The sequence below is a fragment of the Bacillus sp. MBGLi79 genome (genome assembly GCF_002953915.1).
On sequence record NZ_CP026521.1, the window covers coordinates 3,215,330 to 3,273,000 of the forward strand.

The window sequence follows — 57,671 nt, forward strand, 5'->3', positions numbered from 1 at the left end:
CTTCAGAAATTCTCCATTTGTGCTGCTGCGCTTTGCGTTTGTCAACGCCCATCACCCAAAAACCGCACAGATTCATCAACACCAAATAGACTGCAATAACCATGTTGCCTCATCCTTTATATAAAAAAGCCGCTCTGCTGGAGAGCGGCTCTATATGATTACTTGTTTAATTGAGCTTTAGCAGCATCAGCAAGCTGATTGAATGCAGTAAGATCGTTTACAGCAAGATCAGCAAGCATTTTACGGTTTACTTCGATACCAGAAAGCTTAAGACCGTGCATTAAACGGCTGTAAGAAAGGCCGTTCATGCGAGCAGCTGCGTTGATACGAGTGATCCAAAGTTTACGGAAATCACGTTTTTTCTGACGACGGTCACGGAAAGCATAGTTTCCAGATTTCATGACCTGCTGGTTAGCTACTTTGTATAATGTATGTTTTGAACCGAAATAACCTTTTGCTAATTTAAGAACCTTTTTACGACGCTTACGCGCAACAGTTCCGCCTTTTACTCTTGGCATTAAATTTCCCTCCTAATTGTTCCTTATCCGATTACTTGATGTTAGCAAGCATTTGTTTGATACGTTTGAAGTCTCCTGCACTTACAACAGCACTCTTGCGAAGCTTACGCTTTTGCTTTTGAGATTTGTTAGCGAATAAGTGACTTGTATACGCGTGAGAACGTTTTAACTTCCCAGAACCTGTCTTTTTAAAACGTTTAGCAGATCCGCGGTGAGTTTTCATTTTTGGCATGGGATTTCCTCCTTATTGCTTTTCGTTTTTCGGCGCGAGCATTAAGAACATGCTGCGGCCGTCCATTTTTGGTTTTGTTTCGACAGTCGCAACCTCAGCACATGCTTCAGAAAAACGGTCTAACACACGCTGACCGATTTCTTTATGAGTGATTGCGCGTCCTTTAAAGCGGATAGAAGCTTTCACTTTATCGCCTTTTTCAAGGAATTTAATCGCATTGCGCAATTTCGTGTTAAAGTCATGCTCATCGATTGTCGGACTTAACCGAACTTCTTTTAAGTTAATGATTTTTTGATTCTTGCGTGCTTCTTTTTCCTTTTTCTGTTGCTCAAATCGGAACTTACCGTAGTCCATGATTCGGCAGACAGGCGGTTTTGCATTCGCTGCAACTAACACAAGGTCAAGATTTGCGCGGGCGGCGATTTCAAGTGCTTCCTGACGGGACTTGATGCCAAGCTGGTCGCCATTTTGTCCGATTAAACGGACCTCACGTGCACGGATACCCTCATTAACCAATTGATCTTTGCTAATAATGAGCCACCTCCATAGTTTCTTCGAATTGATTCACAACTCATTTTGACTGCATTCTGCAGGCAAACAAAAAGTGTGGGCATTATAAAACACCCACACTACGAACATCTGTATCAATAAAAATGTACGGTCAACCTGCCAACTACATGCATGTGTCAATCAGGTGAGAAGCGGGTGCTTCTGCTTGTGATTTATATTCAATTCAATAACTATTCTACACAATACCGGATCTTTAGTCAAGGACGACTTATCCGGAACAACTTTTACATTGTAACATGGGTTTTCTATGAGCGCAAGAGAGAAAAAGAAAATCTTTCATCCTCAACCAGAATGTGAAGTTTCTGAACCGCTTACCCACGCACCATAAAAGAAAAAAGCCAAGGCATTCAGCCTTGGCTTAACCTCCGATCAACTGCACGAACACAGGAATGACCAGAACCGTTACCACTCCTACTACGACAACCGCAATACTCGCCATCGCAGCTTCAACTTCTCCCATCTCAATCCCGACCGCTACACCAAGTGCATGTCCGGATGTTCCGAGAGCCAATCCTTTAGAAATCGGATTCTTTACTTTAAACACCTTCAAGAACAATGCTCCGAGCGCATATACGATGACAGCGTTAAAGATGACCGCAAAGGCTGTGATGTCGCTGATGCCCCCGATGCCTTTTGATAAAGGAAGCGCAATTGCCGTTGTAGCCGCCTGCGGAAGCATACTTTTCATTACGGCCGAATCGAGATGAATGCCTTTAGCGAGCAAATAAACAATCGTGACAGAGCAGATAGAGCCGGCAATAATGGAGGCCATGATTTGCCACCAGTATTTTTTAAGCTTATCTCTTTGTTTGTACAAAGGAATGGCAAAAGCAATCGTCGCCGGTTCTAGAAAAAACTTAATGATTTCTCCTCCGTTATTATAGTCTGCGTAGGAAAAACCGCCGATTTTTAAAAATGCGATCCCAAGCACCATGGCAACAAACAAAGGAGTGAAAAGGAAGAAGCCTTTTGTTTTCTTAAATAAAAAGGTGCCGATGCCGAATGCAGCAAGTGATACGACAATCCCAAAATAAGGACTCATTGTGCTTTCCATGTGATGAACCTCCTGTTTCTTTAATGGTGAACAAGTTCGTTATTGTTCTGCGGGCTTTGCACTGTTTTTGTTTTCATGTCCGCTGCGGTTTTGCGTTTTCCGCCCAGCGAAAGAATCAGCTGAGAAAACAATCCCGTAGCCCCCAGCAAAATAATCGTTGCGAGCAGAATGACAAGAACAATTTGCAGGCCGTATTGCTGCATCACACCAAGCGAATTCATAACAGATATACCTGACGGAACAAATAAAAATCCGATCAGAGAGGTTAAAGACGTTCCGAGCGTTTCCACTTGTTCCAGTTTAATGACTTTCAAACATAATAGGAGAAATAATAAGACCAACCCTACAACCGATGCGGGGATAGGTATTGGGACAATAGCGGCAATCATATTCGAAACCAGCATAATGACGGCAAAAATAAATGCTTGTGTTAAAAACCCATACACTTTTTTAGCACTCATTTTCTTCACCTCTTTCTCTTTGGTACCCTCATTATAAATAAGAATCTCCCATTATGAAGCGCTTACAAGATAACATGCCGAATAGCGGGCCTGAGTTGCAGAATCAAATGGCTGAAATGCAAAAAGCCGCCCATCAAATATGGAGCAGCTTTTTCAATTCCTTCGCATATGTCCGGCTGACCGGTATTTTCGATCCGTCTTTCATGATCAGATTATACGTTGAATTAAACCATGGCTGAATTTCTTTAATATATTCGGTATTGACGACAAAGCTCCGATGGACGCGGATAAAATCAGAATCCGGAAGCTTTTTCTCTATCACAACAAGCGTCTCGCTGACCGTATAAGAATGATCGAAGGTTTTTACATTAACATGGCCATCCTCTGTTCCAGCATAGATAATGTCCTTCGTATCCACGATCACAATCGATTCCCCCACAGATAGCGCGAGCTTATGCTGCCCGGCATGGCTGTTTTGATCTGTTTCGACAATATCCCGATTGACTTTTTTATATTTTTTCAGCGTTTGCTGAATTCTTTCCTCATCGAAAGGTTTGGTTAAATAATCAAGAGCATCTACCTCAAACGCTTTGAGCGCATACTGGTCATACGCTGTCGCGAACACAACAGCAGGAGGATGCTTCATTTTCTTCAATCGCTTTGCGATATCAAAACCGTTCTCTCCGGATAAATCAACGTCTAAAAACAGCAAATCAGGTTTTTGATCCATCATTTGGTCAAAAGCGGATTCGATATTTTCCGCTTCATTGATTTCCATTTCCTCATTGGTCCGCTTAAGCAAGTAAGCCAGTTCATCCCTTGCCAGCATCTCATCATCAACTATTAACACCCTGAGCATGTTCTTCTCCCTCTTTCATCTGTTGCATTGGCACTTGAAAGGAAACCTCTGTCCCTTTATGAACCTCACTGCTGATATGCAGTGCAGCCTGCTGTCCGAATAAACCGATCAGCCGCTGATTTAGGTTATAAAGCGCTGTCCCGGTTCCCTCCTTAGACGGAAATGGCTTCTTCCCCAGTTCCTGCAGGACGTCCGCCGGTATTCCGCGTCCGTTATCCGTCACCTTCATATAGACGGACACATCATCAGATATGACACAGACTGTAACCTTGCACATGTCTTGTTTTTTCGGAAACGCGTGCCGAAGCGCGTTCTCGACTAGCACCTGCAAAACAAACGGAGGGATTTCAATCTGCTCCAGTCTGCTGTCGATATTGAGCTCAATTTTATACTTCCCGGGAAAACGCGCCTGTTCTAATGACAAATAGGCGTTAAGATGGTTCAGCTCCTTTGAGAGCGGGATCAGCAGCTGTCTCGCTCCTTGAAGGTTTGAACGAAAATAAACACTGAGCTGCAATAGGAGCTTGCGGGTTTTTTCAACATCTGTGCGGCAGAGCGCAGAAATCGTGTTGATCGCATTAAATAAAAAATGCGGATTCACCTGTGCTTGAAGCGCCTTGATTTCAGCATCCTTGAGAAGCTTGCTTTGCAGCTCTGCTTCCCCAAGCTCAAGCTGTGTCGAAAACAGCATGGCCAGTCCCTCAGCAAGCTCCTCCTCTACCTGGCTAAGGCCTGCCGGGCTTTTAAAATACATTTTTAAGGTGCCTATTGTGTTGCCGTTCGATGTCAGCGGCAGGACAATTGCGGCGTGCAAAGGGCATTCAGCATGCGTGCATTCAATCTCTTCCTTCGAAATCGCCTTCATGATATGCCCTGTTTTAATTACCTTTTTAGACAGGCCGGTGATCAAGCTTTTTGATGGAACGTGGTGATCCATGCCCGCGCCGACATGCGCAAGGATCTTTTCTTTATCAGTGAGAGACACCGCATCTGTTCCAGTCAGCTTATGGATAATAGCCGCCACACTTTTACAGGAGTTTTCATTTAATCCTTGGCGAAAAAATGGAAGTGTCTGATCAGCAATCGTCAGCACTCGATGCGTTTCGAGAGCCCTCGCCTGCTCTTCCTTGCGAATGATTGCTTGAATAATCGACAGAAAAATAAAACTGCCTGTACCATTGATTAGGATCATCGGAATCCCGATCATGCTGACAAGCTCCCAAGCGTCACTGAACGGCTTTGCCATCAGCAAAATAATGAGCATTTGCAGGGACTCCATGCCAATTCCCACAAGAGCGGCGATACGCGGTGTCGGCATTCGATATCGCTTCGTAAAATACCTGCCGATCAAGCCTGCAAGAACACCCGCTAAAATGGATGACACGGCACAGCTTAAGGCCGTGCTGCCACCGAGTGAAAGACGATGCAGGCCCGCCAGTATGCCAATTCCAGTCCCTACAAACGGACCTCCGAGAAGGCCTCCGATTTCCACACCTAAAATACGGGTATTCGCGATAGAGCCCGATGGATCTATCGTAAGCACCCAGTCATTGTTTACGATCATATTTCTTTGAATTTCGATACCTGTATAATTACTGATGATGCTGAAAAGAGAAAAAATAGAAATCAAAACCGCTTTTCCTTTATAGCCGTCCGGATTCTGAAGAGCTTGTCTGAAAAGTTTCGTATGGGCGAGAATGAACCCTAATATAACAATAATCCCTACCCTCTCAAGCATCATAATCATCAAATGAATCATTCATGTCACCTGTTCTTTCCGTTTTCATTCTAGCATGTTTTCGTTTTGCGGCTGACTGTTTTTTTAAAATCATCTGAAAACATATTTCACAAGGCTTTTATCTATTGTAAAATAAAACATGAGCCTTTTGGCCTTTTGGCAGAAAGATTTGAATCTGAAGCAGAGGAGAAGATCATGAAAGCCGTATTTTTTGATTTAGATGATACACTACTTTGGGACGAAAAAAGCGTCAGAACAACATTTGCAGAAACTTGCTTACAGGCGGAGAAAAAATATGGCCTTGACCCTGAGGAATTCGAAGCAGCTGTTCGCGAAGCAGCGAGAGAATTGTACATGTCATATGAGACGTATCCATATACAGTGATGATCGGCATTAACCCGTTTGAAGGACTGTGGTCCAATTTCTCAGAGCCTATCAGCGAGGGCTTTCAAAAGCTGAACAAGATTGTGCCGGAGTACAGAAGAAATGCATGGACAAACGGACTGAAAGCGCTTGGGATCGATGATCCTGCATATGGCGAATACTTGGGAGAGTTTTTTGCAGCAGAGCGCAGAAAACGCCCGTTTGTATATGATGAAACATTTGCTGTACTCGATCAATTAAAAGGCAAGTATGAATTATTGCTTTTGACAAATGGCGATCCGAGTCTGCAAAAGGAGAAACTTGCCGGCGTACCTGAGCTCGCCCCTTACTTCAATGAAATTGTCATCTCTGGCGCATTCGGCAAGGGCAAGCCGGATGTTTCCATTTTTGAACATTGCCTTAAGCTGATGAATATTGAAAAAGACGATGCCATCATGGTCGGCGATAATTTGAATACTGATATTTTAGGCGCTTCAAGAGCCGGAATCAAAACCGTTTGGATCAACCGGACGGATAAGAAAAACGAAACTGACGTATCGCCTGATTACATCATCAGCAGCCTTCATGATTTGTTTCCTATATTAGAGAAATAAAAAAGCATGATCTCTTCAATGAGATCATGCTTTTTTATTTTATTTTTTCGCTTCAGCTACTGCCTTTTTCACAAACTCATCAAGAGAAATCGTTTCAGAGTTCTGTTCTCCGTATTTACGCACGTTCACCGCGCCGTTTTCTGCTTCTTGGTCACCGACCACCAGCATGTACGGGATTTTTTGCATTTGTGCTTCACGGATTTTGTAGCCGATTTTTTCATCGCGGCTGTCGACTTCAACACGCAGGCCTTCACGCTGCAGGCGTTCCTGCACTTTTTTCGCGTAGTCTAAATGCACAGCCGGAGAAACCGGGATAACTTGGAACTGAACCGGTGCAAGCCATGTCGGCAGCGCGCCTTTGTGTTCTTCGATTAAGAAGGCGACAAAGCGTTCCATTGTGGAGACGACGCCTCTGTGAATGACAACCGGACGGTGCTGCTTGCCGTCTTCACCGATGTATGTCAGATCGAAACGTTCCGGCAATAAGAAATCAAGCTGAACCGTAGACAATGTTTCTTCTTTGCCGATTGCAGTTTTTACTTGAACATCAAGTTTAGGGCCGTAGAATGCCGCTTCACCTTCTGCTTCGTAATAGTCATGGCCGATTTCGTCCATTGCCTCTTTCAGCATGGATTGCGCTTTGTTCCACATTTCATCGTCATCAAAATATTTCTCTGTATCTTCCGGATCGCGGTAAGACAGACGGAATGTGTAATCACTTAAACCGAAATCCTCATATACATCCTGGATTAAACGAACTGTACGGATAAACTCATCCTTAATTTGATCCGGGCGCACAAAGATGTGTGCATCGTTTAACGTCATTCCGCGTACGCGTTGAAGCCCTGACAGCGCACCTGACATTTCATAGCGGTGCATCGTTCCCAGCTCCGCAATCCGAATCGGAAGCTCGCGGTAGCTGTGAATGTCTTGTTTGTAAATCATCATATGGTGCGGGCAGTTCATCGGACGCAATACAAGTGTTTCATTGTCCATTTCCATCGGAGGGAACATGCCTTCCTGATAATGGTCCCAATGTCCTGATGTTTCATACAGCTCTTTGCTGCCGAGCACAGGTGTGTATACATGCTCATAGCCGAGGCTGATTTCTTTATCGACAATGTAGCGCTCGATGACGCGGCGGATTGTTGCGCCCTTTGGCAGCCAAAGCGGCAGGCCTTGTCCGACTTTTTGAGAGTTCGCAAACAGCTTTAATTCTTTGCCGAGTTTTCTGTGATCGCGTTCTTTCGCTTCTTCTAGCATACGAAGATGCTCTTCAAGATCAGCCTTTTTGAAGAAAGCTGTACCATATACGCGCTGAAGCATTTGGTTTTTGCTGTCGCCGCGCCAGTATGCGCCTGCAAGGCTTAACAGCTTAAATTCTTTGATTTTTCCGGTTGAAGGAACGTGGACGCCGCGGCACAGGTCAAAGAATTCGCCTTGCTCATAGATCGAAACGGTTTCTCCTTCAGGAATCGCATCCAATAGTTCAAGCTTCAGGTCGTCGCCGATTTCCGCAAAACGGGCTTTCGCTTCTTCACGGCTGACTTCTTTTCGAACGATCGGAAGGTTCGCATTAACGATTTTTTTCATTTCTTTCTCGATTTTCGGCAGATCCTCCGGTGTAATCGCTTCGTCCATTTCTACATCGTAGTAAAACCCGTTTTCGATAACCGGACCGACGCCGAATTTAACATCCTTGTAGATGCGTTTAATCGCTTGAGCCAGCAAGTGAGCCGTACTGTGGCGCATAATTTGAAGACCTTCTTCTGAGCCTTCTGTAATGATTTCCACTGTACCGTCTTCATTGATCGGCGTTCTCAAATCGATTTCTTTTCCGTTCAGTTTTCCGGCTAATGATTTTTTCTTTAATCCCGGACTGATGGATGCCGCGATATCTTCTGTTGTTGTTCCTTTCGCAAACTCCTTGACTGCTCCATCAGGAAATGTGATTTTTACCATATCTGACATCTTTGTCACTCCTTTTTTTGCATATAAAAACCCCGCCCCCTATGAAAGGGACGAGGTTGAATAAACGGAATCGTGGTTCCACCCTTTTTTCCGCAAAGCCAATACGGCACCTGCGGCTCTAAGCTCTGTAACGGGAGTTCCCGTCAGCCATTACTGTTCCTTTTCAAGGGGTTCACAGCTGAAGTTCAAAGGCGGTAAAGCGAATGGTCCTTAGCTGGGAAGCTTGCAGCCGGGGCTTCCCTCTCTTTGAGCCGGTATCATTCCTTCGTGTCCTTATCAATACGTGTGTCTTTCTTAATCTCCTATGTATTATAAATTGTTCAATCCAAAAAATCAACACGGCCACGTTTCCTTTTTTTAAACCGACAGCCTTATATATACAGGCTGCCGGCCCTTATCCTTCCGATTGCTTCACCGTTGTTTCTGCATCTGAAAAAGCGTGCAGCGGAAGCATTTCCACTCTTTCTTGAAACACGTTTTGAATGGTCCTTGCCATCATGTGCTCGGGCTGGTCGGTATAAAGCACGACTTCATCAGGCGCAATGGAAATCAGAGGCGCGAGCAAATGAGAATCAATATACATAGGATGATCCCGGACAAACCGCCTGTCTATGTATTTCATTTTTTCCCGTTCCGGCACATAGCGCAGCTCCCATAATGTAAAGGAACCATCATGGACAATATGCACTTTTTTGATACGCGGCTGTTTGGCGTTTACATAGTCTCTGAGTGTTTGAATAAAGTTTTGATATTCCTGTTCCATCTTATATTCATCAATCGCTGCTTCTGTAATATCTCTCAGCTGCTTATAGTATGATCCAAGCCGGAAGGTCTGAAAGGAGCGAATGTAAAATACGCCTTCCTCTAAACAGATCGTTTGGAGTTCATCCAAAATAGATTGTTTCCGTGAAAGCTTCAGCGGCTCAAACTGAAGATCGTCTGCTTCACCTTCAATAATACTGTGTGCGAGCTGAAGAATTTGCTGCTGTTCATCCTGGTCAGTGAAACAATATGTTTCCTCAATCAATGACAGCATATGATCGTCTTCTTTGCATTCCAAAAAAAATTTGACCAGAATCGGCTCCATAAAACGTTGAATAGAGAAAGCCCGCTTCGCTTTTTTAATCCCGATTTTTCGTATGCCTTCACGGACAATGATATTGTTCCGATCGTCCGAATGCTGAATGAGATGTAAAAAAGCGGCTGCATCATGGTCATCTTCAAAGATTATTTCAAGCATGTTTGTCCCCCCTTACGGCATCTGTTACAAGTATATGGGGGATGTTTTTAAAATAGACGTAAAGGTCACTGGCAAATCTTAATTTGATTCCTGGAACAAGTTTTGCATTTTCTTTCTGAAGATGAATGGCAGCGAAATAAACACGATATACAGAGCGAGAACAAGAAAGAAAGCTGGCAGATTACCAGACAAAAAGCTCGCTCCCAGAACATTCAGCGCAATGGTCCCAGGGATGATTCCCACAGCCGTCGCCGCAAAATACGGCATCGCTTTGACATTGGAAAGGCCTGCAGCATAGCTGACGAAATCAAAATTGATCGGCAGGATTCTTAAAAGGAAGATATAGAAAAATCCGTTATCCTCCATTTGCTTCTGGATGGCTTCAAGCTTTTCATAATAGCCGTTCTTTTTCGCCGCAAACAAACCGGCCGCAAAAAACGAAACAGCTGAAGCGCACATTGAACCGACTAACGTATAAAACGTGCCGAGAAGCGGACCAAACGCAAGTCCGCCCGCTATTGAAATAACAGACACCGGAAATAAAACGAGCGGCCTGACGATGGATATCCCGATAAACATCAGCGGAGCAAAAACACCGAACGACAATACCCATACTCTGATCTCTTTCGGCGATACATTCAAATATCTTTTATTTCCCCAAAAGATTAAACCTGCACCTGCCAGCACTGCCAGCCATTTAAAAGCGGTTTTTCGTTTCATACCCTCAGTTCCTTCCCCTTTGAACCGCAGCAGTTACGGATGGCGGCGGTTTTCTCCGTCAAGGCGGATCGGAGCAGCCAAATATAATATCCGCTCCATTAATCTTGCCGCTTTTACTTCTTCCTTTTCTCCTCTTTGCGAATACGTAAAATGATGCTTCAGCTCGTCAGGTGAGAAATTAGAAGAAAAGAAAGTGGGCAGCTGCTGGGACATTCTGTGTTGAAGCACCGTTCCGATGACTTCATCCCTTACCCAGCTTGTCATTGATTCAGCTCCGATGTCATCTAGCATCAATACGGGTGTGGTCTTTACCATATTGAGCTTCTCTTCTAATGTTTGGTCTTGCAGCGAATTTTTAAGCTCTCTCACAAATTCGGGCACATAGACAATCATGGATGAATACTCTTTTTCAGCCAGCTCATTGGCAATCGCAGCGAGCATAAACGTTTTTCCCACCCCGAATTTCCCGTATAAATATAGTCCTTTGCCTTTTCCCGTCTCGTTATAGCTTTTCAGAAAATCTGTAACATGCTGGAACATCGCGAGCCTGCTCGGGTCACTGATATCGACCTGCTGGAACGTCGCACCGAGAAGATCCTGCTGGATATACATGCTTTTCATAAGAGACTTTTGTTTTTTCTGCTGGTCGAGCTTCCGTTTAACTGGGCATTCATAATATTCGATATCAATAGACCGCCCATTGACAACAAGCTTCGGATGGTAGCCCTCCAACAAATTGTTGCAATTTTCGTCTTCCGAACAATAGGAGCAATTCTTGCTTTGTTCGATATATTCATAAAGCTTATTTAAGCTCTTTTCGATCATTTTTTGGTCAATCACTTCTTCGTTTTCCTTCAAAAACGCTTGAACATCTTGATCTTTCATGACCTTTTCCTTCATTTGTTCAAGACGTTTTTGAAAATCCGGCCTGCCGGTTACGCCCTGCAGGGAACGGCCGATTGGTTCCATCTATTCCTCACCCCGCATCTCTGTCTTTAATAGGCAGAGTATTTTTTCAGTTTTTGCATTTCTTCCATCATCTTTTTCTTCTGTTCTTCCAAATCTTGCGGATGCAGCTTCTGCTGTCCGGATTCTGAATCGGACGCTGTTTCTTTTTCTTTCATCCAGTCAGGAAGCTTTTCTTCGCGAATCACTTTTTGGTTTCGTTTCGAAGACTTTGTTTTTCCCTCAGCCCATTCAAGGTATTGGCGGTTCTCTTCTATCGCGAGTTTCATCGCTTCCCTGACCGTTTTCACCTTTTTTCGTGCCCAATGCGACGCGATTTTTTGAATATAGTTTTTCGACAGCTTCATGTCGGTTTTCAGCATGACATAATAAATTAACACATTTGTGACGCCTGGCTCGAGTTTCTGTTCGAACATAATTTCTTCTATGATTTTCAGATCCGCTTTTGACGGCTCTGTTCCGTCAGCAATGTCCTGCAGAAGCTTCTTCGGAGAAATCGTCTCCAGCAATGCGATCAGCTTCCCGTCCAGAGAATCCTCTTCTGCCGGTTTTTCGCCTTCACGCAGATGCACCGGCTGTGTTTTTTCCACTAAATCGGGCAGCTGTCCGTTTCTTTCGATTTGATACCAGTCGCTGGCCGCTTTTCTTAATGCCTCCGTCGTAATGACATCATGCTCATCAATTGCGCTCATCACGACATTTTGCATCTGCAATGGGTCAATTCCGTACAGATAAGAAAGCTTTTTGATTGTGTCCCGCACCTGCTGGGTCATCGCTTTTCTCGGAATCATCGTCTCAGAAAGTCCCGCTAAAAACAAATCAAAATCAAACACATCCTCCGTTATGGTGTAGGACGGAGCCTGTCCGACAGAAGTATACTCGTTCCCCTCGGCAAGTCTTACCGTTTCCTCCATATCAGATGTGAGCTTCCATTCACTCGGCTGCAGCGATTCAAACGCGTGATTAAACGGCCGCGTAATGTCCTTCGCATCTTCTGAAATGGCCGGGTGCGTAAAAAATTGTTTTAATTGCTGATATTTCGTTTTTCCGACCCTATTGTACAGAAAAACATTCAGCATTCCGTCTTCAAAAAATTCATTTGGCCTGAGCGGCGGAAGAAGTTCATATATAAAGAGGCGCTCCTGCCGCTCGGATTCTTTCATATATACTTTCAGTAATCCGATGCCCTCGAGCTTCCCCTGTTCCTGATGGATCGTTTTTAAGTTGGACTGTGTCATCCCCATCAGCTGTCTATGTGTGGACTCTCCGCCCCACAGACGGTTTTGTTCAAGCTCTCCCCACAATGTCATATAAAGAGAGAATGCAACAGGGCCGATTAAGGGCTGGTACAGTTGTGTAATAATTTGTCTGTCAATATCCTGCAGCATCGATCTGCTTTTAACCACATACGGGTCTACAGGCAGTACATCTTTCCAATAGTCAGCCATACATTCTCAAACCTTCCGAATTTGTTTCTACCTTTCATTTTACACCGTTTCTTATATCTATCAAATGCCAATTTTGCACATGAGAAAAGAGCTAGAAGAATCCTCTTAGCTCTTTTAACGCTCTTTCTTTATTAAGTCTTTTAATTCGTCGATAAAGACGTTTATATCTTTAAACTGTCGATAGACGGACGCGAACCGCACATATGCGACTTCATCAATCTTAGCCAGCCGGTCCATGACCATTTCTCCGACGAACTCGCTCTTCACCTCAGAGCAGCCTTGATTGCGAAGTTCTTTTTCAATATCAAAGCACATGTCTTCAAGCGTTTTGAGTGAAACAGGCCTTTTTTCGCATGCTTTTATGAGGCCGCGCAGCATTTTTTCTCTGCTGAACTCCTCACGCACACCTTCTTTTTTCACAACGATGAGCGGGGTTTCCTCCACTTTCTCAAAGGTCGTAAATCGGTAGTGGCAGGATTCACACTCGCGTCTTCGGCGAATCGATTTCCCGTCATCCACAGGCCGTGAATCAAGGACTCGCGTTCCGTTATGCTGGCATGAAGGACATTTCAATAAAATCAGCTCCCAACTATATCGTTCCCTGCAATGTATTTTCGGCAGCCTCCGCCTTTTGTGACAGCATCTGTCGGGAGAGCCGTTGTTAAATTTGTTTCTATGGCATTAGGTGGTTTGTGAAAATCTCCTTCTTATTTTACAAAAAAAATGAAAAAAGAAAAAGCTGACACTCTCGTTTCTTTATAAAAAATAAAAGGAGCATAAGCTAAAAAGCGCATAATGGCCTTCTAGCTTCAGCTCCCTTTGTGTTCGCATTTACTTTATAGTACTTTTGCTTGCGCCTGTTTAATTTGCACAGGCCCCATTCCTCTCGGTATTTCAATGTTTTCTCTTGTATCAGCATGTAATGCTTCTGCGATGTAATCAGCAGCAACATTAGGATCTAAGTCTCCACAAGTATAAACATCAATGCTCGCATATCCGTGCTCAGGAAAACTGTGAATCGTTAAGTGTGATTCAGAAATAATCACAACTCCGCTTACGCCTTGCGGTGCAAATTTGTGAAATGCAACCTCGCGCACCTCAGCACCTGATTTTAGAGCAGCATTTACAAACGTTTTTTCAATAAAATCCATGTCATTCAGCTTATCAAAATCGCATCCCCATAGCTCGGAGATAACGTGACGCCCCATTGTTTCCATAGTCATGGACCCCCCTTAACAAGAATTAAAAAGTGAAATTCCAACAACTGGGTCGGCCATTTACCACGGGGGAAAGTTAGTCCGGAGAGGTCCTAACCCTTTAAGTAATTCCGAAACAGTCTCAAGCAAGAAGTTCACGAAAAATAGTATACTGTGTTTAAGTCTAATTTGCAAGGTGCGTTTTTTTAGAAATATGCTGTTAAGGGTTTTTTCTTTAAAATGTGTCCATGACCTTATTTTATACAGCAGACGGATGTTTCATTCGTGCCGCTACATGGCGGATCAAATCAACAACTCTGCAGGAGTAGCCCCATTCGTTGTCATACCACGCCAGCACCTTAACTTTTCTGTCTTCCATTACCATTGTTGTAAGCCCGTCAATGACCGCTGAATGCGGATTTGTATTATAATCAGTCGATACAAGCGGTTCATCTGAATAATCAAGTACACCGTACATCGACGTTTTGGCAGCGCGTTTAAATGCCTCGTTTACGTCTTCAGCCGTAACATCTGTTTTCAGATCAACTACGAGATCAACCAATGAGACATTCGGAACAGGGACACGCAAGGCGAGGCCGTGAAGCTTTCCTTTCAGATGCGGCAGCACAAGCGAAAGCGCCTTTGCCGCTCCTGTTGTCGTCGGAATGATGGATTCACCGCAAGCCCGCGCCCGGCGCAAATCTTTGTGCGGGTTATCAATATTTTTTTGGTCATTCGTATACGCATGAACTGTAGTCATCAGCCCGCTCTCAATGCCAAACTCTTCATCCAGCACTTTTACAACAGGTGCAAGACAGTTTGTCGTGCATGACGCATTTGAAATAATCACATGGCGCTCAGCGTCGAATTGGTCTTCATTTACCCCCATCACAATGGTAACGTCTTCATTTTTTCCCGGAGCAGTCAAAATGACTTTTTTTGCGCCCGCTTCTATATGGCCCATCGCTTTATCTTTTGAATTAAACTTCCCTGTTGCTTCGACGACTATGTCAATATCATATTCCCGCCAAGGCAGCTGTTTTGGGTCACGGCTGTTTAACAAAAGCACTTTCTTTCCATTTACGATCAGGCTGTCTTCACCAGCCACAACCTCTTTATCGTATCTGCCGTGAATTGTGTCATACTTTATTAAATGAGCCAGCGTTTCTGCGGAATAGCTGGCGTTAATGGCCACTATTTGAATTTGATCGTCTAACATCGCTTTTCTGAAAACCATTCTTCCGATTCTTCCAAACCCGTTGATCGCTACTTTTACCTTCATGTTGGACACCCCTTATCAATTATGCCATCCTAATATGTTACTATCTAAAATTAGTATAACACATTAAAACGAATTCGCCAGTACATATTGATAAAAATCAACGATTATAACGCTAATTTATGATACATCATATGTTTTCTTGCACAAAATATCAGGCGTAACAGCCAAAAAGCAGCCAGCGCTCTGCACTGACTGCCTTCATGCTTATGATTCCTGTTTCAACTTATCATTGAGCACACTTTCTTCTAACACAGAAAATGTATCTCCGTACACTCTGTTAATATGATTCGCTCCCCAAGCACACAGCATATCTAAAATTCCTTCTAAGCTGCGCCCGTATTCGCTGAGCTCATATTCCACTTTGGGAGGAACCTGATTATAAACGATCCGGTTAATGACACCGTCCGCTTCCAGCTCACGCAGCTGCTGGGTCAGCATCTTTTGCGTGATGTTGGGCATCAGGCGCTTTAATTCACTCGTGCGTTTTTTTCCGTGCGTCAGATGGCATAAAATCACGCATTTCCACTTCCCGCCAATCACTTCGAGAGTCGCTTCAACAGAAATGTTATATTTTTTCTTCTCCATACAATCCATTCTCCTTACAGGCACCAAAAAGTGACTATAGCACTTAAAAGTACGTACTTTTCTTTCCTTACGATATGTTTCATAATCACATTTGCCGGCTGATTTGAATCTGCTCTTTTTTATTTATATAGCTTACTCAGCAGAATTTCAATCATACAACACACATACAAAGGAGGAACATCATGACTTCAGCCAATAAAAGCAGTATTCCTGCACTCCTGGCTTTGGCCGTAAGTGCATTCGCGATAGGGACAACCGAATTTATCAGTGTCGGCCTTTTGCCGCTCATTGCTGATGACCTGCATATTCCAGTCACAACAGCGGGATTGACTGTTTCCCTTTATGCACTCGGCGTTACATTTGGAGCACCTATATTAACTTCATTGACCTCAAGCATGTCTCGTAAGACACTATTGCTTTGGATCATGTTTATTTTTATTGCCGGTAATACGATGGCGGCAACCGCTTCAAGCATCGGGATTTTATTAGCAGCCCGTGTGATATCGGCATTTTCACACGGTGTGTTTATGTCAATCGGTTCGACAATCGCAGCGGATATTGTCCCGGAGAATAAAAGGGCCAGCGCGATTTCGATTATGTTTACCGGTCTTACTGTGGCAACTGTAACCGGAGTTCCTTTCGGCACGTTTATCGGCCAGCAGTTCGGCTGGCGTTTTGCCTTTATGGTCATTATCGCCGTCGGAATCATTGCTTTTATTACCAATGGCATTCTTGTACCGTCCAAATTACGAAAAGGGACAAAAACAACGATGCGGGATCAATTGAAGCTTGTGACAAACGGCCGGTTATTGCTTTTATTTGTCATTACAGCTCTTGGGTACGGAGGAACATTCGTTGTATTCACATATCTGTCTCCCCTGCTTCAGGAAGTAACAGGCTTCAAAGCCGGAACTGTTGCAGTGATTCTGCTCGGATATGGAATCGCTATCGCTATCGGAAATATGATTGGTGGAAAGCTGTCTAACCGAAATCCGATTGCCGCTTTATTCTATATGTTTATCGTACAGGCAATCGTTCTATTTGTACTGACATTTACGGCCTCATATCAAGCAGCAGGACTCATCACCATTCTCTGTATGGGATTGCTGGCCTTTATGAACGTGCCCGGCCTTCAGGTGTATGTCGTCATGCTGGCTGAGCGTTTTGTCCCGAGTGCAGTTGACGTCGCATCCGCGATGAATATCGCTGCCTTTAATGCAGGGATCGCGCTTGGCTCATACCTTGGTGGTGTGATCACCGATTCAATCGGATTGATTCATACCGCTTGGATAGGCGGATTAATGGTGGCCGGAGCAGTCATTTTAACAGGCTGGAGCCGCTTGATGGAAAAACGGGATCGGCAGGAAGCCTGACAATTTTAAAGGAGGAAATAAACATGACAACACATTTACAAGCAACAGCAACACTTCATAATGGGGTAAAAATGCCTTGGTTCGGCCTCGGCGTCTTCCAAGTGGAGGAAGGATCTGAACTGGTAAACGCAGTTAAAACTGCCATTGCCCACGGGTACCGCAGTATTGATACTGCAGCTATCTATGGAAATGAAGCTGGAGTCGGAGAAGGGATTCGGCAGGGCATTGAAGAAGCAGGCATTTCAAGAGAGGATCTATTTATTACATCGAAAGTATGGAATGCTGATTTAGGCTACGAGGAAACACTCGCAGCATTTGAAACAAGCCTGTCAAAACTCGGTCTGGATTATTTAGATCTATACCTCATCCACTGGCCTGTAGAAGGAAAGTATAAAGATGCTTGGAGAGCGCTTGAAACGTTGTATAAAGAAGGACGTATCAAAGCAATCGGCGTAAGCAACTTCCAAATTCACCATCTTGAAGATCTGATGACGGCAGCTGAAATTAAGCCTATGATTAACCAAGTGGAATTTCACCCGCGCCTCACACAAAAAGAATTGATAAGTTACTGCCAAAATCAAGGCATCCAGATGGAGGCTTGGTCACCTTTGATGCAGGGGCAGCTGCTGGATCACCCTGTATTGGCTGACATCGCTCAAACATATAACAAATCTGTCGCACAAATTATTTTGCGCTGGGATCTGCAGCATGGCATCATCACGATTCCAAAATCAACGAAGGAACACCGCATTAAAGAAAATGCAAGTGTCTTTGACTTTGAATTAACACAGGATGACATGAACCGAATCGATGCCCTGAATGAAGATTTGCGCGTCGGCCCTGATCCGGACAACTTTGATTTTTAATGGCAAAAAACACCGTTCATATTGAACGGTGTTTTTTGTATTATGCCCAGCTGTTGATGATGTCATCAAGCTGCCTTTTGGTCTCTTCGAGCGTTCCGCTGTTATCGATGACTTGATCTGCTCTTGCTGCCTTTTCCTCTAAGGGCATTTGCGAGCGAATACGGCTGACTGCTTCTTCTTCCGTCAGCTGATTGCGCTTCATCAGACGTTCCAGTTGGAGCTCTTTTGTCACACTGACCACAATAATTTTATCAACCAATGATTCCAGTTTGCTTTCGAACAAAAGCGGGATATCCAATACAACAAATGCCTCCCGATTTGCAATGGCCTCATCACGGCGCTTGAGCATTTCCTGCCTGACTGCGGGATGAACAATTGCATTTAAGGCGAGACGCTTTTGTTCATTTGTAAATACCAGCGCCCCAAGCTTTTTTCGATCTATATCGCCATTTGAGAGCAGGATGTCTTCACCGAATTCGTCAATGATTTGCCGGTAGGCCGGCATCCCTTTTTCTACCGCTTGTTTTGCAATGATATCTGCATCTATAACTGTTATTCCTTTTTCAATCAGCATATTGGCTACCGTGCTTTTGCCGCTAGCTATTCCTCCCGTTAAACCAATGACTAAGGTCAAGAGATCCACTCCTTTTTACAATTTCCAGAGCCCAATCGTGATCAGCAGAAGCCCTGGCAAAAACGCCATTTTATCGATCCATTTCCACTTAGACAAAAAATGGCCAGCATTGATTCCGATTGATACAAACAGTGAGCTCATGATTGCCACGGCGATGCTCATCACAATCGGTGAAAAACCGAGAATGGCTGCGCCTATACCTGCCCCAAAGGCATCAATCGATAAGGCAAATCCCAATAGGACCGCCTCAATTCCATTGATCACACCCGATTTGTCGATATCCGCACTCATCGGTTTTCTCAAAATATGAATCACAATCCCTAATGACCGAACCTCTAAATTAAGCAGCGTTTTTTCATGCAAGAGGTATTCTTTATCTTTTGCCGGTTTGAAGAATTGGTACAGAACCCACGCACCGATTCCAACCAATATCAAACCGCCAAGCTTCTCCGTCACATATACAGGAAAAAACTTTGTGAGAAAGCTTCCGATCAGCATGGATATAAACATGACAGCACCGGAACAGCAGGCGATAACCAAAATCGCTTTAAACGGTATTTTCATTTTTCTCAATCCGTACGTAAATCCGACTGAAAAACTGTCCAAGCTGACAGCCAACGCCAGCAGCAGTATAGAAACCATTTGCATATCCGTTTCTTCCTTTCTGTTGGTGCTCTTGTATCAGATGTGAAATGCCCGGGATTCATCACAATCATATATATGGGAAAGTGAAAAATCCGTGTTTCGAAAATGGCATCCTCCATTACAGAGTTACTGATATATGCACCGACAGCTTGGACGATGAAGCATTATGCTACTTTTTTTTCTGGCACTTTGCGCAAAAATGCGTGCCTCTTCCTCCAACGACAATTTTCGAAATCATCGTTCCGCAATTTTTGCATGGCTCGTCTTTTTTTCCGTACACAAAATGCTGCAGCTGGAACATTCCGATTTCCCCTTGGGAGTTGATATAAGAACGGACTGTACTTCCGCCCGCATCAATCGCCTCCTGCAGGGTATTTTTGATTTCAGCGTGAAGGGTTTTGATTGTTTTATCTGATAATTGATTTGCTTTTGTCTCGGGATGGACACCCGCTCTGAAAAGAGCCTCATCCACATAAATGTTCCCGAGTCCAACTACCGTTTTTTGATCCAGCAGGGCAGTTTTGACAGCGCGGTTTGTTTTGGCAAGCCGTTCTTTTAAATATGCACTCGTAAATTCTTCTGCATCCGGCTCCGGACCTAACTGAGAAAGCGGGAGCTCGCCCGCCTCTTCTCCCGGTTTAAATAAGTGCATGGTTCCAAACTTCCGAACATCTCTGTAACGGAGCTGGGTTCCATCCGTCATCGTAAATATGACATGCACATGTTTATCGTCTGGCTCCTTCGCTTGATGAAGCCCGTATTTCCCTTCCATTCGCAGGTGGGAAACCATGACATAATGATCTAAATGAAACAGCAAAAACTTTCCCCGTCTTCCGATAGACTGTATCGTTTCTCCTGCTAGATTTCGCGCAAATTCCTCCGGTTCGGCAGGCCGTTTGATGATATTCGGCCATCTGATCTCTACCGATTTGATTGTTTTTCCCTTTACAAGCCCGGTCAGAGTGCGCCGGACCGTCTCAACCTCTGGTAATTCCGGCACATCCATCACTTCCTATCTCTGTTTATTTCGCATCGTACCAAGATGGGCCTGATGCAAAGTCCACCTTTAACGGCACATCTAATGCAAGCGCATGCTCCATTACTTCAGGAACAAGCTTTTCAAGAATTTCAATTTCTTCCTGCGGCGCTTCAAAAATCAATTCATCGTGTACTTGAAGCAGCAGCCTTGCTTTCAGCTGTTTTTCTTTCAGCTTGGCAGCCATGTCAATCATAGCTTTTTTGATGATATCAGCGGCGCTTCCTTGAATCGGTGTATTCATGGCCGTCCGCTCCGCAAAACTGCGGATATTAAAGTTTCGGCTCGTCAGCTCAGGAATGTAGCGGCGTCGATGCATAAGTGTTGTTACGTATCCTTTTTGCTTCGCGTCCTGAACTGAATCTTCCATGTACGCTTTTACGCCTTGGAAGCTTTCCAGATAGCGGTCGATAAATGCACCGGCTTCCTTTCTGGTGATGCCGAGGTTCTGTGACAGACCGTAATCACTGATGCCGTAAACAATGCCAAAGTTGACCGCTTTCGCCTGGCGCCTCATCGCAGATGTCACTTCATTCTCAGCAACATGGAACACATCCATTGCCGTTTTCGTATGAATATCCATATCGTTTGTAAAAGCTTCGATCAGATTTTCATCCTTTGAAATATGGGCAAGCACCCGCAGCTCGATTTGTGAATAATCGGCTGCAAAAATGAGCCAGTCTTTTTCAGACGGCACAAAAGCTTGGCGAATTTTTCGTCCTTCCTCAAGCCTGATCGGAATGTTTTGCAGATTCGGATCAGTCGAGCTGAGACGGCCAGTTTGCGTTAAGGCCTGATTAAAGCGCGTGTGCACTTTATGCGAATCAGGTCTCGTCACCTTTAAAAGCCCTTCGATATATGTTGATTGGAGCTTGCCAATTTGTCTGTACTGCAAAATATAGTCGACAATATCATGCTTGTCAGCCAGCTTTTCAAGCACATCGGCAGACGTAGAATAACCTGTTTTCGTTTTCTTTACGACAGGAAGGCCAATTTTTTCAAACAAGATGACGCCGAGCTGTTTCGGAGAATTGATGTTAAACGGCTCTCCCGCGATCTCATGGATTTTTTCTTCATATTCCTTCAGCTTCGCACCCAGTTCTTCACCCATCCGTTTTAAACGGTCAACATCGACCTTGACGCCAGTTGATTCCATTTCTCCGAGAATAAGCGCAAGAGGCATTTCAAGCTCTTCAAACAGCTCAAGCTGATCATTATTTTCCAGCTCCTGAACAAGCTTTTCCCGAAGGCTTTGAATCGCTAACGCTTTTCGGCCAAGGTGCTCAGACAGTACGTCTTCTGACGGCACTGCCCGTTTTGCCCCTTTGCCGTAAACTGATTCATCGCTCGAAACGATATGCAGGCCATAATCCTTGGCCACACTCGCCACGTCGTCATATGAATTGCCCGGGTTGATGATATAGGCCGCAAGGAGCGTATCAAACTCGGCACCCTTTAGCTCAATGCCCTGCCAGCGCAAGGCAACAACAGCCCGCTTGCTGTCGAAGACCCATTTCTTCTGCTCGTTATTTTCCACCCATTCTTTAAACACCTCAGACTCAACGGCAATGTCTTTCGGAATGAAATAAGCTCCCGTTTCATTTACGATCGAAAATCCGAGAATCGGCTCTTCATGATAATTATCGCCAATCTGTTCAACGACAAATGCAGATGGAGAAACCAATATGCCGCTGGTTACGTCTGTAACGATTTCGACATTAATGTCTTCTAACGACTGATCCTGCTCCGCTTCTGCACTGTCTTCCCCAAGCCGTTCAAGAAGCGTGTTGAAGCCAAGATCTTTAAAGATGGCAATGACCTGTTCACGGTTAAAGCCTTGATATTCCAGGCCGGAAACAGATACCTCAATCGGAGCATCCGTCATAATCGTCGCAAGCTCCTTGCTCATCAATGCCTGATCCTTAAATTCCTCAAGCTTTTCCTTCAATTTCTTTCCGCTCACCTCGTCAATGGACTCCAGCAGCTTTTCAACGGAATCAAATTGTTTTAAAAGCTTAATCGCAGTCTTTTCTCCGACGCCGGGCACGCCCGGGATATTATCTGAGGAATCGCCCATCAGACCCTTCATGTCAATGATTTGTTCAGGCGTAAGCCCGTATTTCTCTTTGACATGCTCCGGTGTGTAAAATTCAACATCGGTAATTCCCTTTCTCGTAATGGCAACTGTCGTGTTGTCCGTTGCCAGCTGAGTTAAATCCTTATCTCCTGAAAAAACCTTTACTTCAAATCCGTCTTTTTCAGCCGATTTGGCCAGTGTACCGATAATATCATCCGCTTCGTATTGAACCAGTTCATAGCGGCTGATCTGGTAGGCATCAAGCAGCTCGCGGATAAACGGCATTTGTTCGGAAAGCTCAGGCGGGGTTTTCTGTCTGCCGCCTTTATATTCTTTAAATGTGCCGTGACGAAATGTTGTTTTCCCGGCATCGAACGCAACCAGCATATGCGTCGGTTTTTCATCCTCAAGCATTTTCATCAAAATCATCGCAAAGCCGTATACGGCATTTGTATGAACACCTTTGTCATTGCTTAACAGCGGCAATGCAAAAAACGCCCGGTAAGCCAGACTGTTTCCGTCTACAAGCACTAATTTTTTTCGTTCTGTCATTCAATTTCCTCCTAAGAAGCCTCACGCTTCCATTCATCTCTTACATAGTCATTAGCTCCTCTTATTTTAACAAAGTTCAATTTGAAAGGAAAATACGTGAACTATAAGAGAACACACAAAAAAGGACGGGAACACAAATAGGTTCCCGCCGTCAAAATTGGCTCCTTGGATGAAGGGGTTCTACTACATCCTACCAGCATAGGTTTAACAGTGCATGAAGATATTGTTAAACCTTTGTAAACATTAGGCGGACTTTTCAGCGGCCCGTTTCAGCGTCACGGTAAAGACAGTTCCCCGTCCAGGCTCGCTTGTGACATCAATTTTCCCTTCATGAGCCTCTATTAAATGCTTCACAATCGCAAGGCCCAGCCCGGTTCCCCCCGAATTCCTGCTTCTGTCTTTATCTACGCGGTAAAAGCGTTCAAAGATGCGCGGAATTTCTTCTTTCTGAATTCCGATTCCGGAATCGGCGACCTCAATCTGAATGTCTTTTTCTCTGGGCTTTACATTGATAGCCACTGAGCCTCCCTCAGGCGTGTAGGTTAACGCATTGTTTACGAGATTAAGAAATACCTGTTTCAGCCTGTACGGATCACCTGACACATATTGAGGGTCTTTCGGAATATTCAGTTGCAAGGAGATGCCTTTCTCATCCGCCTTATGCTTCAGAAGCGTTTCAATCTCATCAAGCATTTTGGCCGGCTCAAACGTATCGATACTAAGCGTGAAATTTTGCTGCTCGATTTTTGAGAGATCGAGCAAATCCTGAACCAAAGACTGAAGTCTTTCGCTTTCCTTAAGAATAATAGAGAGAAATTCAGAAAGCGCCTCTTTGTCCTCCATCGCCCCATCCAATAACGTCTCCGTAAACCCTTTTATGGACGTAATCGGCGTTTTCAGCTCATGAGAAACATTGGCCACAAAATCCTTCCTCATCTGCTCTAATTTCTTCGTTTCTGTCATGTCATGGAAAACGAGCACAATTCCTTTCCATTCATCGTCCGGCCCCATAATCGGAACGCCGTCCACTTCAAAATAACGCCGTTCTATTTTGATCGGAAGTCTTAACAGCTTGCATTTCTTTGTCTCCGTCATAAAAATATCTTCGACTAGCTGGATCACTTCTTCATGTTCAAATGCATCGTGATAAAGACGGCGCAGCATCTGATTCGGATTGATATGAAACTGCTTGGCGTAAGACCTGTTTACAAGATTAATAAAGCCTCTTCCGTCGATCATAATCAGTCCGGAGCCAATGTTTTCAATGACTGTCAGCAGCCGATCCCGCTGCATTTCCTGCGTTCGGGTCATTTCCATCAGATCAATGGCAAGGCTGTTCATCGCACGTCCAAGCTTATCAGAGCGTCTGATATAGCCGCCGTACGTCCGTGCATCATAGTTCCCCTTGGAAAGTTCTGTGGCTACATTTGTCGCTGCTTCTATTGACTTTTTATAACGTGAGGTCATGCTGGAATAAAAATAAACAATGACGATAAATGCGGTACAAAGACTGGCCGTCAGCATCCCCCACAATTCGCCTTTCAAGCCGTCGCTTTTTTCAGAGGCGGAAAGCAGCACATATCCTGTTTTTTCACCTTCGCTTCTAAGTGAAAGTCCGTAATAAAGCTTGTTATCTGCTGTTGAAAGAATCCCCTCATGGCCAGAAACAAGCGCCTGCACCTTTTGGGAATCTGCCGCTCTCCCGTTTGACCCATACAGCACCTTACCGTCTGTATCAATAACGGCTGCACTCACATCAAGCGCCTCGCCTGCATCTTTAATGATTTTCTCGTTTGCTCGATCATTTAGATTGCCGGCATCAAGTAGCGAAGCCATGTATTTTGCTTCTTTTTCAATGTGTTCCTCTGCTTTCCTTTGACCAGATGTTTCAAAGAGCTGCTGTAAAAACAGCCCGAGGACACAAAACACCAGAATCAAACAGACAACGAATACAGAAAAAAGGCGCACACGGTTTTTATTCATTCATTTTTGGCTCCTCCAGTTTATACCCCAATCCCCTAATCGTTTTAATATAGATCGGTTTTTTGGTATTATATTCAATTTTGTCGCGAAGATGGCTGATATGCACATCAACTATTCTCGTATCTCCGGCAAAATCATAATTCCAGACTGCGCTCAGCAGCAGATCTCTTGTCAGAACTCTGCCTTTATGTCTGCCTAAATAAAGCAGCAGTTCGAATTCTTTCGGTGTCAGTTCAAGCTGATTTTCTTTAAAGTACGCTTCATAATGATCAGGCAGGATTTTCAGATCGCCAATTACGATCTGGCCTTCCATGTCATCGTTCTTCATTTCACTAGAGGGCGCAGCCATTTCCGAACGCCTTAAAATCGCTTTGACTCTCGCATTTACTTCCCTTGGACTGAACGGCTTGGTCATATAATCGTCAGCACCAAGCTCAAGCCCTAATACTTTATCGAATTCCTCATCCTTCGCTGTCAGCATTAAAATGGGAAACATCAGTTTTTGCTGTCTCAGCTGCTTGCATACTTCGATTCCGTCCAATTTTGGAAGCATTACATCAAGCACAATCAAATCAGGTTTCTCTGTTTCCGCTTTTTTGAGTGCTTCTTCCCCATCCGAGGCGGTAATAACATCATAGCCTGACCGTTCCAAATTGTACTGTAAAAGAGTAACAATAGATTCTTCATCATCCACAACTAAAATTTTCTTGTTCATGCTGTGCCTCCAGTATTATAATTCCCCGACATCCTATTTCTCTATTTTATGTCATCTTAACATGTTTCATGATTTTATTTTAGCGAAAGCAGGACATTCCGACAATTCGCCTTTTACATCATTTTTAAAAGAAATACAAACAATAATGGTAGCGCTTTCATATATAGTAAAAAGAGAAAGGCTGTATCAAGCAAGCCTTTCTCTCTTTTTATTAGGATAATACTTTCATGACATTTTTGACAGATTCAACTGATTTATTCAGCTGCGCTCTTTCATAGTCTGTCAGTTCAAGTTCAATGATTTGTTCAAGTCCGTTGCCGCCTACAATTGTTGGCACGCCAAGGTAGATGCCTTCATAGCCGTATTCCCCTTCAAGATAAGCAATTGTAGGAAGGACGCGGCGCTGATCTTTCAAGATCGCTTCGACCATTTCTGTCAGAGAAGCCGCAGGCGCATAATACGCGCTTCCGTTTCCAAGAAGATTCACGATTTCGCCTCCGCCTTTTCTAGTGCGCTCCACAATTGCGTCAATCCGTTCTTTCGGAATGAGAGTTTCTAGCGGGATACCGCCGGCATAAGAATAACGCACAAGCGGCACCATATCGTCACCGTGTCCGCCGAGTACGAAACCAGTCACATCTTTCACTGACAGGTTTAATTCCTCTGCCACAAATGTTCTGAATCTCGCCGTATCAAGCACACCGGACTGGCCGATTACACGCTCTTTAGGGAAGCCGGATTCTTTGTACACCGCGTATGTCATTGCATCAACAGGATTTGTCAGCACCACAATAATAGAGTCAGGAGAATATTTCACGATTTCCCGTGTAACGCTTCTCATAATCTTTTCGTTTGTAGAGACCAGATCATCCCTGCTCATACCAGGTTTTCTTGCGATACCGGCTGTAATGACAACAATGTCAGAGCCAGCTGTATCCTCGTAATTGGATGTTCCCGTAATTTTTGCGTCAAAGCCTTGAACCGGGCTTGCTTCAAGCATATCAAGCGCTTTTCCCTTTGTCGGGTTCTCCAATTGCGGAATGTCAACAAGAACAACGTCTGCCAGCTCTTTTTGAGCGATTAAAAATGCAGTTGTAGCTCCGGTAAAACCTGCTCCGATAACAGAAACTTTTTTACGAGTATTTCCCATGTCTCTCTTCTCCTTTATGGCTAGTTTTAGGCTTTTTCCTTGCTTAGTCCATGTTTTTGATCAGTTCTTCTCCGAACTCTGAACATTTCACTTCAGTCGCGCCATCCATTAATCTGGCAAAATCGTAAGTTACGACTTTAGAAGCGATTGTTTTTTCCATAGATTTGATAACCAAATCAGCCGCTTCGTTCCATCCTAAATGCTCAAGAAGCAGAACGCCTGAAAGAATAACTGAAGATGGATTTACTTTATCAAGGCCTGCATATTTAGGAGCCGTTCCGTGCGTCGCCTCGAAAATCGCATGTCCTGTTTCATAGTTGATGTTCGCTCCAGGAGCAATGCCGATTCCGCCGACTTGCGCAGCAAGGGCATCAGAAATGTAATCTCCGTTCAAGTTCATTGTCGCAACGACATCAAACTCGTTTGGACGCGTTAAGATCTGTTGAAGGAAAATGTCAGCAATGCTGTCTTTGATAATGATTTTTCCTGCTGCTTCCGCTTCGCTTTGCGCTTTGTTGGCAGCGTCTTTTCCTTGTTCTTCAGCAATGCGGTCATATTGAGCCCATGTGAAGACTTTATCTCCGTACTCTTTTTCAGCAAGTTCATAGCCCCAGTTTTTGAAGGCGCCTTCAGTGAACTTCATGATGTTTCCTTTATGAACAAGCGTTACGGATTTGCGGCCATGCTCGATTGCATAATCAATGGCAGCTCTGACTAAACGGCTTGTTCCTTCCTCGGAAACAGGCTTAATGCCAATACCTGATGTCTCAGGGAAACGGATCTTGTTGACGTTTAACTCATTTTGAAGGAAGCTGATAAGCTTTTGTACTTCTTCTGAGCCTTTTGCATACTCGATGCCTGCGTAAATATCTTCTGTATTTTCACGGAAGATGACCATATCAGTATCTTCAGGGCGTTTTACCGGTGACGGCACTCCAGTAAAGTATCTTACAGGTCTTAAGCAGACGAACAGGTCAAGCTCTTGTCTGAGTGCTACGTTCAAAGAACGGATACCGCCGCCGACAGGTGTCGTTAACGGGCCTTTAATCGCGATAAAATATTCGCGGATCACATCTAATGTTTCAGCAGGGAGCCACTCACCTGTTTTATTATAAGCCTTTTCTCCGGCATAAACTTCTTTCCATGTAATTTTCTTTTCGCCTTTGTATGCTTTTTCTACTGCTGCTTCCAAAACCTTCGAAGCCGCGTTCCAAATATCAGAACCGGTTCCGTCTCCTTCGATAAACGGGATAATCGGGTTGTTTGGTACGTTTAATACTCCGTTAGAGACTGTAATTTTTTCACCTTGTGCCACAATAAAAACCTCCCAGTATGTAATTCATATTTAGAAAACATTTTATTTTTCTTATATAGAAAACAAAATGATTTTTCTCAACATTCAATTTAAAGTGTAACTCAAATTTGATGTTCTGAACAAGAGGCTAACCTCATTGACGCAAGCCAGCCTCCAATGGTTCTTTAGGCTCTTTCTTCAATCGGAACGAATTTTTGTTTGTCAGGGCCTGTGTAATCTGCCCGCGGGCGGATTAGACGGTTGTTGTCATACTGCTCAAGAATATGGGCGAGCCACCCGGACATTCTGCTTATAGCAAAAATCGGTGTAAACAAATCATGGTCAATGCCGAGACTGTGATATACAGAAGCCGAATAGAAATCAACGTTAGGCGGAAGCTTTTTCTCTGATGTGACGATGTCTTCTATACGAATCGACATCTCATACCATTTGCTTTCGCCCGTCAGGTTAGTCAGGCGCTTGCTCATTTCTTTCAGATGCTTCGCGCGCGGATCACCATGCTTATACACACGGTGGCCGAATCCCATGATTTTTTCTTTCTTTTCAAGTTTAGCGCGGATGTACGGCTCAGCGTTTTCCACTTCACCGATTTCTGTCAGCATTTTCATAACGCCTTCATTCGCCCCGCCGTGCAGAGGCCCTTTAAGCGCACCGATTGCTGCAGTAATGCCTGAATAGATATCGGAAAGTGTCGCGACGCAGACCCTCGCTGTGAACGTTGACGCGTTCAGCTCGTGGTCAGCATGTAAAATCAATGCTTTGTTGAAGGCTTCAACCTCAATTGGTGAAGGCTCTTCACCGTTTAATGTGTAAAGAAAATTCTCCGCAATACCGTAATCTTCTCTCGGTTCTACAGGCTCAAGACCCTTGCGAATTCTGGAAAACGCTGCAACCAGGCCAGGCACCTTTGCCTGAAGGCGGATCGCCTTTCTGTAGTTGGCTTCCGGGTTCATGGTATCAGCCTCGCTGTCAAGCAGGCCTAATAATGAAATTGCTGTCCTAAGAGCAGCCATGGGATGAACATTTTCGAGGGAATAAGATTTGAAGTGCTCAATAATTTCTTGCGGAACGGCAGCTTCCTTTGCAAGCTGCTGCTTTAACTCTTCAAGCTCTTTTTTGTTTGGCAGCCTTAGATGCCAAAGCAAGTAGATGATTTCTTCAAAACTTGCATTCTCTGTCAAATCATCGATATCATACCCCACATATGTAAGGGTATCGTCAATAATAGAACTAACAGATGATGTTGTTGCTACAACCCCTTCAAGACCGCGTGTCGCTGTCATATATAACATCTCCTTTTCAATAAATTTCCCCTTTAAGAGTGTTGTAAAAACATGAGGCTTACTTAAAAAGCACGATGCAAGTATTTCTCTCCCCCAAAAAGAAAATGCTTACATTTTACTGGCTGCTAGTACTAAAACCCTTTGCTTATGAAAGAACATAACAAATTCTTATAAGCTTATTTAAGTTTAAGCCTATTCTCATTATAAACAATAATCAGACATTTGTTAAATGTTTACCTATAATTTTTTTTTTCATTCTGTGATTTCCCCGAAAAAACGCCTTTATTTGCGGGTTTTTGCATACGAAAAAAAGCGGCTTTAAGGCCGCTTTTTTCATGAAGTGAACAGTTTTACGATCTGCATAGCTAAATAAGCAATCCCCGCTCCGATCAGCGGGCCCACTGCTACTCCGCCAAAAAGCGCGACTGCGAGAATGGTCCCGATCACAAGGGCAGTTGTAATATGCGGGTCATTTTCCAGCAGAGTCAGGCCGTTTTTGGCAATCAGCGCCACTGCGATTCCCGCTCCCAAGGCGATCCATGCGTAGGAAGACCGCATTGCCTCTCCAAGCTGCTTAAATCCGATTTCTCCCGTGGCAATTGGGACAAGAACGGCGATGGTAATAATGGTCACACCCCAGTTAATGCCTTTTGACTGGATAGTCGGAAATAATTTCTGATCAAGTCCAACGATTTTGATGATCAAAAGGACGGATACAGCAAAAAGCAATGATTGGTTTTTTGCGATAAGTGCGATGGCCAAGAGTAAAATTAAAAATAAATTCGCTTGTGTAAACACATGCCATCCCTCCTTTAAGGTGAATGTATTCATATTCAGCCGCAGCGTGAATACATATAAAAAATAGGACTTGCTGACGAGAGGAGGACCGTTTTCGTGAATCAATCTTATATTACTATTTTTTTCAGAACCCTCTTTGTCATATCAATTACCGCAGGGTCGATAGCTGCGGCCTATTATTCGTTTCCGTTAACTTATCCGTTCCTGATCGCACTTATTCTTTCATCAGTGATTCATCCTGTTGTCGATTATTTGGACAAAGTGACAGGATTCCCCCGAACGATAAATGTTCTGGGCGTGCTTGCTTTTTTTCTACTCGCAGCCTTCGGCGTTCTCACCATTCTGGTAGCCGAAATCGTAACGGGTACAGCCTATCTAGCAAAAACGCTGCCTCCGCATATCAGCACGTTTATTTCCTATTGCGAAAAATTGTTTACAACTCATATTCAGCCGCTCTATAACGAGTTAACTCTTTTGTTTCAAGAATTGGAAACGAACCAGCAAGCTTCCATCGTCACCCACATCCAGACACTCGGTGATTCAGCCGCTAAAAATGCCGGGCTGCTGCTGTCCCACATTCTAGAAATGATCCCGAGGTTTTTCGCGCTTCTTCCCAATACGGCGGCGGTTCTGATTTTTTCTCTTCTGGCAACATTTTTTATGACAAAGGATTGGCATAAGCTGAAAGCCATGCTTGTTTTGCTTCTGCCGGATCGTGTGACAGCTAACAGTAAAGCGATCAGCAGCGAATTAAAAAAAGCAATGACTGGTTTTATCAAAGCACAAGCCGTCCTCGTTTTCATCACGATGGTGATTGTGTTTATCGGCCTTTCTCTCTTACAGGTTGAACATGCCGCAACAATCGCTTTTTTAATCGGGCTTGTTGATCTTCTCCCTTACTTGGGTGCGGGCTCCGTATTTGTGCCGTGGATTTTGTATTTATCGATTACAGGCCAGCTGCCCCAAGCGATCGGAATCGGCATACTGTATCTCGTCGTTCTTGTTCAGCGGCAGCTGACAGAACCTAAAATACTCAGTAAATCTATCGGGATCGATCCGCTGGCAACGCTCATCGCCCTGTTTGCCGGCTTTAAATTATTCGGGTTTTTAGGACTGATTGCCGGGCCGGCTGTTCTCGTCATCATTCAAGCTTTCATTACGACAGGCGCATTAAAGGAAGTATGGTCCTATATCACCGTTCAGCAAAAATAAAACAGCAGCCCATGTTACATGGCTGCCGTTTTTATTTGATGATGATCCGCTTATTCTTTGACATTCCTCTCAGCCATTTGAACAGAATTGGCTTACACCAGCCGCGGGTAAACGGGATAAGAAGACAGGCGCCGGCCAAATCTGATAAAAAGCCCGGAAGCATCAACAATAGGCCGCCAATGAAAATGCATAGGCCGTCAGCAATCGCTTCTCCCGGCATTTTGCCATATTGAAGATCACGCTGAACCTTATAATACACTTCGGTTCCTTGTTTTTTTGCAGCTGCTGCTCCGATAATGCCTGTCAGAATCATTAAAAGAACTGTCGGCAAAATGCCAATCAGCTTGCCTGAAAAGAGGAATATGCCGATTTCTATTGCCGGAAACACAATAAAAAGCAAAAATAAAAATCTCATATCCAAGCCCCCCACACGTGTAACACGCCTCTGTTCAACATAAGGCAAGATAAAGAGAAAAGGAAGGGATTCCCCTTCCGTTTTCACCTGTGATTAAAGAACGCTCGCACGGCCTTGGTAGACTGCGCCTCTGGAAGCGTCAACGGTAATATCCTGTCCTTCTGTCAAAATAGATGTCGCATTTTCAAGACCAACGATAACCGGAATGCCGAGGCTCAATCCGACTACCGCAGCATGGCTTGTCAAGCCGCCTTCTTCTGTAATAAGAGCAGACGCTTTTTCAAGAGATGCAATCATATCACGGTCAGTGCTTTTGGTAACAAGTACCGCACCGTCAGTCATTTTTTGCTCAGCTTCTTTTGCATTTTGGGCAACGACAACCGTACCGTAAGCTGATTTACGTCCAATGCCTTGGCCTTTAGCGATGATATCCCCGACAGTATAAACTTTCATTAAGTTCGTAGTGCCAGACTCACCGACAGAACCTGCCGTAATGACGATAAGGTCACCATGTTTTACAATTCCGCTGTTCAATGATTTTTGGACAGCATCCTCAAGCATCTCATCTGTTGAGCTTGCATTTTGACCGCTTTCCGCGAATACGCCAGATACGAGGGCAAGCTTTCTGGAAATAGAGTCATTTACAGTAACCGCAACAATCGGTGCCTGCGGACGGTATTTTGCAATCATGCGTGCTGTATGGCCGCTTTCTGTCGGCGTTACGATCGCAGCAGCGCTCAGGTTAATCGCCGTATGCGCGACAGATTGTCCAATTGCGTCTGTAATTGTCATGCCTACTTGGTCTCTGCGTTTTGAGAGAATTTCTTTATAATTCAAAGCTTCTTCAGAACGGGACGCGATGTTATGCATGGTTTGAACGGCTTCAACCGGATAGCTTCCGGCAGCTGTTTCACCAGAAAGCATGATCGCATCTGTGCCGTCGAAGATCGCGTTTGCAACGTCACTTGCTTCCGCACGAGTCGGACGCGGGTTGCGCTGCATGCTGTCAAGCATTTGTGTCGCTGTGATAACAGGTTTGCCCAACGCGTTGCATTTTTTGATCAGTTCTTTTTGCACAAGCGGCACTTCTTCAGCTGGAATTTCCACGCCTAAGTCTCCGCGCGCAACCATTAAGCCGTCAGACACTTCGAGAATCGCATCGATGTTGTCAACGCCCTCTTGGTTTTCGATTTTAGGGATGATTTGAATATCCTGAGCGTTGTGCTCTTCAAGAAGCTCACGGATTTCAAGCACGTCCGTGGAACGTCGAATGAAAGATGGCGCGATGAAGTCTACTCCTTGCTCAATACCGAAAACGATGTCTCGCGCATCCTTCTCAGTAATACCCGGAAGATTGACACTTACGCCCGGTACGTTAACACCTTTTTTATTTTTCAGTGTTCCGTTGTTTAATACTTTTGTTTTGATTTCGCGTTTAGCGGCATCTACATCAAGTACCTCAAGACCGATAAGGCCGTCATCTAACAGAATCGTTGAACCTTGTGCAACGTCATCGACTAAACCTTCATATGTCACTGAAATTTTATCTGTTGTTCCTACAACCTCGTCCATTGAAATGATAAGCTCTTTGCCTGTTTCAAGCTCAATGCCGCCATTTTCCATTGTATGTGTGCGGATCTCAGGACCTTTTGTATCAAGCAGAATTCCAACGTTCTTGCCAAGTTTTTTGCTTGCTTCACGGATATTTTTAATTCTTGCACCGTGCTCCTCAAAATCTCCGTGAGAAAAGTTTAATCGAGCCACGTTCATTCCTGACTCCATTAATTTCGTAAGCATTTCAATACTTTCACTTGCTGGACCGATGGTACAAACAATTTTCGTTTTTCTCATTTGGTTCACTTCCTTCTGAAATCTTCAGCCTTCAGCTGCACATTAAATAGACAGTTCTTTTGAAAGCTGATACATGTTTTGCTCAACTGTGTGTTTTGTCTCCAATATTTCTATAATATCATGGTCTACAAGCTTATTGTTTTGTATACCTACACAGCGTCCGCCTTTTCCTTCAAGCAGCAGTTCAACTGCATATGCGCCGAGACGGCTTGCCAACACACGGTCAGCAGCACTCGGAGAACCTCCGCGCTGGATATGGCCCAATACAGATACCCTAGTTTCAAGATTTGTTTCTTCTTCAATGCGTTTCCCGAATTCAACCCCGCTGCCTACACCTTCGGCAACAATGATAATGCTGTGCTTCTTGCCGCGTTCGTGGCCGCGTTTTAAGCGGGCAATGATTTCGTGCATGTCATAGTCTGCCTCAGGGATTAAGATCGATTCCGCGCCCCCTGCAAGACCGGCCCACAATGCGATATCGCCGGCATGACGGCCCATTACTTCGATCACATATGTACGTTCATGAGAAGTCGCTGTATCTCGAATCTTATCAATTGCGTCAATTACTGTATTTAAAGCTGTATCGAAACCGATGGTAAAATCCGTGCCCGGAATGTCATTATCAATTGTACCCGGTACACCTACACATGGAAACCCGTGTTCCGTTAATTTTTTCGCACCCATATAGGAACCGTCTCCGCCGATAACAACAAGACCTTCAATACCAAGCTTCTTCAAGTTTTCTATCCCTTTTTCACGGCCTTCAACTGTTTTGAATTCTGGACATCTTGCCGTATAAAGCTTTGTGCCTCCGCGATGTATAATATCGCCTACTGATCCGAGTTCAAGCTTTTCAATCTTTCCGCTGATTAATCCCGCGTATCCGTTGTAAATACCGTAAACTTCAACGTCATGATAAATCGCTTTTCTGACTACTGCGCGAACTGCTGCGTTCATTCCCGGGGAATCCCCGCCGCTCGTTAATACCCCTATACGTTTCATTCTCCATTCACCTCAGCAACATATATGATTAAACATAACATGATCATTGCCCTAAAAACAATGAAAAGGGATCTCCATCCTCCCTATGAAACCTTACCTATTATACAATTAAATAAATCGTTTTTAAATAAAATTTAAGGAATGTCACAAAAAATAAACGTGAGCCAAAGGCTTCACGTTTATTTAGTTTACCCCGATATATTGATCTTCAACCGAGACTTTGCCAATCGCTTTATATTTTTCATAGCGCTGCTGAATTAATTCTTCTTCGCTCAGCTTCAACAAAGTTTTTAACGATTGTTTAAGGGTTTCGTCCATATAACTTGCCTGCAGCTTTACATCGTGATGCGCTCCGCCTTTTACTTCTTTAATCATATGATCTATAATACCTAATTCTTTTAAATCCGGCGCAGTGATTTTCATGGTTTCTGCTGCTTTTTTAGCAAGACTGGAGTCCTTCCATAAAAGTGCCGCGGCACCTTCTGGAGAAATAACAGAATAAGTAGAGTTTTCCAGCATATGCAAGTGGTTGCCTACCCCCAGACCAAGGGCTCCGCCGCTTCCGCCTTCACCAATGACGATGCAGATAACAGGTACTCGGAGGCCGGCCATCTCAAACAGGTTTTTGGCAATGGCTTCGCTTTGTCCTCTTTCTTCCGCTGCTCGTCCAGGGTATGCCCCCTTCGTATCAATAAAACAGATAATCGGTCTATTAAATTTGTCAGCCTGTTTCATCAGACGCAGCGCTTTTCTGTAGCCTTCAGGATGCGGCATCCCAAAATTGCGGACAAGGTTCTCCTTCGTATCTTTCCCGCGCTGATGCCCGATTACCGTTACAGGAAGGCCGTGGAACTTCGCAATCCCGCCGACAATGGCTTCATCGTCACCGTATGCTCTGTCTCCATGACATTCAAAAAAGTCAGTAAACAGGTGTTCGATATAATCTAGCGTTGTCGGACGGTCAGCCAGACGTGCGATTTGGACCCGGTCCCATGGTTTCAGATTTTTGTAAATATCATCCTGAAGCTTAGCGAGACGGTCTTCCAGCCGTTCAATTTCCGCACTTAGATCCATATCGGAATCTTGGGTGAATTTTTTTAGTTCGGCGATTTTGTTTTGCAGTTCGATCACCGGTTTTTCAAATTCTAATCTTGGAGCCACTCAATGTCACCTCCTGTTTGATGCATATCCAGCAGATTTTCTAACGTTTTTTTCATATCGTCACGATGAATAACCGAATCAAGCTGTCCATGTTTTAATAAAAATTCAGCCGTTTGAAAGTCCTCAGGCAGTTTTTCTCCTATTGTCTGTTCAATAATCCGTCTTCCGGCAAAACCGATCAGCGCGCCAGGCTCAGCGAAATTGTAATCGCCAAGAGATGCAAAGCTTGCTGATACGCCTCCAGTAGTCGGATGCGTCATCACAGAAATGATAAGACCCTGTTCATCGCTGAACAGTTTTAACGCAGAGCTTGTCTTAGCCATCTGCATCAAACTTAATATGCCTTCCTGCATTCTAGCGCCGCCTGAAGCCGTAAAAATAATAAACGGAACTTTATCAGCTTTTGCTTTTTCAATCGCAAGCGTGATTTTTTCACCGACGACTGAACCCATGCTGCCCATTCTGAATGAAGAATCCATGACGGCGACAACAGCCGGGTGTCCTCCGATGGTGCCCTTACCTGTCACAACAGCCTCGTTTAAGGATGTTTTCTCGCGATCTTTTTCAAGCTTTTCCAGATATCCCGGGAAACCAAGCGGATTTTCCGACAGCATTCCCTGATTGAATTCCTCAAAGGATTGTTCATCCATCAAGCTTTCGATACGCTGTTTTGCGTTCATTGGGAAATGATAATCGCAGTTCATGCATACCCGCATATTTTTATCCAACTCTTTAGTGAGCATGATTTTTTTACACTTAGGACATTTTGTCATAATGCCTTCCGGAACATCGTGCTTCGCTTGATCAGATGGTACGGAAGCATACTTTTTCTTTTTCGTGAATATATCCTTTAACAAATGATTACCTCCCTTTTGTGAAGGGTTCTCTTCACCGCATGTCATCAAACAGATAGACTTGCTAATAACTTTACCGAAACTATTGTACTTTTTTTGTCAAACGCTGTCATCCTCAATTCGACAACTTTTTATTCAATGACGTGCTCGGAAAGGCTGGGATGAAATCAGATAAGGTGTTGAAACGACAAGGTTGACAGCGTATTCAAAAATAATGTTAAACGCGGCTGAAATTTTTTTAAGGCCAACCCCCTAAAAAAATTTCAGCCGACAGTTTAACTTGAGAACAGCGCGCTGGTCTCCGCCAACGCGCTGCCATTTTTGGAACGAATTAAAATTATTCGCCAATAATCGTAAGTTTTCTTGTTTTTTCTGCGACTTCCTCAGGGTCAACAGTGATTCTTGCTACACCTGTTTCCATCGCGGCTTTTGCCACAGCCTTCGCAACAGCAGGCGCAACACGTTTATCAAACGGTGCAGGGATGACATAGTCTGCGCTAAGCTCATCTTCTGAAACCAGTGAAGCAATGGCTTCAACCGCTGCGATTTTCATTTCTTCGTTAATATGAGTGGCACGCACGTCAAGCGCTCCGCGGAAAATACCAGGGAATGCAAGGACATTGTTTACTTGGTTCGGGAAGTCAGAACGCCCTGTTCCGATAACGCTTGCGCCGGCTTCACGCGCATCTTCCGGCATGATTTCCGGATTTGGATTTGCCATTGCAAAGATAATCGGATCTTTTGCCATGCTTTGAACCATTTCTTTTGTTAACGCACCCGCTACAGAAACACCGATAAATACGTCAGCATCAACGATGACATCTTTCAGAGAACCGTCTTTGCGGTCTTGGTTCGTGAATTTCGCCACTTCGTTTTTGACATCGTTCATGCCGTTCGGGCGCCCTTCATAAATGGCCCCTTTAGAATCGCACATCACAATGTCACGAACGCCGTAATGGTGAAGAAGCTTGATAATCGCTATGCCAGCCGCACCCGCGCCGTTTGCGACAACCTTAATGGATGACATTGATTTTCCAGACAGTTTCAGTGCGTTTACAAGACCTGCTACCGTTACAATAGCTGTACCGTGCTGATCATCATGGAAAACAGGGATGTTTGTTTCTTTTTTGAGGCGCTCTTCAATGATAAAGCAGTTTGGCGCTGCAATGTCTTCAAGGTTGACGCCGCCAAATGTCGGCTCAAGCAATTTAACAGTTTCTACGATTTTATCAACATCGTTTGTGTTTAAAGCAATCGGAAACGCATCTACGCCCGCAAAGCTTTTGAATAGAACGGCTTTTCCTTCCATAACAGGAAGCGCGGCTTCAGGGCCGATGTTTCCAAGGCCAAGCACAGCTGTACCGTCAGTTACAACTGCTACCATGTTCCCCTTCATTGTATAATCATATACTTTGTTAATGTCTTCATGAATATCCTTACACGGTTCTGCAACACCCGGAGAATACGCGAGGCTTAAATCTTTCGCGTTTCTGACCTCTACTTTTGATTTAGACTCCAGTTTCCCCTGGTTGACTTTATGCAGGTGTAATGCTTCTTCTCTTAATGACATTCTCTTAAACACTCCTTATGGATATTTTTTGATTCGTATACTGCTGCTTTGTTTGCTGCATTCTGCGGAGTAAAATCTATCTGAATATTTAAACAGGATCACATAATTGCTCCAATTGTATAACAAAAAGTGACTCGTTACCACTGTTTTAAAACGACGTTTTTTTGACCCAACAGCTCTTTTAAGCGATATAACACCTGGTGATCCGCATTGATATGAAACGACTCAGGAAGCTTAATCGTCTGTTTCTGCCTTTCATAATAGAGATAAACGCCTGTTTCCCCTTTATGCTCCAGCAAAATGCGCTTAATCTTCGCCAGGATCTCCTGGCTGTGCTGACTGCTTTCTATTTTTATATAAACCGATGGCGCTTTTTCTGCATCCATATTTTCTAATAATTCTGCCCGGGACATGATGAATTGGATCTTATCTTGTCTTACTTCGCATTTCCCCGCTGTGAACAAAAGAGCGCCTTCTCTTAAAACGGGTGAAAGCTGTCTGAATTGTTCAGGGAAGACTACGGCTTCCATCTCGCCGGTTTCATCACTGAGCGTTAAAAACGCCATGTTTTGACCTGTTTTCGTCCGAATCGTTTTGATTTTCGACAGCAAAACGCCTAGCGAAAGCTGCCTTTTGACTGTCCGCTGAGCCTGCAGAATGGAGACTGCTCCGTGCGCAGCGAGCTGTTTTCGGAAGGCGGAGAGCGGATGATTTGAAAAATAAATGCCGAGCGTTTCCTTTTCAAATGCAAGTAAATCCACTAGCGGAAGCTCTTCCGTTTCCACATACTTCGGCTTAATTGAAAACGATTCCTCTAAAAACAATCCCATTTGGTCATCGTCCGCGGCGAATAGCTCAGCATGTTCCAAAGCAACATCAATGGATGCGAGCAGCGTGGCCCGGTTTTGGCCAAATTCGTCCATCGCACCAGAAAAAATAAGTGCTTCAAGCACTTTGCGATTTACGCTTTTTGACGGCACGCGAAAGCAGAAATCAAAAAGATCTTCAAATGGTTTCTCTTTCCTTGCTTTATATATATCTTTGACTGCTGAGACGCCTACACTTTTTATGGCGCGGAGGCTGTACCTGACAGATCCGTCTTCAACTGTAAACGGAAAACTGCTTTTATTCACTGACGGAGGAAGGATACGAATCCCGCTCCCCTTTGCTTCGTAAAGATATTGAGAAATTTTATCCTCATTGCCAATGACGCTTGTCAGCAATCCGCACATAAAATATAACGGATAATGAGCTTTCAAATACGCAAGCTGGCACCCGATCATGCTGTATGCCACCGCATGGCTTCGGTTAAAGCCATAGTTTGCGAATTTGACGATTAAATCGTAGACTTCATTTGCAGTGTCTACAGAATACTCCTTTTTTAAGCACCCTTCAACAAAATGGCTTCGCTCTCTGTCTAAGATTTCTTTTTTCTTTTTGCTGACAGCCCTTCTCAATAGGTCTGCTTCGCCTAAAGAAAACCCCGCCATGCGGGAAGCAATCATCATAATTTGTTCCTGATACACTATAACGCCATATGTATCTTCCAAAATGCTCCTTAAATCCTCATGAGGATAATGGACAGGCGCCCGTCCGTGTTTACGGTCAATAAATAACGGAATATTTTCCATCGGGCCGGGCCGGTACAGCGCATTGACCGCCACAATATCCTCGAGGCCTGAAGGTTTTAGCCGCTTCAGGACGCTTCTCATCCCTGCAGATTCGAGCTGGAAAATCCCTGTCGTATCCCCTTTGGACAGCAAGGCGAACGTTTTGTCATCACTGTAGGAAATACTTGAAAGATCTATTTTGATGTTTTCTTCTTTTTCAATCATTGAAGTGATGGATTCAATCAGCGTCAGATTCCTCAAGCCTAAGAAATCCATTTTTAAAAGGCCCAAGTCTTCAAGATGATCCATCGCATATTGCGTTAAATAGATCCCTTCATGCCCTTCCTGAAGCGGAACAACATCTGTTAACGGTTCTTCACTCAGGACAACGCCTGCTGCGTGGGTGGATGCATGCCTTGGCAGCCCTTCTATTTTTCGGGCAATTGTATAGACTTGCTGAAGCAGGCTTGACTCCCGAAGCCGCTTATCCAGCTGCGGTGACTGCTGTCTCGCTTCATCCAGCGTCATGCCCGGTCTTGAAGGAATAAGTTTTGCAAGCTGATCTGCCTCCTTCGGGCTGACGCCAAATACTCTGCCGACGTCCCGAAGCGCCGCCTTTGCCGCAAGTGTTCCAAAGGTGATAATCTGTGCGACGTGCATCGCACCGTATTTCTGCTGAACATATTGAATGACTTCATCCCTTCTTGTATCGGGAAAATCAATATCAATATCCGGCATGCTGATGCGTTCGGGATTTAAAAATCTCTCAAACAGAAGGTGATGCTTAATCGGGTCAACATCTGTGATATACAGCACATATGCCACAAGAGAGCCAGCCGCAGAACCCCGTCCCGGCCCTGTAACAATCCCTTTTTCATGGGCGTGCTTCATAAAATCCCACACGATCAGAAAGTAATCGCTGAACTTCATCCGCTTGATGACATCAAGCTCATATTGAAGTCGGCGAAGGTATCGTTCATCAGGCGTGCCGAAACGGCTGCGGAGTCCCTCCATACAGATACCCGTTAGATAATCATCAGCGGGCGTTCCGTCTGGGGTGGGAAAAGACGGCAGACGGGTCTGCCCCAGGCTGACGTCAACTCGGCATTGTTCCGCGATCTCCACAGAAGCTTGCAATGCCTCTGGGTGCTCTCGATAAATGTTTTGCATTTCTTCAATTGGTTTCAAATCGAGATCAGGCAGAACTTCAGCAGGTGCATCCGTCAGTTTTTCCCCCGCTTTAATCGCTTTCAGACAACGGTAGGCAGCCTTATCTTCCTTCCTTATGTAGTGCACGTCGCCTGTGGCCGTAACAGGGATACCCGCTTCTTCTGACAGCTTTAGAATCTGTTCAGACAGAACTTGATTCCCTTTAAAAGGCTGATAGGAGAAATAAAAGGCTCCCTCTCCGAATATAGACTGAAACTCCAGCGAAGCTTGAGCGGCCTGTTCGAACAGGCCTCCTTCAAGAAGCGTCTCAATATATCCTTTTTCGCCGGGCGTTATTGCGATAATGCCTTCTCGATAACTGTGAAGCCATTTCGGCTTCAGCCCGCCTTTTGATTTAGATTGCAGAACGCTGCTGATTTTCAGCAGGTTTTGATAGCCTGTATTTGATTTTGCAAGCAGGACGAGCGGGTAGGCTTCGAGCTCGCTGTCATCTGTAAAAACAGAAGCCGTCAAACCGATTATCGGGTTAATCCCTCTCGCCTTGCAAGCTTTATAAAATTGAATAGCTCCGTACATGACATGATCATCTGTCAGCGCCAAAGACGCATATCCGAGCCTGTCAGCTTCACTGACGAGCTCTTCCACAGCCGCGGCGCTGTTTAGCAGGCTGTACCCGCTATGTACTTGCAGGTGAACAAAAGACATGCTATCACCTCTTTCTCATTACGATCCATTTCTTTCTTCATTATAAGGCCGGTTTCCAAAAGAAACAAATGTTCTTTTTTGACTCATCATCATACTTGTCCTGAAAGCTCAATATGATATAAAAGGTGAGGTGATAAAGATGGATCAGGAAGCAGGATTTATGGTGAATTTTATCAATAGCTACTTCATTGCGTTAGGGGTGCTGATCGGGGGCGCACTCATCGGAGGGCTCGGAGCATATTTGGCGGGCGAACCCCCGCTTACAGCCATTACAAAGCTTGCGAACCGGTTAAAAATTTGGGCGCTTGTCGCAGCTATCGGAGGCACCTTTGATGCGGTATACAGCTTTGAACGCGGCATACTCGAAGGCAATACGAGAGATATCTTTAAGCAGCTTCTTTTGATTATTTCAGCCATGGGAGGCGCGCAAAGCGGCTGGCTCATTATATCATGGCTGACCCAGGAGCATCTTTCTTCATGAGGGTCCCACAGCATTACAAAAAACCGGGATGGCAGCGCTTTTTCGCGGGAATGATGTGCGGAGCCATAATCAGCTGGTTCTTTTTCCTGTTTACTTACGGAACATTTCAAGAGGAGCAGGTCAGCCTCATCGAAAAACAAAAAGAGCATGTAAAAGACTTGAACAATCAAATTTCGATCTATCAGGAAGACCTCCATAAACTGAATGAAGATAATAAAAGAAAACTGCTGATTCAAAGCGTCAGCGTTAAGTTGCTGAATGGGGATAAATATAAAATATCGCAGCCGGATAAAACGAAATTCGAGGAGCATGTAAAGGATGATATTTCAGAGGTCATTACCAAAGACATAGAAAGCGTCTATCAAACAAAGGATCTTTTGAAACGGACAATTGAAAATAAAGTCTATATGATCAATGAAAAAAAATACGAGGCAACCGTCAGAGAATTGATTATTTATACGAGGCTGACAGTAGAACTTGAAATATCATTCGCCACATAATTATGGATTTTTTTTAAATTCTCCAAACTTCTGTCGCTTTTTCCCATTCTTTTTTATAAACTATATGTGAGGCTTAATGGCGAAAGGAAGGAGGAAAGGGAAATGGAGGTTTACAGTGACCGTCAGTTAGCAAAAGATCAAGCAGCCCGTCTCAGACAAGGTTTTTCTGCATATGCCGAAACAAACTCACTCGCTTCCCTCATTAAAAAAGAACTTCAATCTCACAATCTCCAAGTCTACGAGGACCTTACTGATTTCGGCTGCTGGTTCATCCCCGTCACAGATGAACACTAAGAGAGAGGGTCTCCCCTCTACTCGTGTTCTTTACATAATGTTTCCAGATCAGCTAAAATCCGATCGGCTTCATCCCAGCTGTAAATAGAGGCGCCGGCAGCAAACGGATGCCCTCCGCCGTTATATTTGCGGGCAAGTCCGTTAATGACAGGCCCCTTCGAACGGAATCTGACTCTGATTTGATCGTCTTCTTCTACGAAAAACACCCAAGCGCGGATACCTGAGATATTGCCAAGCGTCCCGACAAGCTGCGACGCTTCAGAAGCTGTTGTGCCGAATTTTTCAAGCGTATCCTTTTTGATGAAAACAGAAGCGGCGCCGTTTTCGGACAAAGACACATTTTGAAAGATAAAGCCGTTAAGCTTCACCACATTCAGTTTTGTTTCATACAATTGATTAAACAACTCTGAGGAAGAGAATGGATACTGAATGAGCTCGCCTGCATATTTTAATGTTTTTTCCGTGGTATTCGGAAATAAAAAGCGTCCGGTATCTCCGACAATGCCGGCATAGATCAGCTCTGCCGCTTTCGTATTCAGCTTCCAGCCGTGCTCTTTTCCTTCTAAATACAGCTCGTAAATCATTTCACTTACTGAGCTGGCGCTTGTATCGACCCAAAGAAGGTCACCGTATGGATCTTCGTTCGGATGGTGGTCGATTTTCATCAGTTTGGCGCCTGAAGGATAACGCTGATCGTCGATTCTTTCCTGATTTGCCGTATCGCAGACAATGACAAGTGCGCCTTCATATGTTTCATTGTCCACCTCATCAAGGGAATATAAGAAGGAAAGGGACGGTTCAGGCGTGCCAACCGCAAAAATATTTTTTTCAGGATATGTTTCACGCAAGATTTCCGTAAGCCCGCACTGTGATCCGTAGGCATCTGGATCAGGACGCACATGTCTATGTAAGATAATCGTGTCATATAATGATATGGTTCTGATTAGTTCTGTTTTCATTTGATTCTCCTTTATTGTTTTTATTCATTAAATCACATTCTCTGCCGACGGAAAAGAAAAATAACGTCAAAACCAAGCCCGTTTTTGTATAGAATGGGTTTGTAAACTTTTACGATGGAGGATTTCATTTATGCTGGTTCTTGTTTTTTTGATTGGGCTTTCAGCCTGCTTTTATGTGTACTATAAAGTAAAAGGCGTACGGGCAAAGCCATCTTTGGCAAAGGAAATCTATTCAGCAAAATCAAGCGTGGCCTTAGGGTCACTAGTCCTGTTCTACGGGCTCAACCAAATGATATTATTCCATTCAGTATTAACGTTAGTAATCGGCGGTATCTTTATCGTCATAGGAGCAGGAAGCGCTTGGGCAGGTTATAAAGCCTACAGGCATTACAATCCCCTTCACGCCAAAGAAGCTGAAAGAGATCACGCGTAAGGGGCGCCTGAACGTCCCTTAGCTTCTTTCCATCAGCTGAACCATCAGCATCGCTTTCGACACGATATGGCCTTGGCTGTGCACTTCCACTTCCATTTTCCCGAACTTTCTGCCGGCCTCCAAGATACGCGGTTTGACTTCGATGACCGATTCCATCTGCACAGGCTTCAAAAAGAAAATGGTGATGCTCTCGATTACGAGTTCGCCGCGTTTTTTCGAGCGCAAAAATCGGTTTGCCGCCTGCGTCAATATGGTTGTAAATACACCATATGAAATGGTTCCAAGCTGATTTGTCATTTGCGGCGTGACTTCATACTCGTAAACCGTTTGATCCTCTTTATCATCACCCTCGTCTTTAAACCCTCTTGAAACAATATCATCAAGCTTCTCCCCGACCTGCGGCTGCTTTTGAATCATTTGAAGGGCTTTCAACACATCTTGGCGGCTGATCATCCCGATCAGTTTTTGGTGGCCGTCAGTGACGGGAAGCACTTCGATTCCTTCCCATACCATCATTTGCGCCGCTGAGGCGACAGATGTTTTCCCAATCACCGTAACGGGATTTTTGGTCATGACTTTTTCTATGGATGCATTTCGGTCATGGCCGGCAATATCTTTTGATGTCAGAATGCCGTGGATTTTCATTTGATCGTCGACAACCGGGAAGCGGCCGTGGCCCGTTTCAAAATTTTTCTCATACCATTTTTCAAGTTTATCCTTGGGCGAAAGATATACCGTGCGGTCAGCGGGTGTTAGGATGTCCTCCACCAAAACAATTTCTTTTTTGATCAGCTGGTCATAAATTGCCCTGTTAATCATCGCAGCGACTGTAAAGGTGTCATAGCTCGTGGATAAAATCGGCAGTTCAAGCTCATCTGCCAGCTGTACAATGCTTTCATCCGTGTTAAAGCCCCCAGTCACCAATACGGCCGCGCCCGCTTCAAGCGCCTGCCTGTGTGCATTGATTCTGTTTCCGACAATCAAAAGATTCCCCGCTGCGGTATAACGCATCATCGCGTCCAGTTCCATCGCGCCGATGACGAATTTATTCAATGTCTTATGGAGCCCCGCCCGGCCTCCGAGCACTTGTCCGTCTATAACATTTACAACCTCTGCATATGTAAGCTTTTCAATGTTCTCTTTTTTCTTTTGTTCAATTCTGATTGTGCCCACACGTTCAATCGTGCTGACAAACCCTTTATTTTCTGCTTCCTTGATCGCTCTGTACGCGGTTCCTTCGCTTACTTTCATTTCCTTTGCAATTCTTCGCACAGAAATTTTTTCGCCGACAGGCAGTGAATCGATATACGTTAAAATTTGTTCATGCTTCGTTGCCAAGCCTTTCACCTCTAAGGACAGTCTTCTTGTTTTTATTATAAGGTTTCAAAGGATTTATACGCAATGAGGCTGGAAAATAAAAAACCATCTCCTGATAAATCAGGAGATGGTTTCATCGTTTAAAGCTCGATCGTCTCACCGACCGCCATGACTTTGCCGACTCCGCCCGGAAGGCTGTCAGCGAATGCTTCAGGGTCTTGCTCGATGACCGGGAATGTATTGTAATGCACCGGCACGACCTGTTTTGCGCGCAGCCATTCAGCTGCAAGCTTGGCGTCCTCAGGCCCCATTGTAAAGTTATCGCCAATCGGCAGGAAAGCAAGATCAATATGATTCAACTCGCCAATGAGCTTCATATCAGAGAATAGAGCCGTATCACCCGCATGGAAAATCGTTTTACCTTCTACAGTCAGCAAAATACCGGCTGGCATGCCTGTGTAAGTGATCGTTTTGTTTTCTTCATCTGTGATGGCTGATCCATGAAAGGCCTGTGTGAGCTTCACTTTTCCAAAATCGAACTGGCGGGAGCCCCCGATGTGCATCGGATGAACATTCAAGCCTTTCCAGCCTAAGTACACAGCGAGCTCGTTCGGTGCTATAACCAGCGCGTTATTTTGCTTGGCGATTTGTTCAGTATCACCGACATGGTCATTGTGGCCGTGCGTTAATAAGATGACATCCGCCTTTACATCCTCCGGCTTGATATCCGTTAACGAATTCCCTGTTAAAAACGGATCAAATATAATATGGTGGTCCTTCGTTTCCACTGTAATTACAGAATGTCCGTGATATGTCACTTTCATTTCTTTCACCTCGTCACGTGATTTTGATTTTTTTATTTTCCCTTTTTCAAAAGCTGAAAAACTTAGGTTGTTTGATTCTTGTTAATAACATTGAGGCCTCCGGTGGCTTCAATGACAGTCCCAGTCACAAGGTCTGAGTTCTCCTCACACAAGAAAGCGATAATCCGGGCGATATCCTCGCCTGTTCCGGACCTTCCTATCGGCGTTTTTTCTTTGCCGATTCTCATTCTGGCTTCCTCTATCGATGCTTCTTTCATGTCGCCGACAATGTCTCCCGGGCAAACCATGTTGGCGGTTATGCCGAATTCGGCTTCTTCAATGGCGATTGTCTTTGTCAAAGAAGCCAAGCCCACTTTCGCAGCGCCAAATGCCGAGCGATGAAGCCAGCCTGGCGCGTGAGCCGCACCTTGGAATCCGTACGTAATGATGCGCCCAAATTGTTGTTTTCTCATAATAGGAATAACCGCTTTGAATAAATGAAAAACGGCGCTTAAATTTCCTTCCAGCATGCCGTACCATTCATCATCAGTATAATCGGCTAACTTTTTACGTTCAAATATGTATGGTCCCGCGTTGTTAATCAAAAAGTCGATCCTTCCGAAGCGGTTTAAGGCAGTGTCTGCAATACGCAGCAGATCTTCTTTTTTGGTGACATCACCTTTTACAAATTGCAGCCGGTCAAGACAATCGGGACAGGCTTTCTTCAGGCGGCTGACTGCCTCCTCATCCTGTCTGTAATTGACTGTTACTGAATACCCCTTTGCAAGCAACGTTTCAGTCACTTTGCGGCCTAAACCCTTCGAACCGGCAGTAATTAAAGCATGTCGCACATGAATACCTCCCAAAGCAACGTCGCCGCTTTCAATAAAGTGTTTCTTCTTCTACTTTACTATAAAAGGCTTGCAATATCACTTTTTACACTTTAGCATACAAAAAAAGCTGCCTGTATAGACAGCTTATTCTGCAGAAGATGAAGACTCCTGATCAGGCATATCGACATAACCGCTTTGATATGCTTCTGAAATGAGCCTTGTTGTCTCCTGGCTTTCTTGTTCATCATAAATATAGCGTTCCGTTTCTTTTTTCATCATTCTGCCTCCCATCATTATAGAGGTAGGTTGGCTATAATGACGGGATTTTATGAAGGAAATTTTAACAAACTCCTGCTGCGACGCAAGCTTTCGCTTTCTCAAGCGCTTGCTCCACCTGTTTGAATCCGGTGCCCCCGGCGCTCATTCTTTTTTCAACTGCGTAGTAAGGGTCTAACACAGTGTAAATATCTTCTTCGAATAGTGTGCTCGCCTGCTGAAACTCGCCAAACGGCATATCGCTTAAATAGATTCCTCTTTCGATGCAGGTGTACACAAGTTTTCCGACCACTTCATGCGCTTCTCTGAACGGCATTCCTTTCTTGGCTAAATAATCGGCCAGTTCCGTCGCATTTGAAAAGTCTTGTTTTGTCGCTTGCTTCATGACGTCTTTGTTTACAATCATTGTTTGGATCATGCCTGTGAAGATTTGCAGGCTGCCCTCCACCGTTTTCACTGTGTCAAACATGCCCTCTTTGTCTTCCTGCAGATCTTTGTTGTAAGCAAGCGGAAGTCCTTTCATAATCGTAAACAGCCCCATCATATCGCCGTATACGCGCCCTGTTTTGCCACGGATCAGCTCCGCCATATCAGGGTTTTTCTTTTGCGGCATCATGCTGCTTCCTGTTGCGTACGTATCGTCAAGCTCGATGAATTTAAACTCCTGCGAGCACCATAAAATGATTTCTTCAGAGAAACGGGATAGGTGCATCATCAGCATACTGCTGTTGCTTAAAAACTCCAAAATGAAGTCTCTGTCGCTGACGCCATCCAAGCTGTTTTCATAAATAGAATCAAAGCCGAGCAGTTCCGCTGAATAATCACGGTCGATTGGGAAGGTTGTTCCCGCGAGCGCCCCGCAGCCGAGCGGAGATTTGTTAATCCGTTTCATTGAATCCTGAAAACGCTCCTTGTCGCGCTCTAGCATCCAGAAATACGCAAGCAGATGGTGAGCGAATGAAATCGGCTGGGCGCGCTGCAGATGTGTGTAGCCCGGCAGAATCGTTTCAACGTTCGCTTCTGCCTTTTCAATCAGCGCACTTTGGAATGCCTCAATCAGCTCGATGATGTGGCCGACATGATTCTTCAAGTATAAATGCATGTCAGTCGCCACCTGGTCATTCCGGCTTCTGCCGGTATGCAGCTTGCCGCCGAGCGGGCCGATTTCGTCAATCAGCATTTTCTCTATGTTCAAATGAATATCTTCATAATCGACTGAGAATTCCAATGCTCCCTCCTCTGCTTTTTGCAAAAGGGTATTCAGTCCTTCGCGGATTTTCAGCTCTTCTTCCGCTGTCAGGATACCGCATTTTTTCAGCATGGCAGCATGTGCGAGAGACCCTGTTATGTCTTCAGTGACTAAATTTTGGTCAAATGATATGGATGCGCCGAACTCGTCGACCCATTTTTCCGGTGTTTTTTGAAACCGGCCTCCCCAAAGCTTCTTCATGCTTTAATCTGCTCCTTCTTTTTCACGATGCTGTTCACTTTTGTCGGAAGGCCCCAAAGCTCAATAAAGCCAATTGCCGCATGGTGATCAAACGCATCGTCTTTTGTATATGTTGCAAGTTTTTCATCATATAGAGAATATTCTGATTTACGCCCTTCTACGATTGCATGGCCTTTAAACAGCTTCACGCGGACGATGCCTGTGACATGCTTTTGCGTTTCTTTTAGGAAAGCGTGCAGCGCGTCTTTTAACGGTGAAAACCATAAGCCGTTGTAAATGATTTCTGACATTTTTTGCTCGATGATCGGTTTAAAGTGTGCAACCTCTTTCACCAGGGTCAAATCTTCTAATTCTTTATGCGCTTTGATCAGTGTGATCGCACCAGGGCATTCATATACTTCCCGGGATTTAATGCCGACAAGGCGGTTTTCCACGTGGTCGATACGTCCGACACCGTGTGCGCCTGCCATTTCATTCAGTTTCAAAATCAGTTCAGAAAGCGTGTAAGATACGCCGTCAATGGAGACAGGCACACCTTGCTCAAATGCAATTTCAATCACTTCCGGCGTGTCCGGCGTTTTTTCCAGCGGAGCTGTTAAATCGTATGCACCTTCTGGCGGCGCCGCCCATGGATCTTCTAAAATGCCGCACTCATTCGCGCGTCCCCAGAGGTTTTGGTCGATAGAATACGGGCTGTCAAGATTGATCGGAATCGGAATGCCGCGGCTTGCCGCATATTCAATTTCTTCTTCACGTGACCACTGCCATTCGCGAACCGGCGCGATGACTTCAAGGTCAGGGTTTAATGATTTAATGGAGACTTCGAAACGAACCTGGTCATTTCCTTTCCCCGTGCATCCGTGAGCAATCGCCTGTGCATCTTCTTTTTCCGCAATTTCAACCAGCTTTTTCGCAATCAGCGGCCGAGATAATGCCGACACGAGCGGGTATTTTCCTTCATACATCGTGTGGGCCTGCAAAGAGATAAGCGCGTAGTCCTGTGCAAATTCCTCTTTTGCATCGATCACGTAGGAGTTTGTCGCGCCGACTTCAAGCGCTTTCTGCTGAACAAAGGCCAAATCTTTGCCTTCACCGACATCCAGACAGCAGGCGATGACATTGTATCCTTGCTCCTGAAGCCATTTTATTGCGACGGAAGTATCAAGGCCCCCTGAGTATGCTAATACGACTTTTTTCTGTTCTGACATGATAAAAATCCCCTCTCAACTGTGTTTCTATTTTGTATAAAAATAAATTATTTTTAATAAAAATGCATTTTGTATGTATACACTTTAACAAGTACGTTTCGTTTTTTCAAGCCTTTTATCAAAAAAACTTCACCTAAATTTCAGGTGAAGTTTCGTAGTATTTATTCATTTACTTGTCTTTTCTGATTTCTCTGACCACATGTGCAAGTTCGGGAATAATCAGCTTATTCATTGCCAGCTTAACCGCACCACTTGAGCCTGGCGTTGAGAAAACAGCGGTATGCTGAATGACACCGGCTGTTGCTCTCGACATGATTGCGGCAGAGCCGATATCCTCTGTATAACTCAGCATCCTGAATATTTCTCCAAAACCGGGCAGCTCTTTCGAAAACAGCGGCGTTAGGGCTTCAATTGTGACATCCCGATCTGCTATGCCTGTCCCTCCGTTTAAGAGTACCGCGTCTGTCTGTTCATCCATGCAGCCCGCAAGCACTGACCGCTGCAAAGCATCCTTTTCGTCTTTTACGATTTCATATGCAGCAATATGATGACCGGCTTCTTCTAAAAATGAGATCATCAGCTTGCCGCTTTTATCGGTTTCCTCTGTCCTCGTGTCACTGACAGTAATCACTTTACACCGAACGATATCGGGAGCTTCTTGTTTATGCTCTTGAACGCTCATTGGCCCACCTCTTTTATGTTTTCTGTCTGTCACTATCATGCATCAACAAAAAAGCACATTCAAGAGAATGTGCTTTCATGCGATTTATTTTGCTAAACGAACAACGTCGCGCGCAATCATGACTTCTTCATCAGTCGGAATGATCATGACTTTTACTGGAGAATGCGGATAGCTGATGAAAGCTTCCTCGCCGCGCACGTTATTAAGCGCAGGATCCCAGTATACGCCCATGAATTCTAAACCGCGAAGCACGCGTTCTCTGACTTCCACACTGTTTTCACCGATACCGGCAGTAAAGATGATCGCATCTACACCGCTCATTCTAGCAGCATAAGAACCGATGTATTTGTGGATTCTGCTTGCGAATACTTCAAGAGCCGTTTCCGCGCGCTCATTTCCTTCTTTCGTTGCTTCAACGATGTCACGAAGATCGCTAGAGAAGCCGGAAATGCCGAGCAGTCCGCTTTTTTTGTTTAATGTATTCAGTACTTCGTCAGCCGTTTGGCCTGTTTTCTCCATGATGTATGGGATCAGGGCAGGGTCGATGTTTCCAGAGCGCGTACCCATTGCAACACCGGCAAGCGGCGTAAAGCCCATTGAAGTATCAATTGATTTTCCGCCTTCAACAGCAGCAATACTTGCTCCGTTTCCAAGGTGGCAGGAAATCAGGCGCAGGTCTTTTAACGGACGGCCAAGAAGCTCTGCCGCACGCTCAGTTACATATTTATGTGAAGTGCCGTGGAAGCCGTATTTACGGATGCCGAATTTTTCATAGTATTCATACGGCAGGCTGTAAAGGTAAGACTGCTCAGGCATTGTTTGGTGGAATGCCGTATCAAAAACAGCTACCGCAGGAACATTTGGAAGCACTTCTTTGAACGCTTTAATTCCAACGATATTTGCCGGGTTGTGAAGCGGTGCCAATTCAGAAATATCTTCGATTTCCTTAATGGTTTCATCCGTTAATAAAACAGAATCGCTGAATTTTTCTCCGCCGTGAACGACACGGTGGCCAATTCCGTCAATTTCATTCAAGTCTTTAATAATGCCAAATTCCGTTAACTTATTCAGCAGCATTTTAACAGCTACCGCATGATCCGGAATATCAGTTACTTCTGTATTTTTTTCGCCGTTCACAGAAATTGTGAATACGCTGTCGGCGATACCGATTCGTTCAACTAAACCCTTCGTTAAAACGGTTTCTGAAGGCATTTCGAAAAGCTGAAATTTCAAAGACGAGCTTCCTGCGTTAATTGCAATAATTTTGGACATGATTGACGCTCCTTTATACTCTGTATCAACAACTTCGTTTTTCGTACTTTTTTCCCGGAAAATATCAACATCTTCTCCGAAAAATATCTGACTTTTCCATTTAAACATTGTCATGTCGGCTTTTCAAGTCAACTTGCGTATTGATAACGCTTTCAAAAAGAAGTCGTTATTTTCAGACACATTCCCTATAGGTTTTGTATTGATGAACGCTTACAATTTGCGGTTTTTTCCTCTGTATTTTGTGTTTCAAAGCTGGATTCAATTCGTCAAGTCCGTCTTCAAAAGCATAAATAAAAGCAGCTTAGGCATCGACCACATACGGCTGCCTAAGCTGCTTTTAAAACACTTACTTTTCTTTTTTAAACCATTCATCAAATTGAGCCATCATATCAAGCATCGCCTTTTGATTGGAGAAAGACGGAAGATTCGCAAGGAGAATTTGCCCAGGCGCATTCGTCTTCTCTCCTTGTTTCTGAAGCACAAGGATGCTTTTGGCATGAGCTTCGTCTTTAAAAATAGATTTTGGCAGCTGCAACAGCGCGTTGATATGAACCTTATCTTTTAAAAACTGTTTCAGCTTGCCGCTTTGGGAGCTCTCAAACAAATGATTCGGAATCATAAAAAATAAGTAGCCGCCAGGTTTGGTATGCTTGACGCTCTGTTCAATAAACAGATGATGCGCGAAGGAATGGCCTTCGTCAGCTTTGAGCTCAAACGCTTCTGCTCCTTCGTCATTTGGATAATAGCCGACTGGCAAATCACAAATGACCGTGTCCACTGGATCGATAAACAACGGCTCAAGGCTGTCCTGATGGAAAAGCTCAAGCTCTTTTTTCAGAAGGTTCGCTTGGGCATACGCGATCTTCAAAAGCACATCATCAATTTCAATGCCAAAGCTGGTTGCCGTTTTTTCAGACAGCTGGTTCAGCACGGTAAACAGAAGGTTTCCGGTTCCCAAGGCTGGATCAAGAACGGTCAGTTCCTTTTTATCCGCCATAAACTTATTCACCAAATAGCTGATGAAAAGCCCGATCGTATCCGGCGTCATTTGTCTGTTCGGATGAGAGATATCCTTCATTCCTTTAAGGACGGCAAGCTGAAAAGCTTTGCGCACCCACTCATGCTCATATGTGCCGAATTCCGCTTTTTCAAGCAGAGCCTGAAGCTGTTTGGTTTTCTGATCAGCAGGCAGTTTCAGCTGATCTGTTTTTTCAAGAAAATACATTTCTCCTGCTTCGGCCAGGGCCTCTATATATGAAATCTGCAATTCATTCTTTATCATAATCGCGGCTTCGTCTAACAGCTCATACACCGCACCTACATGGTCTTTTTGCATATGTGTTCCTCCTTGCCATGAAAAAAGCTCCGGCGGCAGCCTGGAGCTTTTTTCCCTGCTTACTTCACTAATGCCTTAGCAGCCTCAATTGGCTTTTCATAGTTCGGGTGGTTTGTTGCTTCGCTTACATATTCAGCGTAAACGACTTTTCCGTTCTCATCAAGGACAAATACGGAACGCGCAAGCAGACGAAGTTCTTTAATATACACACCGAACGCTTCGCCAAATGACATATCTCTGTGGTCAGACAGTGTTTCCACTTTGTCGATTCCGTTAGCACCGCACCAGCGCGCTTGTGCAAATGGAAGGTCTGCACTGATTGTGTAGACGTTGACATCTCCAAGCTTTGCAGCTTCTTCGTTAAAACGGCGTGTTTGTGCATCACAAACACCTGTATCAATTGAAGGGATAACAGAAATAATCGTTACCTTTCCTTTCATGTCAGCTAACGATTTTTCTTCAAGGCTGTTAGTCAGCACTGTGAAATCAGGAGCTTGATCTCCTACCTTCACTTCTTGTCCGACAAGTGTAACCGGACCGCCTTTGAATGTAATTTCAGCCATTATAATTCCTCCCTTTTGTATGTATGTCTCTATCATAGTAAAGTTTCCTGCAAACTGCAAAGTTTATGCCAAAAAAAAGTTAACTGCGGCCGGCGCAGTTAACCTTTTTTAATAATTCATATTGTTCATTTGGTTTTGATTTTGGCCCTGGCCTTGGTTCTTGTTATTTTTCTTGAACATTTGCTGAATGCGTTCAAGTGTTTGAGGGGCTGCGTCTAAAATTTTCTCTATTAAATGAGTATTTTCATCTAAATGAAGCATTCTGATCCCTGTCGATCCGACAATTAAAAACGCGATCGGCGTAATGGACACACCGCCCCCGCTTCCGCCTCCGAAAGGAAGTTTCTGTTCTCTTGTCTCATCGTCTTCCGATTTCTTTTCTGCTGGCTTTCCGCCAAACTCGCTTCCGCCTGCGGCGAACCCGAATCCGACTTTAGAAACAGTTAAAATCACACTTCCATCAGGCGTTTCTACTGGATCTCCGATGATGGTGTTAACATCAATCATTTCCTTCAAGTTTTCCATTGCGGTTTTCATTAAACCTTGGATGGGATGGTCTGCCATATACGCTTCCTCCTTAAACTGATGAATCATTCTTTGAAGTCATTCGAGCCGACGGATTCTTCTTTAATACGGATAGCTCCCGTCCGTATTTGACGAATTTGAAAGCTGCAAGCATAGCATGTCCAAAGCGAAAAAAGAATATACACTGAAAATGGGTCTTGGAAACCGGGACTTGAAACGAAGGGATCACCTCATAAACAGGTTTATTTACAAAGTCCAGATGGTCGTAGAGCATCGCTGTGATACCGCCTTTCACACCCCATACAGCACCTGTTATCACACCTGTCACTGCCGCGTCCTGAATTCCGATAACTGTAATCCATTCCAGCTTTGTGATATGTAAATGCGCGAGAAAAGAGGCACTTATTTTCCGTAATCTGGTGACCTGATGCAAAAGCATTTCAATCTTACTAATGCTTTGCTGCACATCGTTTTGTGTGATTTTCTTCTTTCCGCTGCTTTTTTTCATTTTAGATTCAGTTTTTTGTTTGATATCCACTGTTCCGTCTTCTTTGTTCAGCTTAATCGCCGGGATTGTTTTTTTGATCCTTATCAGGCCAAACAGCGCCGTAATCTTCAATGTCAATTTGTCATTATCATCGGCATGAAGATACTCCAGCGCAACATGGATTTTCATTCTGAGAAGCAGTACGACCCCTATGAGAATAAGAATGGCTGTCAGTGCATACACCATATTCTTCACTTCCTCTAGGAGCATTATCGCCAAATCCTAAAAAAATAAACCCGGACAGAGGTCCGGGTTATCAGTTATTTGCGGTATAATTTTTCATGCACCACGGTGGTATCCGCGATGTAATCATGAATCCCTTGTTTTGTAGGTGAAAAAGCAACAACGATATATAAAATCCAAATCTTATCAATATACCGTCCAACCACTTCGCGAAAAATCACTGTACTCCATGTCAGCTTGCAATCTTGCTTTACAGAAACCACTTTGAGGCCGAACACCATTTTACCCAGCGTCTGCCTAAAGTATTTTGTCATTAGTGCGAAATAGGCAAGATAAACAATAAGCGTTGTCACACTGTAGGCCGAGAAGGTAAACATGCCGGATGATTTCGGCAGATCCATTACGGTAAAGAGGGGAGAAACGAGTAAATGGTTTAATCCCCATACCACGAGCCAATCAAGCAGGAAAGCCCAGAAACGAACCCAAAAGCCAGCATAGGCATGTGTCAGCTGCTCCGCTTCTTGCGGGCCTTTGATGTCATTGCGCTCTAACTCTTCATATGTCGCGTCCATTATTGTTCCCTCCTACTTCGCATAGAGATACATCATTCTCGGCGAACCGGATTGCGAAAGCATTTCTCTCATATTTAAAAAATCAATTTCACTTTTAAACATTTTGTTTGCGCCCATGGAAAACAATGAGCCTAATCCGAAGCTTTCCTCATAAGAAATGACAGAGGCGTTTTTCAAATCCTTGTGATCCTTTTTCATCGCCGAAATAGTGTCATCATAAAAACCAAGCTCATCAACGAGATTCAGTTTTTTCGCCTGACGCCCGTCATACACGCGGCCGTCCGCAATTTTCTTTACCTCTGCTTTCGACATGCCGCGGCCTTTTGAAATCACATCAACAAAGCCCTCATACGAATTATCAACCATCGATTGCATGATGTTTTTTTCTTCTTTCGTCATCTCACGGGAAGGAGACATAATGTCCTTATGAGCCCCGCTCTTAATTGTTTCAAAAGAAATGCCGAGCTTATCGGCAAGCTTTGAATAATTGACGCTTTCCATAATGACGCCGAGTGACCCGGTCAGGGTTTCCGGTGTCGCAAAAATCTTATCAGCCGCCGTTGAGATGTAATAGCCGCCGGATGCCGTCATCGATCCCATCGACACATAAATCGGTTTTTTTGTTTCTTTCTTGATTTCTTCCAGCTTCTTATGTATTTCAGCACTTTCATATACTCCGCCGCCCGGAGAATTCACCTTCAGAACAATGCCTTTGACCGTCTTGTCATCTTTTGCGCGCTCAAGGTTTTTTAAGAACGTTCTGTGGTTATATCCGTCTGCACCAAGCAGACTGCTTGAGTCCCCATTATCCTGGATGGTGCCGCTGACCTCTAATACGGCAATTTTACTTGAGAGACTGCCGTTTTCCAGCGTCTTTTCCTGCGATTCATCCGTCAATGATGTAAGATCCGTTTGAGCGCCTTTGACGCTTTCAAAGAAACTCATAGAGATGCTGACGATAATAGACACGCCGAAAATCCCCAGAGCTATCACTAATGCGATCCATCTTTTTGCATTCATTTTTTCTCCTCCTTTTTCCCAAACTCTCTCATTATACGATTCAATATGAAAAATGTTTCACTTCATGAGAAAGCTCCGGCTTAACGGGCTGCCGGCAAACGTGGTACACTTATGGCCAAAGGTATTTTATCACAAATACTGGATGGCAGAAAAACTTAAATATGACAGCAAAGGGGAAATGGGATATGACCGAACAACGCCGTAATGTTTATTTTTTTCACAAACAGGACCAGGAAACAAACGAACAAGCCCGCTCGTTAACACAATTGGCTGAAGAGCATGGATTTACCGTTGTGAACCAGCACTCAGATGCCAATATTATTGCCAGCATTGGCGGGGACGGCACATTTTTGCAGGCAGTCAGAAAAACGAATTTTCGCGACGACTGCTTGTACGTCGGCATTACCAAAAAGGGGAAAGCTCATTTATATTGCGACTTTCATAGTGATGAGCGAGAAAAAATGGTCGATGCCATGACGTTTGAACAAATTGAAGTCAGAAAATATCCGCTGATTGAAGTGACAGTGGATCATGCCAGTCCTTTTCACTGCTTAAACGAGGTATCCATCCGTTCAAGCATCATTAAAACCTTTGTGATGGACGTGCTGATTGACGATCTGCA

The 57,671-nt window shown here is 44.4% G+C and carries 57 protein-coding genes, 2 pseudogenes and 1 other annotated feature (2 of these 60 running past the window's edge); of the genes and pseudogenes, 9 read left to right on the forward strand and 50 right to left on the reverse strand.

From position 1 onward, the window contains the following. The 8 genes from C1T29_RS16375 to lytS all read right to left on the reverse strand — a co-directional run. Window positions 1-103 carry the 5' end (the start) of a DUF1294 domain-containing protein gene (locus C1T29_RS16375; protein WP_103749916.1) on the reverse strand. The gene continues 167 nt to the left of window position 1, outside the view, so only the first 103 of its 270 coding nucleotides appear in the window; the start codon lies at window positions 101-103; its stop codon lies beyond the left edge, outside the window. Between the two features lie 55 nt (window positions 104-158). After that, window positions 159-518: a 50S ribosomal protein L20 gene (rplT, locus tag C1T29_RS16380; RefSeq protein WP_014114727.1), complete on the reverse strand. Its 360-nt coding sequence runs from the start codon at window positions 516-518 to the stop codon at window positions 159-161. Between the two features lie 31 nt (window positions 519-549). Beyond that, window positions 550-750 carry a 50S ribosomal protein L35 gene (rpmI, locus tag C1T29_RS16385; RefSeq protein ID WP_003222418.1) on the reverse strand — a complete coding sequence of 67 codons (201 nt, stop codon included), beginning with the start codon at window positions 748-750 and terminating at the stop codon, window positions 550-552. Window positions 751-762: 12 nt separating this feature from the next. After that, complete coding sequence (infC, locus tag C1T29_RS16390; RefSeq protein WP_142393714.1) at window positions 763-1,284, reverse strand: translation initiation factor IF-3; 522 nt, start codon at window positions 1,282-1,284, stop codon at window positions 763-765. Window positions 1,285-1,342: 58 nt separating this feature from the next. Then, window positions 1,343-1,473: a sequence feature (ribosomal protein L20 leader region), on the reverse strand. 205 nt (window positions 1,474-1,678) lie between these two features. Next, entirely contained in the window at window positions 1,679-2,374 is a 696-nt protein-coding gene (gene lrgB, locus C1T29_RS16395) for an antiholin-like protein LrgB (RefSeq protein ID WP_003229482.1), read from the reverse strand. A gap of 20 nt (window positions 2,375-2,394) precedes the next feature. Continuing rightward, window positions 2,395-2,835: an antiholin-like murein hydrolase modulator LrgA gene (gene lrgA / locus C1T29_RS16400; protein WP_069839702.1), complete on the reverse strand. Its 441-nt coding sequence runs from the start codon at window positions 2,833-2,835 to the stop codon at window positions 2,395-2,397. 133 nt (window positions 2,836-2,968) lie between these two features. Beyond that, on the reverse strand, window positions 2,969-3,694 hold the full coding sequence (gene lytT, locus C1T29_RS16405; protein WP_014664926.1) for a two-component system response regulator LytT: 726 nt from the start codon (window positions 3,692-3,694) through the stop codon (window positions 2,969-2,971). Further along, on the reverse strand, window positions 3,672-5,453 hold the full coding sequence (lytS, locus tag C1T29_RS16410) for a two-component system sensor histidine kinase LytS (RefSeq protein WP_103749914.1): 1,782 nt from the start codon (window positions 5,451-5,453) through the stop codon (window positions 3,672-3,674). Before lytS ends, lytT begins: the two co-directional genes overlap by 23 nt. A gap of 174 nt (window positions 5,454-5,627) precedes the next feature. Between lytS and C1T29_RS16415 the strand changes: the two genes are divergently transcribed. Next, window positions 5,628-6,410, forward strand: coding sequence for an HAD family hydrolase (locus tag C1T29_RS16415; protein WP_014664928.1), 783 nt, complete (start codon window positions 5,628-5,630; stop codon window positions 6,408-6,410). Window positions 6,411-6,449: 39 nt separating this feature from the next. On the opposite strand, the gene thrS is transcribed toward C1T29_RS16415, so the two are convergent. The 9 genes from thrS to C1T29_RS16460 all read right to left on the reverse strand — a co-directional run bounded on the left by thrS (window position 6,450) and on the right by C1T29_RS16460 (window position 15,818). Beyond that, window positions 6,450-8,381, reverse strand: a complete 1,932-nt coding sequence (thrS, locus tag C1T29_RS16420) for a threonine--tRNA ligase (RefSeq protein ID WP_014480529.1) — start codon at window positions 8,379-8,381, stop codon at window positions 6,450-6,452. Between the two features lie 394 nt (window positions 8,382-8,775). Then, window positions 8,776-9,621, reverse strand: a complete 846-nt coding sequence (gene ytxC / locus C1T29_RS16425; protein ID WP_103749913.1) for a putative sporulation protein YtxC — start codon at window positions 9,619-9,621, stop codon at window positions 8,776-8,778. A 78-nt stretch (window positions 9,622-9,699) separates the two neighbouring features. Continuing rightward, entirely contained in the window at window positions 9,700-10,341 is a 642-nt protein-coding gene (locus C1T29_RS16430) for a TVP38/TMEM64 family protein (RefSeq protein ID WP_095432409.1), read from the reverse strand. 33 nt (window positions 10,342-10,374) lie between these two features. After that, window positions 10,375-11,310: a primosomal protein DnaI gene (gene dnaI / locus C1T29_RS16435; protein WP_014480531.1), complete on the reverse strand. Its 936-nt coding sequence runs from the start codon at window positions 11,308-11,310 to the stop codon at window positions 10,375-10,377. A 26-nt stretch (window positions 11,311-11,336) separates the two neighbouring features. Next, complete coding sequence (gene dnaB / locus C1T29_RS16440; RefSeq protein WP_069839707.1) at window positions 11,337-12,755, reverse strand: replicative helicase loading/DNA remodeling protein DnaB; 1,419 nt, start codon at window positions 12,753-12,755, stop codon at window positions 11,337-11,339. Window positions 12,756-12,869: 114 nt separating this feature from the next. Continuing rightward, a complete protein-coding gene (gene nrdR / locus C1T29_RS16445; protein WP_040082169.1) occupies window positions 12,870-13,328 on the reverse strand; it encodes a transcriptional regulator NrdR in 459 nt (152 codons plus the stop codon). Window positions 13,329-13,591: 263 nt separating this feature from the next. Then, window positions 13,592-13,972, reverse strand: a complete 381-nt coding sequence (gene speD, locus C1T29_RS16450; protein WP_003223584.1) for an adenosylmethionine decarboxylase — start codon at window positions 13,970-13,972, stop codon at window positions 13,592-13,594. A gap of 238 nt (window positions 13,973-14,210) precedes the next feature. Next, window positions 14,211-15,233, reverse strand: a complete 1,023-nt coding sequence (locus C1T29_RS16455; protein WP_040082168.1) for a glyceraldehyde-3-phosphate dehydrogenase — start codon at window positions 15,231-15,233, stop codon at window positions 14,211-14,213. A 204-nt stretch (window positions 15,234-15,437) separates the two neighbouring features. Next, a complete protein-coding gene (locus C1T29_RS16460; protein WP_003229458.1) occupies window positions 15,438-15,818 on the reverse strand; it encodes a winged helix-turn-helix transcriptional regulator in 381 nt (126 codons plus the stop codon). 182 nt (window positions 15,819-16,000) lie between these two features. On the opposite strand from C1T29_RS16460, the gene C1T29_RS16465 reads away from it, so the two are divergent. Further along, window positions 16,001-17,191, forward strand: coding sequence for an MFS transporter (locus C1T29_RS16465; RefSeq protein ID WP_014664935.1), 1,191 nt, complete (start codon window positions 16,001-16,003; stop codon window positions 17,189-17,191). A 23-nt stretch (window positions 17,192-17,214) separates the two neighbouring features. After that, complete coding sequence (gene ytbE / locus C1T29_RS16470; protein WP_103749912.1) at window positions 17,215-18,057, forward strand: aldo/keto reductase YtbE; 843 nt, start codon at window positions 17,215-17,217, stop codon at window positions 18,055-18,057. A 40-nt stretch (window positions 18,058-18,097) separates the two neighbouring features. Here the strand turns inward: ytbE and coaE are convergent, their stop codons facing one another. From coaE to C1T29_RS16520, 10 genes and pseudogenes are all read right to left on the reverse strand, one after another. Beyond that, window positions 18,098-18,691 carry a dephospho-CoA kinase gene (gene coaE, locus C1T29_RS16475; protein WP_014664937.1) on the reverse strand — a complete coding sequence of 198 codons (594 nt, stop codon included), beginning with the start codon at window positions 18,689-18,691 and terminating at the stop codon, window positions 18,098-18,100. A gap of 15 nt (window positions 18,692-18,706) precedes the next feature. Further along, window positions 18,707-19,357, reverse strand: a pseudogene (ytaF, locus tag C1T29_RS16480) (sporulation membrane protein YtaF); the annotation flags it as partial. 148 nt (window positions 19,358-19,505) lie between these two features. Further along, window positions 19,506-20,336, reverse strand: coding sequence for a DNA-formamidopyrimidine glycosylase (mutM, locus tag C1T29_RS16485; RefSeq protein WP_095432414.1), 831 nt, complete (start codon window positions 20,334-20,336; stop codon window positions 19,506-19,508). 22 nt (window positions 20,337-20,358) lie between these two features. Next, entirely contained in the window at window positions 20,359-23,001 is a 2,643-nt protein-coding gene (polA, locus tag C1T29_RS16490; RefSeq protein ID WP_103749911.1) for a DNA polymerase I, read from the reverse strand. Between the two features lie 243 nt (window positions 23,002-23,244). Next, window positions 23,245-24,984, reverse strand: coding sequence for a sensory box histidine kinase PhoR (gene phoR, locus C1T29_RS16495; RefSeq protein WP_103749910.1), 1,740 nt, complete (start codon window positions 24,982-24,984; stop codon window positions 23,245-23,247). Beyond that, complete coding sequence (gene phoP / locus C1T29_RS16500; RefSeq protein ID WP_014664941.1) at window positions 24,977-25,699, reverse strand: two-component system response regulator PhoP; 723 nt, start codon at window positions 25,697-25,699, stop codon at window positions 24,977-24,979. The genes phoR and phoP overlap by 8 nt, the downstream gene beginning before the upstream one ends. A gap of 211 nt (window positions 25,700-25,910) precedes the next feature. Further along, window positions 25,911-26,849 carry a malate dehydrogenase gene (mdh, locus tag C1T29_RS16505; protein ID WP_003237775.1) on the reverse strand — a complete coding sequence of 313 codons (939 nt, stop codon included), beginning with the start codon at window positions 26,847-26,849 and terminating at the stop codon, window positions 25,911-25,913. A 43-nt stretch (window positions 26,850-26,892) separates the two neighbouring features. After that, window positions 26,893-28,164 carry an NADP-dependent isocitrate dehydrogenase gene (gene icd / locus C1T29_RS16510; RefSeq protein ID WP_103749908.1) on the reverse strand — a complete coding sequence of 424 codons (1,272 nt, stop codon included), beginning with the start codon at window positions 28,162-28,164 and terminating at the stop codon, window positions 26,893-26,895. A gap of 164 nt (window positions 28,165-28,328) precedes the next feature. After that, entirely contained in the window at window positions 28,329-29,447 is a 1,119-nt protein-coding gene (citZ, locus tag C1T29_RS16515) for a citrate synthase (protein WP_014664943.1), read from the reverse strand. Between the two features lie 333 nt (window positions 29,448-29,780). After that, the gene (locus tag C1T29_RS16520; RefSeq protein ID WP_004398695.1) at window positions 29,781-30,245 is read right to left on the reverse strand and encodes a DUF441 domain-containing protein; all 465 of its coding nucleotides are present in this window, start codon (window positions 30,243-30,245) and stop codon (window positions 29,781-29,783) included. A 96-nt stretch (window positions 30,246-30,341) separates the two neighbouring features. On the opposite strand from C1T29_RS16520, the gene ytvI reads away from it, so the two are divergent. Continuing rightward, the gene (ytvI, locus tag C1T29_RS16525) at window positions 30,342-31,457 is read left to right on the forward strand and encodes a sporulation integral membrane protein YtvI (protein ID WP_069150050.1); all 1,116 of its coding nucleotides are present in this window, start codon (window positions 30,342-30,344) and stop codon (window positions 31,455-31,457) included. A 31-nt stretch (window positions 31,458-31,488) separates the two neighbouring features. Here the strand turns inward: ytvI and C1T29_RS16530 are convergent, their stop codons facing one another. The 7 genes from C1T29_RS16530 to dnaE form a co-directional block, all read right to left on the reverse strand. Then, complete coding sequence (locus C1T29_RS16530) at window positions 31,489-31,872, reverse strand: FxsA family protein (RefSeq protein WP_014664946.1); 384 nt, start codon at window positions 31,870-31,872, stop codon at window positions 31,489-31,491. 93 nt (window positions 31,873-31,965) lie between these two features. After that, window positions 31,966-33,723: a pyruvate kinase gene (pyk, locus tag C1T29_RS16535; protein WP_040082156.1), complete on the reverse strand. Its 1,758-nt coding sequence runs from the start codon at window positions 33,721-33,723 to the stop codon at window positions 31,966-31,968. Between the two features lie 42 nt (window positions 33,724-33,765). Further along, window positions 33,766-34,725: a 6-phosphofructokinase gene (gene pfkA / locus C1T29_RS16540; protein WP_003237788.1), complete on the reverse strand. Its 960-nt coding sequence runs from the start codon at window positions 34,723-34,725 to the stop codon at window positions 33,766-33,768. A gap of 183 nt (window positions 34,726-34,908) precedes the next feature. Continuing rightward, window positions 34,909-35,886 carry an acetyl-CoA carboxylase carboxyl transferase subunit alpha gene (gene accA, locus C1T29_RS16545; RefSeq protein ID WP_103749907.1) on the reverse strand — a complete coding sequence of 326 codons (978 nt, stop codon included), beginning with the start codon at window positions 35,884-35,886 and terminating at the stop codon, window positions 34,909-34,911. Next, window positions 35,871-36,743 (reverse strand): acetyl-CoA carboxylase, carboxyltransferase subunit beta, encoded by an 873-nt coding sequence (gene accD, locus C1T29_RS16550; protein WP_095432418.1) that lies wholly within the window; start codon window positions 36,741-36,743, stop codon window positions 35,871-35,873. The genes accA and accD overlap by 16 nt, the downstream gene beginning before the upstream one ends. 334 nt (window positions 36,744-37,077) lie before the next feature. Beyond that, complete coding sequence (maeB, locus tag C1T29_RS16555; protein ID WP_014664951.1) at window positions 37,078-38,310, reverse strand: NADP-dependent malic enzyme; 1,233 nt, start codon at window positions 38,308-38,310, stop codon at window positions 37,078-37,080. A gap of 137 nt (window positions 38,311-38,447) precedes the next feature. Then, window positions 38,448-41,795, reverse strand: coding sequence for a DNA polymerase III subunit alpha (gene dnaE / locus C1T29_RS16560; protein ID WP_103749906.1), 3,348 nt, complete (start codon window positions 41,793-41,795; stop codon window positions 38,448-38,450). A 139-nt stretch (window positions 41,796-41,934) separates the two neighbouring features. On the opposite strand from dnaE, the gene ytrH reads away from it, so the two are divergent. The 3 genes from ytrH (at window position 41,935) to C1T29_RS16575 (ending at window position 43,070) form a co-directional block, all read left to right on the forward strand. Further along, window positions 41,935-42,276, forward strand: a complete 342-nt coding sequence (ytrH, locus tag C1T29_RS16565; protein WP_003229410.1) for a sporulation membrane protein YtrH — start codon at window positions 41,935-41,937, stop codon at window positions 42,274-42,276. After that, window positions 42,273-42,776 carry a sporulation membrane protein YtrI gene (gene ytrI, locus C1T29_RS16570; protein ID WP_142393713.1) on the forward strand — a complete coding sequence of 168 codons (504 nt, stop codon included), beginning with the start codon at window positions 42,273-42,275 and terminating at the stop codon, window positions 42,774-42,776. The genes ytrH and ytrI overlap by 4 nt, the downstream gene beginning before the upstream one ends. A 102-nt stretch (window positions 42,777-42,878) precedes the next feature. Beyond that, window positions 42,879-43,070, forward strand: a complete 192-nt coding sequence (locus C1T29_RS16575; protein WP_003229407.1) for a YtzJ family protein — start codon at window positions 42,879-42,881, stop codon at window positions 43,068-43,070. Window positions 43,071-43,087: 17 nt separating this feature from the next. On the opposite strand, the gene nrnA is transcribed toward C1T29_RS16575, so the two are convergent. Then, entirely contained in the window at window positions 43,088-44,029 is a 942-nt protein-coding gene (gene nrnA, locus C1T29_RS16580) for a bifunctional oligoribonuclease/PAP phosphatase NrnA (RefSeq protein ID WP_014664955.1), read from the reverse strand. 130 nt (window positions 44,030-44,159) lie between these two features. On the opposite strand from nrnA, the gene C1T29_RS16585 reads away from it, so the two are divergent. After that, window positions 44,160-44,462, forward strand: coding sequence for a YtpI family protein (locus tag C1T29_RS16585; protein WP_095432421.1), 303 nt, complete (start codon window positions 44,160-44,162; stop codon window positions 44,460-44,462). Window positions 44,463-44,480: 18 nt separating this feature from the next. Here C1T29_RS16585 and C1T29_RS16590 read toward each other — a convergent pair whose 3' ends face one another. The 15 genes and pseudogenes from C1T29_RS16590 to sppA all read right to left on the reverse strand — a co-directional run bounded on the left by C1T29_RS16590 (window position 44,481) and on the right by sppA (window position 57,049). Then, entirely contained in the window at window positions 44,481-45,800 is a 1,320-nt protein-coding gene (locus tag C1T29_RS16590) for a CBS domain-containing protein (RefSeq protein WP_040082153.1), read from the reverse strand. 119 nt (window positions 45,801-45,919) lie between these two features. After that, on the reverse strand, window positions 45,920-46,603 hold the full coding sequence (locus C1T29_RS16595) for a metal-dependent hydrolase (protein WP_069840118.1): 684 nt from the start codon (window positions 46,601-46,603) through the stop codon (window positions 45,920-45,922). A gap of 62 nt (window positions 46,604-46,665) precedes the next feature. Further along, window positions 46,666-47,433 (reverse strand): SDR family oxidoreductase, encoded by a 768-nt coding sequence (locus C1T29_RS16600; protein WP_069840119.1) that lies wholly within the window; start codon window positions 47,431-47,433, stop codon window positions 46,666-46,668. A 126-nt stretch (window positions 47,434-47,559) separates the two neighbouring features. Continuing rightward, a complete protein-coding gene (locus tag C1T29_RS24990) occupies window positions 47,560-47,691 on the reverse strand; it encodes a hypothetical protein (protein ID WP_041521399.1) in 132 nt (43 codons plus the stop codon). A 64-nt stretch (window positions 47,692-47,755) separates the two neighbouring features. Next, complete coding sequence (gene argH / locus C1T29_RS16605; RefSeq protein WP_095432422.1) at window positions 47,756-49,141, reverse strand: argininosuccinate lyase; 1,386 nt, start codon at window positions 49,139-49,141, stop codon at window positions 47,756-47,758. Further along, window positions 49,138-50,349, reverse strand: a complete 1,212-nt coding sequence (locus C1T29_RS16610) for an argininosuccinate synthase (RefSeq protein ID WP_071581151.1) — start codon at window positions 50,347-50,349, stop codon at window positions 49,138-49,140. Before C1T29_RS16610 ends, argH begins: the two co-directional genes overlap by 4 nt. A 169-nt stretch (window positions 50,350-50,518) precedes the next feature. Continuing rightward, entirely contained in the window at window positions 50,519-51,031 is a 513-nt protein-coding gene (locus C1T29_RS16615; protein WP_095432423.1) for a MogA/MoaB family molybdenum cofactor biosynthesis protein, read from the reverse strand. Window positions 51,032-51,115: 84 nt separating this feature from the next. Further along, window positions 51,116-52,303 (reverse strand): acetate kinase, encoded by a 1,188-nt coding sequence (locus C1T29_RS16620; protein WP_003223511.1) that lies wholly within the window; start codon window positions 52,301-52,303, stop codon window positions 51,116-51,118. A gap of 172 nt (window positions 52,304-52,475) precedes the next feature. Beyond that, window positions 52,476-52,678, reverse strand: a pseudogene (locus tag C1T29_RS16625) (hypothetical protein). Further along, window positions 52,650-53,639 (reverse strand): class I SAM-dependent methyltransferase, encoded by a 990-nt coding sequence (locus C1T29_RS16630; RefSeq protein ID WP_095432424.1) that lies wholly within the window; start codon window positions 53,637-53,639, stop codon window positions 52,650-52,652. The pseudogene C1T29_RS16625 and the gene C1T29_RS16630 overlap by 29 nt, the downstream one beginning before the upstream one ends. A 59-nt stretch (window positions 53,640-53,698) precedes the next feature. Then, entirely contained in the window at window positions 53,699-54,202 is a 504-nt protein-coding gene (tpx, locus tag C1T29_RS16635; protein ID WP_003223506.1) for a thiol peroxidase, read from the reverse strand. Window positions 54,203-54,310: 108 nt separating this feature from the next. Then, window positions 54,311-54,766, reverse strand: a complete 456-nt coding sequence (ytfJ, locus tag C1T29_RS16640; RefSeq protein ID WP_003223504.1) for a GerW family sporulation protein — start codon at window positions 54,764-54,766, stop codon at window positions 54,311-54,313. Between the two features lie 13 nt (window positions 54,767-54,779). Further along, window positions 54,780-55,460, reverse strand: coding sequence for a DUF2953 domain-containing protein (locus C1T29_RS16645; RefSeq protein ID WP_103749904.1), 681 nt, complete (start codon window positions 55,458-55,460; stop codon window positions 54,780-54,782). 74 nt (window positions 55,461-55,534) lie between these two features. After that, window positions 55,535-56,029: an RDD family protein gene (locus tag C1T29_RS16650; protein WP_014664983.1), complete on the reverse strand. Its 495-nt coding sequence runs from the start codon at window positions 56,027-56,029 to the stop codon at window positions 55,535-55,537. A 12-nt stretch (window positions 56,030-56,041) separates the two neighbouring features. Then, window positions 56,042-57,049, reverse strand: coding sequence for a signal peptide peptidase SppA (gene sppA / locus C1T29_RS16655; RefSeq protein WP_103749903.1), 1,008 nt, complete (start codon window positions 57,047-57,049; stop codon window positions 56,042-56,044). A 185-nt stretch (window positions 57,050-57,234) separates the two neighbouring features. Between sppA and C1T29_RS16660 the strand changes: the two genes are divergently transcribed. After that, on the forward strand, window positions 57,235-57,671 hold the 5' portion of the coding sequence (locus C1T29_RS16660) for an NAD kinase (protein WP_040082141.1). 367 nt of this gene lie beyond the right edge of the window; 437 of the gene's 804 nt are visible here — the first part of the coding sequence; the start codon lies at window positions 57,235-57,237; the stop codon falls past the right edge of the window.

What these genes read in the sequence shown, in the direction of transcription:
- rplT (WP_014114727.1), bottom strand. Translation starts at nt 518, where the DNA reads ATGCCAAGAGTAAAAGGCGGAACTGTTGCGCGTAAGCGTCGTAAAAAG.
- rpmI (WP_003222418.1), bottom strand. Translation starts at nt 750, where the DNA reads ATGCCAAAAATGAAAACTCACCGCGGATCTGCTAAACGTTTTAAAAAG.
- lrgB (WP_003229482.1), bottom strand. Translation starts at nt 2,374, where the DNA reads ATGGAAAGCACAATGAGTCCTTATTTTGGGATTGTCGTATCACTTGCT.
- lrgA (WP_069839702.1), bottom strand. Translation starts at nt 2,835, where the DNA reads ATGAGTGCTAAAAAAGTGTATGGGTTTTTAACACAAGCATTTATTTTT.
- lytT (WP_014664926.1), bottom strand. Translation starts at nt 3,694, where the DNA reads ATGCTCAGGGTGTTAATAGTTGATGATGAGATGCTGGCAAGGGATGAA.
- lytS (WP_103749914.1), bottom strand. Translation starts at nt 5,453, where the DNA reads ATGATTCATTTGATGATTATGATGCTTGAGAGGGTAGGGATTATTGTT.
- C1T29_RS16415 (WP_014664928.1), top strand. Translation starts at nt 5,628, where the DNA reads ATGAAAGCCGTATTTTTTGATTTAGATGATACACTACTTTGGGACGAA.
- thrS (WP_014480529.1), bottom strand. Translation starts at nt 8,381, where the DNA reads ATGTCAGATATGGTAAAAATCACATTTCCTGATGGAGCAGTCAAGGAG.
- ytxC (WP_103749913.1), bottom strand. Translation starts at nt 9,621, where the DNA reads ATGCTTGAAATAATCTTTGAAGATGACCATGATGCAGCCGCTTTTTTA.
- C1T29_RS16430 (WP_095432409.1), bottom strand. Translation starts at nt 10,341, where the DNA reads ATGAAACGAAAAACCGCTTTTAAATGGCTGGCAGTGCTGGCAGGTGCA.
- dnaI (WP_014480531.1), bottom strand. Translation starts at nt 11,310, where the DNA reads ATGGAACCAATCGGCCGTTCCCTGCAGGGCGTAACCGGCAGGCCGGAT.
- dnaB (WP_069839707.1), bottom strand. Translation starts at nt 12,755, where the DNA reads ATGGCTGACTATTGGAAAGATGTACTGCCTGTAGACCCGTATGTGGTT.
- speD (WP_003223584.1), bottom strand. Translation starts at nt 13,972, where the DNA reads ATGGAAACAATGGGGCGTCACGTTATCTCCGAGCTATGGGGATGCGAT.
- C1T29_RS16455 (WP_040082168.1), bottom strand. Translation starts at nt 15,233, where the DNA reads ATGAAGGTAAAAGTAGCGATCAACGGGTTTGGAAGAATCGGAAGAATG.
- C1T29_RS16460 (WP_003229458.1), bottom strand. Translation starts at nt 15,818, where the DNA reads ATGGAGAAGAAAAAATATAACATTTCTGTTGAAGCGACTCTCGAAGTG.
- C1T29_RS16465 (WP_014664935.1), top strand. Translation starts at nt 16,001, where the DNA reads ATGACTTCAGCCAATAAAAGCAGTATTCCTGCACTCCTGGCTTTGGCC.
- ytbE (WP_103749912.1), top strand. Translation starts at nt 17,215, where the DNA reads ATGACAACACATTTACAAGCAACAGCAACACTTCATAATGGGGTAAAA.
- polA (WP_103749911.1), bottom strand. Translation starts at nt 23,001, where the DNA reads ATGACAGAACGAAAAAAATTAGTGCTTGTAGACGGAAACAGTCTGGCT.
- phoR (WP_103749910.1), bottom strand. Translation starts at nt 24,984, where the DNA reads ATGAATAAAAACCGTGTGCGCCTTTTTTCTGTATTCGTTGTCTGTTTG.
- phoP (WP_014664941.1), bottom strand. Translation starts at nt 25,699, where the DNA reads ATGAACAAGAAAATTTTAGTTGTGGATGATGAAGAATCTATTGTTACT.
- mdh (WP_003237775.1), bottom strand. Translation starts at nt 26,849, where the DNA reads ATGGGAAATACTCGTAAAAAAGTTTCTGTTATCGGAGCAGGTTTTACC.
- citZ (WP_014664943.1), bottom strand. Translation starts at nt 29,447, where the DNA reads ATGACAGCGACACGCGGTCTTGAAGGGGTTGTAGCAACAACATCATCT.
- C1T29_RS16530 (WP_014664946.1), bottom strand. Translation starts at nt 31,872, where the DNA reads ATGAGATTTTTATTTTTGCTTTTTATTGTGTTTCCGGCAATAGAAATC.
- pyk (WP_040082156.1), bottom strand. Translation starts at nt 33,723, where the DNA reads ATGAGAAAAACGAAAATTGTTTGTACCATCGGTCCAGCAAGTGAAAGT.
- pfkA (WP_003237788.1), bottom strand. Translation starts at nt 34,725, where the DNA reads ATGAAACGTATAGGGGTATTAACGAGCGGCGGGGATTCCCCGGGAATG.
- maeB (WP_014664951.1), bottom strand. Translation starts at nt 38,310, where the DNA reads ATGTCATTAAGAGAAGAAGCATTACACCTGCATAAAGTCAACCAGGGG.
- dnaE (WP_103749906.1), bottom strand. Translation starts at nt 41,795, where the DNA reads ATGTCTTTTGTTCACCTGCAAGTACATAGCGGGTACAGCCTGCTAAAC.
- ytrH (WP_003229410.1), top strand. Translation starts at nt 41,935, where the DNA reads ATGGATCAGGAAGCAGGATTTATGGTGAATTTTATCAATAGCTACTTC.
- ytrI (WP_142393713.1), top strand. Translation starts at nt 42,273, where the DNA reads ATGAGGGTCCCACAGCATTACAAAAAACCGGGATGGCAGCGCTTTTTC.
- C1T29_RS16575 (WP_003229407.1), top strand. Translation starts at nt 42,879, where the DNA reads ATGGAGGTTTACAGTGACCGTCAGTTAGCAAAAGATCAAGCAGCCCGT.
- nrnA (WP_014664955.1), bottom strand. Translation starts at nt 44,029, where the DNA reads ATGAAAACAGAACTAATCAGAACCATATCATTATATGACACGATTATC.
- C1T29_RS16585 (WP_095432421.1), top strand. Translation starts at nt 44,160, where the DNA reads ATGCTGGTTCTTGTTTTTTTGATTGGGCTTTCAGCCTGCTTTTATGTG.
- C1T29_RS16595 (WP_069840118.1), bottom strand. Translation starts at nt 46,603, where the DNA reads ATGAAAGTGACATATCACGGACATTCTGTAATTACAGTGGAAACGAAG.
- C1T29_RS24990 (WP_041521399.1), bottom strand. Translation starts at nt 47,691, where the DNA reads ATGAAAAAAGAAACGGAACGCTATATTTATGATGAACAAGAAAGCCAG.
- argH (WP_095432422.1), bottom strand. Translation starts at nt 49,141, where the DNA reads ATGAAGAAGCTTTGGGGAGGCCGGTTTCAAAAAACACCGGAAAAATGG.
- C1T29_RS16610 (WP_071581151.1), bottom strand. Translation starts at nt 50,349, where the DNA reads ATGTCAGAACAGAAAAAAGTCGTATTAGCATACTCAGGGGGCCTTGAT.
- C1T29_RS16615 (WP_095432423.1), bottom strand. Translation starts at nt 51,031, where the DNA reads ATGAGCGTTCAAGAGCATAAACAAGAAGCTCCCGATATCGTTCGGTGT.
- C1T29_RS16620 (WP_003223511.1), bottom strand. Translation starts at nt 52,303, where the DNA reads ATGTCCAAAATTATTGCAATTAACGCAGGAAGCTCGTCTTTGAAATTT.
- C1T29_RS16630 (WP_095432424.1), bottom strand. Translation starts at nt 53,639, where the DNA reads ATGCAAAAAGACCATGTAGGTGCGGTGTATGAGCTGTTAGACGAAGCC.
- tpx (WP_003223506.1), bottom strand. Translation starts at nt 54,202, where the DNA reads ATGGCTGAAATTACATTCAAAGGCGGTCCGGTTACACTTGTCGGACAA.
- ytfJ (WP_003223504.1), bottom strand. Translation starts at nt 54,766, where the DNA reads ATGGCAGACCATCCCATCCAAGGTTTAATGAAAACCGCAATGGAAAAC.
- C1T29_RS16645 (WP_103749904.1), bottom strand. Translation starts at nt 55,460, where the DNA reads ATGGTGTATGCACTGACAGCCATTCTTATTCTCATAGGGGTCGTACTG.
- C1T29_RS16650 (WP_014664983.1), bottom strand. Translation starts at nt 56,029, where the DNA reads ATGGACGCGACATATGAAGAGTTAGAGCGCAATGACATCAAAGGCCCG.
- sppA (WP_103749903.1), bottom strand. Translation starts at nt 57,049, where the DNA reads ATGAATGCAAAAAGATGGATCGCATTAGTGATAGCTCTGGGGATTTTC.